The organism is Sphingobium yanoikuyae (genome assembly GCF_013001025.1).
Classification (GTDB): Bacteria; Pseudomonadota; Alphaproteobacteria; order Sphingomonadales; family Sphingomonadaceae; genus Sphingobium; species Sphingobium yanoikuyae_A.
The window spans coordinates 3992841-4049184 of record NZ_CP053021.1 but is presented as its reverse complement, the minus strand read 5'-3'; the positions used below and the strand labels follow the sequence as shown (position 1 = coordinate 4049184).

Annotated in this window: 55 protein-coding genes, 2 tRNA genes and 1 pseudogene; 20 read left to right on the top strand and 38 right to left on the bottom strand. The window is 63.4% G+C overall.

Translation table 11 applies throughout. The annotated features are described in order from the left end of the window. Window positions 1-203 precede the first annotated feature (203 nt). Window positions 204-2327 carry a sodium-translocating pyrophosphatase gene (locus tag HH800_RS19530; RefSeq protein WP_169862025.1) on the top strand — a complete coding sequence of 708 codons (2124 nt, stop codon included), beginning with the start codon at window positions 204-206 and terminating at the stop codon, window positions 2325-2327. An 88-nt stretch (window positions 2328-2415) separates the two neighbouring features. Beyond that, the gene (locus HH800_RS19525) at window positions 2416-4386 is read left to right on the top strand and encodes an alpha/beta hydrolase family protein (protein ID WP_419248214.1); all 1971 of its coding nucleotides are present in this window, start codon (window positions 2416-2418) and stop codon (window positions 4384-4386) included. Between the two features lie 19 nt (window positions 4387-4405). On the opposite strand, the gene HH800_RS19520 is transcribed toward HH800_RS19525, so the two are convergent. Next, window positions 4406-6460 (bottom strand): TonB-dependent siderophore receptor, encoded by a 2055-nt coding sequence (locus HH800_RS19520; protein WP_235681924.1) that lies wholly within the window; start codon window positions 6458-6460, stop codon window positions 4406-4408. A 334-nt stretch (window positions 6461-6794) separates the two neighbouring features. Between HH800_RS19520 and HH800_RS19515 the strand changes: the two genes are divergently transcribed. After that, window positions 6795-7469, top strand: a complete 675-nt coding sequence (locus HH800_RS19515; protein ID WP_169862023.1) for a DUF2490 domain-containing protein — start codon at window positions 6795-6797, stop codon at window positions 7467-7469. Window positions 7470-7656: 187 nt separating this feature from the next. Here the strand turns inward: HH800_RS19515 and HH800_RS19510 are convergent, their stop codons facing one another. Together HH800_RS19510 and HH800_RS19505 are read right to left on the bottom strand one after the other, a co-directional pair. Continuing rightward, complete coding sequence (locus HH800_RS19510; RefSeq protein ID WP_206379180.1) at window positions 7657-8148, bottom strand: recombinase family protein; 492 nt, start codon at window positions 8146-8148, stop codon at window positions 7657-7659. A 20-nt stretch (window positions 8149-8168) separates the two neighbouring features. Then, a complete protein-coding gene (locus tag HH800_RS19505) occupies window positions 8169-8456 on the bottom strand; it encodes a hypothetical protein (protein WP_169862021.1) in 288 nt (95 codons plus the stop codon). Window positions 8457-8725: 269 nt separating this feature from the next. On the opposite strand from HH800_RS19505, the gene HH800_RS19500 reads away from it, so the two are divergent. Next, window positions 8726-9313, top strand: a complete 588-nt coding sequence (locus HH800_RS19500) for a recombinase family protein (protein ID WP_169862020.1) — start codon at window positions 8726-8728, stop codon at window positions 9311-9313. A gap of 320 nt (window positions 9314-9633) precedes the next feature. Here HH800_RS19500 and HH800_RS19495 read toward each other — a convergent pair whose 3' ends face one another. The 15 genes from HH800_RS19495 to HH800_RS19425 form a co-directional block, all read right to left on the bottom strand. Beyond that, the gene (locus HH800_RS19495; protein ID WP_169862019.1) at window positions 9634-10392 is read right to left on the bottom strand and encodes a hypothetical protein; all 759 of its coding nucleotides are present in this window, start codon (window positions 10390-10392) and stop codon (window positions 9634-9636) included. After that, window positions 10389-10826, bottom strand: a complete 438-nt coding sequence (locus tag HH800_RS19490) for a hypothetical protein (protein ID WP_169862018.1) — start codon at window positions 10824-10826, stop codon at window positions 10389-10391. Before HH800_RS19490 ends, HH800_RS19495 begins: the two co-directional genes overlap by 4 nt. 207 nt (window positions 10827-11033) lie before the next feature. Beyond that, entirely contained in the window at window positions 11034-12440 is a 1407-nt protein-coding gene (locus HH800_RS19485) for a DUF6538 domain-containing protein (RefSeq protein WP_328805797.1), read from the bottom strand. A gap of 179 nt (window positions 12441-12619) precedes the next feature. Further along, a tRNA-Phe gene (locus HH800_RS19480) sits at window positions 12620-12695 on the bottom strand. Between the two features lie 49 nt (window positions 12696-12744). Continuing rightward, window positions 12745-12939, bottom strand: a complete 195-nt coding sequence (locus HH800_RS19475) for a DNA gyrase inhibitor YacG (protein ID WP_037521277.1) — start codon at window positions 12937-12939, stop codon at window positions 12745-12747. After that, window positions 12929-13918, bottom strand: coding sequence for a ribonuclease (locus HH800_RS19470; RefSeq protein WP_169862016.1), 990 nt, complete (start codon window positions 13916-13918; stop codon window positions 12929-12931). The genes HH800_RS19475 and HH800_RS19470 overlap by 11 nt, the downstream gene beginning before the upstream one ends. Before the next feature lie 49 nt (window positions 13919-13967). Beyond that, window positions 13968-14555, bottom strand: a complete 588-nt coding sequence (locus tag HH800_RS19465) for a Maf family protein (RefSeq protein ID WP_037513085.1) — start codon at window positions 14553-14555, stop codon at window positions 13968-13970. A 12-nt stretch (window positions 14556-14567) separates the two neighbouring features. Continuing rightward, the gene (gene infA / locus HH800_RS19460) at window positions 14568-14786 is read right to left on the bottom strand and encodes a translation initiation factor IF-1 (protein ID WP_003049127.1); all 219 of its coding nucleotides are present in this window, start codon (window positions 14784-14786) and stop codon (window positions 14568-14570) included. 57 nt (window positions 14787-14843) lie between these two features. Next, complete coding sequence (locus tag HH800_RS19455) at window positions 14844-16133, bottom strand: adenosylmethionine--8-amino-7-oxononanoate transaminase (protein ID WP_169862015.1); 1290 nt, start codon at window positions 16131-16133, stop codon at window positions 14844-14846. A gap of 32 nt (window positions 16134-16165) precedes the next feature. Beyond that, window positions 16166-16789: an OmpA family protein gene (locus HH800_RS19450; RefSeq protein WP_010339536.1), complete on the bottom strand. Its 624-nt coding sequence runs from the start codon at window positions 16787-16789 to the stop codon at window positions 16166-16168. Further along, entirely contained in the window at window positions 16786-18618 is a 1833-nt protein-coding gene (locus HH800_RS19445; RefSeq protein WP_010339535.1) for a cation:proton antiporter, read from the bottom strand. Before HH800_RS19445 ends, HH800_RS19450 begins: the two co-directional genes overlap by 4 nt. A 113-nt stretch (window positions 18619-18731) precedes the next feature. After that, window positions 18732-19142 carry a DUF4168 domain-containing protein gene (locus tag HH800_RS19440; RefSeq protein WP_004208769.1) on the bottom strand — a complete coding sequence of 137 codons (411 nt, stop codon included), beginning with the start codon at window positions 19140-19142 and terminating at the stop codon, window positions 18732-18734. A 205-nt stretch (window positions 19143-19347) separates the two neighbouring features. Then, entirely contained in the window at window positions 19348-21390 is a 2043-nt protein-coding gene (locus HH800_RS19435) for a M13 family metallopeptidase (protein WP_169862014.1), read from the bottom strand. Window positions 21391-21497: 107 nt separating this feature from the next. After that, window positions 21498-22130 carry a dethiobiotin synthase gene (gene bioD / locus HH800_RS19430; RefSeq protein WP_169862013.1) on the bottom strand — a complete coding sequence of 211 codons (633 nt, stop codon included), beginning with the start codon at window positions 22128-22130 and terminating at the stop codon, window positions 21498-21500. Then, the gene (locus HH800_RS19425) at window positions 22127-23251 is read right to left on the bottom strand and encodes an 8-amino-7-oxononanoate synthase (protein WP_017499660.1); all 1125 of its coding nucleotides are present in this window, start codon (window positions 23249-23251) and stop codon (window positions 22127-22129) included. The genes bioD and HH800_RS19425 overlap by 4 nt, the downstream gene beginning before the upstream one ends. Window positions 23252-23522: 271 nt before the next feature. Between HH800_RS19425 and HH800_RS19420 the strand changes: the two genes are divergently transcribed. Beyond that, window positions 23523-24197 (top strand): peptidylprolyl isomerase, encoded by a 675-nt coding sequence (locus HH800_RS19420; protein ID WP_169862012.1) that lies wholly within the window; start codon window positions 23523-23525, stop codon window positions 24195-24197. A 4-nt stretch (window positions 24198-24201) separates the two neighbouring features. Here the strand turns inward: HH800_RS19420 and HH800_RS19415 are convergent, their stop codons facing one another. Further along, complete coding sequence (locus HH800_RS19415; RefSeq protein WP_169862011.1) at window positions 24202-24438, bottom strand: DUF2061 domain-containing protein; 237 nt, start codon at window positions 24436-24438, stop codon at window positions 24202-24204. Window positions 24439-24558: 120 nt separating this feature from the next. Here HH800_RS19415 and HH800_RS19410 point away from each other — a divergent pair, with 120 nt between their 5' ends. Then, a complete protein-coding gene (locus tag HH800_RS19410; protein WP_125998710.1) occupies window positions 24559-25308 on the top strand; it encodes a DUF72 domain-containing protein in 750 nt (249 codons plus the stop codon). A 317-nt stretch (window positions 25309-25625) separates the two neighbouring features. Here the strand turns inward: HH800_RS19410 and HH800_RS19405 are convergent, their stop codons facing one another. Then, entirely contained in the window at window positions 25626-25811 is a 186-nt protein-coding gene (locus tag HH800_RS19405) for a PspC domain-containing protein (protein ID WP_004208760.1), read from the bottom strand. Between the two features lie 346 nt (window positions 25812-26157). Between HH800_RS19405 and HH800_RS19400 the strand changes: the two genes are divergently transcribed. Further along, window positions 26158-26550: a gamma-glutamylcyclotransferase family protein gene (locus tag HH800_RS19400; protein ID WP_169862010.1), complete on the top strand. Its 393-nt coding sequence runs from the start codon at window positions 26158-26160 to the stop codon at window positions 26548-26550. A gap of 70 nt (window positions 26551-26620) precedes the next feature. Here HH800_RS19400 and HH800_RS19395 read toward each other — a convergent pair whose 3' ends face one another. From HH800_RS19395 to rpsM, 7 genes are all read right to left on the bottom strand, one after another. Further along, entirely contained in the window at window positions 26621-27214 is a 594-nt protein-coding gene (locus HH800_RS19395) for an outer membrane protein (RefSeq protein ID WP_169862009.1), read from the bottom strand. Between the two features lie 119 nt (window positions 27215-27333). Next, window positions 27334-27954, bottom strand: coding sequence for a hypothetical protein (locus tag HH800_RS19390; RefSeq protein WP_169862008.1), 621 nt, complete (start codon window positions 27952-27954; stop codon window positions 27334-27336). A gap of 63 nt (window positions 27955-28017) precedes the next feature. Then, complete coding sequence (locus HH800_RS19385; RefSeq protein WP_169862007.1) at window positions 28018-30228, bottom strand: prolyl oligopeptidase family serine peptidase; 2211 nt, start codon at window positions 30226-30228, stop codon at window positions 28018-28020. A gap of 101 nt (window positions 30229-30329) precedes the next feature. Next, window positions 30330-30755 (bottom strand): 50S ribosomal protein L17, encoded by a 426-nt coding sequence (gene rplQ, locus HH800_RS19380; protein WP_004208754.1) that lies wholly within the window; start codon window positions 30753-30755, stop codon window positions 30330-30332. A 206-nt stretch (window positions 30756-30961) separates the two neighbouring features. Further along, window positions 30962-32023, bottom strand: coding sequence for a DNA-directed RNA polymerase subunit alpha (locus tag HH800_RS19375; protein ID WP_004208753.1), 1062 nt, complete (start codon window positions 32021-32023; stop codon window positions 30962-30964). Between the two features lie 125 nt (window positions 32024-32148). After that, window positions 32149-32538: a 30S ribosomal protein S11 gene (rpsK, locus tag HH800_RS19370; protein ID WP_004208752.1), complete on the bottom strand. Its 390-nt coding sequence runs from the start codon at window positions 32536-32538 to the stop codon at window positions 32149-32151. Between the two features lie 76 nt (window positions 32539-32614). Further along, window positions 32615-32983, bottom strand: coding sequence for a 30S ribosomal protein S13 (rpsM, locus tag HH800_RS19365; protein ID WP_004208751.1), 369 nt, complete (start codon window positions 32981-32983; stop codon window positions 32615-32617). A gap of 347 nt (window positions 32984-33330) precedes the next feature. On the opposite strand from rpsM, the gene HH800_RS19360 reads away from it, so the two are divergent. Further along, window positions 33331-33894: a hypothetical protein gene (locus HH800_RS19360; RefSeq protein WP_169862006.1), complete on the top strand. Its 564-nt coding sequence runs from the start codon at window positions 33331-33333 to the stop codon at window positions 33892-33894. Between the two features lie 555 nt (window positions 33895-34449). On the opposite strand, the gene HH800_RS19355 is transcribed toward HH800_RS19360, so the two are convergent. After that, window positions 34450-35124 (bottom strand): MnmC family methyltransferase, encoded by a 675-nt coding sequence (locus tag HH800_RS19355; RefSeq protein ID WP_125988512.1) that lies wholly within the window; start codon window positions 35122-35124, stop codon window positions 34450-34452. A gap of 136 nt (window positions 35125-35260) precedes the next feature. On the opposite strand from HH800_RS19355, the gene HH800_RS19350 reads away from it, so the two are divergent. Continuing rightward, complete coding sequence (locus HH800_RS19350) at window positions 35261-35710, top strand: hypothetical protein (RefSeq protein WP_169863377.1); 450 nt, start codon at window positions 35261-35263, stop codon at window positions 35708-35710. Between the two features lie 180 nt (window positions 35711-35890). Here HH800_RS19350 and HH800_RS19345 read toward each other — a convergent pair whose 3' ends face one another. The 3 genes from HH800_RS19345 to HH800_RS19335 all read right to left on the bottom strand — a co-directional run bounded on the left by HH800_RS19345 (window position 35891) and on the right by HH800_RS19335 (window position 37658). After that, entirely contained in the window at window positions 35891-36172 is a 282-nt protein-coding gene (locus HH800_RS19345; protein WP_017499646.1) for a 3TM-type holin, read from the bottom strand. Window positions 36173-36186: 14 nt separating this feature from the next. Further along, window positions 36187-36726 (bottom strand): glycoside hydrolase family 108 protein, encoded by a 540-nt coding sequence (locus HH800_RS19340; protein WP_169862005.1) that lies wholly within the window; start codon window positions 36724-36726, stop codon window positions 36187-36189. 353 nt (window positions 36727-37079) lie between these two features. After that, the gene (locus HH800_RS19335) at window positions 37080-37658 is read right to left on the bottom strand and encodes an energy transducer TonB (RefSeq protein WP_169862004.1); all 579 of its coding nucleotides are present in this window, start codon (window positions 37656-37658) and stop codon (window positions 37080-37082) included. Between the two features lie 345 nt (window positions 37659-38003). Between HH800_RS19335 and HH800_RS19330 the strand changes: the two genes are divergently transcribed. Continuing rightward, window positions 38004-38453, top strand: a complete 450-nt coding sequence (locus HH800_RS19330) for a DUF1003 domain-containing protein (protein WP_159367255.1) — start codon at window positions 38004-38006, stop codon at window positions 38451-38453. A gap of 94 nt (window positions 38454-38547) precedes the next feature. Beyond that, on the top strand, window positions 38548-39570 hold the full coding sequence (locus HH800_RS19325; RefSeq protein WP_169862003.1) for a nucleoside hydrolase: 1023 nt from the start codon (window positions 38548-38550) through the stop codon (window positions 39568-39570). A 66-nt stretch (window positions 39571-39636) separates the two neighbouring features. On the opposite strand, the gene HH800_RS19320 is transcribed toward HH800_RS19325, so the two are convergent. Next, window positions 39637-39713: transfer RNA gene (locus tag HH800_RS19320), tRNA-Pro, on the bottom strand. Window positions 39714-39957: 244 nt separating this feature from the next. On the opposite strand from HH800_RS19320, the gene yajC reads away from it, so the two are divergent. The 4 genes from yajC to HH800_RS19300 all read left to right on the top strand — a co-directional run bounded on the left by yajC (window position 39958) and on the right by HH800_RS19300 (window position 43305). After that, window positions 39958-40293: a preprotein translocase subunit YajC gene (gene yajC / locus HH800_RS19315; RefSeq protein WP_004208743.1), complete on the top strand. Its 336-nt coding sequence runs from the start codon at window positions 39958-39960 to the stop codon at window positions 40291-40293. A 7-nt stretch (window positions 40294-40300) separates the two neighbouring features. Then, entirely contained in the window at window positions 40301-41902 is a 1602-nt protein-coding gene (gene secD / locus HH800_RS19310) for a protein translocase subunit SecD (protein WP_004208742.1), read from the top strand. A gap of 21 nt (window positions 41903-41923) precedes the next feature. After that, window positions 41924-42907 carry a protein translocase subunit SecF gene (secF, locus tag HH800_RS19305; RefSeq protein ID WP_004208741.1) on the top strand — a complete coding sequence of 328 codons (984 nt, stop codon included), beginning with the start codon at window positions 41924-41926 and terminating at the stop codon, window positions 42905-42907. An 86-nt stretch (window positions 42908-42993) separates the two neighbouring features. Beyond that, window positions 42994-43305, top strand: a complete 312-nt coding sequence (locus HH800_RS19300; RefSeq protein WP_235681923.1) for an MTH938/NDUFAF3 family protein — start codon at window positions 42994-42996, stop codon at window positions 43303-43305. Here HH800_RS19300 and HH800_RS19295 read toward each other — a convergent pair whose 3' ends face one another. The 5 genes from HH800_RS19295 to HH800_RS19275 all read right to left on the bottom strand — a co-directional run bounded on the left by HH800_RS19295 (window position 43306) and on the right by HH800_RS19275 (window position 51465). Beyond that, a complete protein-coding gene (locus HH800_RS19295; RefSeq protein WP_169863375.1) occupies window positions 43306-43851 on the bottom strand; it encodes a nucleotidyltransferase family protein in 546 nt (181 codons plus the stop codon). 5 nt (window positions 43852-43856) lie between these two features. Beyond that, window positions 43857-45440, bottom strand: a complete 1584-nt coding sequence (locus HH800_RS19290; RefSeq protein ID WP_169862002.1) for a Na+/H+ antiporter — start codon at window positions 45438-45440, stop codon at window positions 43857-43859. 70 nt (window positions 45441-45510) lie between these two features. Further along, window positions 45511-46644 carry an endo-1,4-beta-xylanase gene (locus tag HH800_RS19285; RefSeq protein WP_169862001.1) on the bottom strand — a complete coding sequence of 378 codons (1134 nt, stop codon included), beginning with the start codon at window positions 46642-46644 and terminating at the stop codon, window positions 45511-45513. Between the two features lie 323 nt (window positions 46645-46967). Beyond that, complete coding sequence (locus HH800_RS19280) at window positions 46968-47999, bottom strand: IS110 family transposase (RefSeq protein WP_020818605.1); 1032 nt, start codon at window positions 47997-47999, stop codon at window positions 46968-46970. A 124-nt stretch (window positions 48000-48123) separates the two neighbouring features. Continuing rightward, window positions 48124-51465, bottom strand: a complete 3342-nt coding sequence (locus HH800_RS19275) for an autotransporter domain-containing protein (RefSeq protein ID WP_169862000.1) — start codon at window positions 51463-51465, stop codon at window positions 48124-48126. 336 nt (window positions 51466-51801) lie between these two features. Here HH800_RS19275 and HH800_RS19270 point away from each other — a divergent pair, with 336 nt between their 5' ends. The 4 genes and pseudogenes from HH800_RS19270 to HH800_RS19255 all read left to right on the top strand — a co-directional run bounded on the left by HH800_RS19270 (window position 51802) and on the right by HH800_RS19255 (window position 54741). Next, window positions 51802-52920: a Ppx/GppA phosphatase family protein gene (locus HH800_RS19270; RefSeq protein WP_010337284.1), complete on the top strand. Its 1119-nt coding sequence runs from the start codon at window positions 51802-51804 to the stop codon at window positions 52918-52920. Beyond that, entirely contained in the window at window positions 52917-53591 is a 675-nt protein-coding gene (locus HH800_RS19265) for an RlmE family RNA methyltransferase (protein ID WP_004208734.1), read from the top strand. The genes HH800_RS19270 and HH800_RS19265 overlap by 4 nt, the downstream gene beginning before the upstream one ends. Window positions 53592-53641: 50 nt before the next feature. Next, window positions 53642-53872, top strand: a pseudogene (locus tag HH800_RS19260) (magnesium chelatase domain-containing protein); the annotation flags it as partial. A 413-nt stretch (window positions 53873-54285) separates the two neighbouring features. Beyond that, window positions 54286-54741, top strand: a complete 456-nt coding sequence (locus HH800_RS19255; RefSeq protein ID WP_046761711.1) for a hypothetical protein — start codon at window positions 54286-54288, stop codon at window positions 54739-54741. Between the two features lie 330 nt (window positions 54742-55071). Here the strand turns inward: HH800_RS19255 and HH800_RS19250 are convergent, their stop codons facing one another. Further along, window positions 55072-55374 carry a helix-turn-helix domain-containing protein gene (locus HH800_RS19250; RefSeq protein WP_046762542.1) on the bottom strand — a complete coding sequence of 101 codons (303 nt, stop codon included), beginning with the start codon at window positions 55372-55374 and terminating at the stop codon, window positions 55072-55074. Between the two features lie 323 nt (window positions 55375-55697). Between HH800_RS19250 and HH800_RS19245 the strand changes: the two genes are divergently transcribed. After that, window positions 55698-56312 (top strand): hypothetical protein, encoded by a 615-nt coding sequence (locus HH800_RS19245; RefSeq protein ID WP_046761710.1) that lies wholly within the window; start codon window positions 55698-55700, stop codon window positions 56310-56312. Window positions 56313-56344: the final 32 nt, after the last annotated feature.

The window sequence follows — 56344 nt, the reverse complement described above, 5'->3', positions numbered from 1 at the left end:
GACGCGCGCCGCCTGATCTGTAGCTTCCTATCACCCTATTCTCAGCCGGTTGGAGCGCCCGATGCGCATCGTCCTGTTGCTGATTGACGCGGTGCCCGATGCCGGCGTTTCTCCGTCCGGCCGCCCGCTGTTGCGCCCTTCGCCCGCCCGTCATTCCCTGCGGAGCGATCGATGACAGCAACAATAGGGGGAGAGGAACAAGCATGCAGATAGTCCATATCGCCATAGGGTGCGGCCTGCTGGCCGTGCTCTACGGGCTTTTCACCAGTCGCCAGGTGCTCGCCGCACCGGCGGGCAATGAAACCATGCAGGCGATTGCGGGGGCGATCCAGGAAGGGGCAAAGGCCTATCTCGGCCGCCAATATACCACCATTGCGGTGGTCGGCATCGTCGTCGCCGTCCTCGTCTTCCTCTTTTTGGGGATAACTTCTGCCGTCGGCTTCCTGATCGGCGCGATCCTGTCGGGCGCGGCCGGCTTCATCGGCATGAACATTTCGGTCCGCGCCAATGTGCGCACGGCGGAAGCCTCGCGCGGCACGCTGCAGAGCGGCCTTACCGTCGCCTTCCGCGCGGGCGCGATCACCGGCATGCTGGTGGCGGGCCTTGCCTTGCTCGCGATCAGTGTCTTCTTCTGGTATCTGACCGGCCCGGCCGGCCATGCGCCCGATGACCGTCTGGTAATCGACAGCCTGGTCGCGCTCGCCTTCGGCGCCAGCCTCATCTCCATCTTCGCGCGGTTGGGCGGTGGCATCTTCACCAAGGCGGCCGATGTCGGCGCCGACCTAGTGGGCAAGGTGGAGGCCGGCATCCCGGAGGATGACCCGCGCAATCCGGCGGTGATCGCGGACAATGTCGGCGACAATGTCGGCGACTGCGCCGGCATGGCGGCCGACCTGTTCGAAACCTATGTCGTCACCGTCGGCGCCACCATGGTGCTGACCGCATTGCTGGTAACCGGCGTCGACAATGCCTTCCTGATGCGTCTGATGGCCTTGCCGCTGATCGTCGGCGGGGTGTGCATCATCACCTCGATCATCGGCACCTATATGGTCCGCCTTGGTGCCAGCCAGTCGATCATGGGCGCGCTCTACAAGGGCTTCTGGACCACCGCGATCCTGTCGATCCCGGCGCTCTGGTTCGTCACCCATTATACGCTGGGCGATCTCGACACGCCGTTCGGCACCGATCTCGACGGCGTTGGCGGTTATACCGGCATGGCGCTGTTCTGGTCGATGATGGTGGGCCTTGCCGTCACCGGCCTGCTGGTCGTCATCACCGAATATTATACCGGCACCAATTACCGCCCGGTACGTTCGATCGCCAAGGCATCGGAAACCGGCCATGGCACCAATGTCATTCAGGGCCTCGCCATCAGCCTGGAATCCACCGCGCTGCCGACGATCGTGATCGTGGTCGGTATCATCGTCGCCTATCAGCTGGCTGGCCTGATCGGCATCGCCTTTGCCGCCACCGCGATGCTGGCGCTGGCGGGCATGGTGGTCGCGCTCGACGCCTATGGCCCGGTCACCGACAATGCCGGCGGCATTGCCGAAATGGCCCATCTCGATGACAGCGTCCGGGTGAAGACCGATGCGCTCGACGCGGTCGGCAACACCACCAAGGCGGTGACGAAGGGCTATGCCATCGGCTCGGCCGGCCTGGCGGCTCTGGTGCTGTTCGGCGCCTATACGGAGGATCTCAAATTCTACAATTCGGCCCTCGGCCTCACCGAGCCGGTCGATTTCAGCCTGTCCAACCCCTATGTCATCGTCGGCCTGCTGCTGGGCGCGCTGCTGCCCTATCTGTTCGGCGCGATGGGTATGACGGCGGTCGGCCGCGCGGCCGGCGACGTGGTCAAGGATGTGCGTGACCAGTTCGCCACCAACAAGGGCATCATGGAAGGGACGTCGCGCCCCAATTATGCCCGCACCGTCGACCTCGTCACCCGCGCCGCGATCAAGGAGATGATCATCCCCTCGCTCCTGCCGGTGCTGGCGCCGATCGCGGTCTATTTCATCATCGCGGCGGTCGCGGGCGTGCCCAACGGCTTTGCCGCGCTGGGCGCGTTGCTGCTGGGCGTCATCGTCTCGGGCCTGTTCGTCGCCCTGTCGATGACGTCGGGCGGCGGCGCCTGGGACAATGCCAAGAAATATATCGAGGATGGCCATCATGGCGGCAAGGGTAGCGAGGCGCACAAGGCCGCAGTGACTGGCGACACCGTGGGTGATCCCTACAAGGATACTGCCGGTCCGGCGGTCAACCCGATGATCAAGATCACCAATATCGTGGCGCTCTTGTTGCTCGCGGCGCTTGCGCACGGCGCTTAACCCGGTTTTAAATCGCCGGACTGACGATGACCCCGCCCGGCAACGGGCGGGGTCATCGTCAGTCCGGCGATTTGACTGGGGGGTATGTTTGAAACCGATTCTATCCGCCGCAGCTTGCGCGCTCGCGGCTTTTGCACCTGCTGTCTCTGCGCAAACCGATGCGATCAAGGCCGACGCTGCCAAGGTGTCCGCGACAACCGCCAAGACCTGGCCGATCGAGGCCTTCGCCGAACTGCCGGCAATGGATTCACCCGAACTCTCGCCTGATGGCGCGCGCGTCGCCGCGCGGATTGCGATCAAGGGCGTGCAGCAATTGGTGATCGCCGAAGTGAAAGGCGGCAATGTTCGCACCATGGGCCTGGGCGAAAATGACCTCAACTGGTGGCGCTGGGTCAATAATGACTGGCTGATCGTCGGCATCGGCGCGGAAACCAATGTGCAGGGCATGCCCTGGTCGATCAGCCGCGTCGCCAGCATCAAGGCGGACGGCACCAAGGCCAGCATCCTTGCCAAGGCTGTCGCCGCGCAAAATGGCGACGATGTCATCTGGGTCGCCCGTGATGGCAGCCCGCGCATCCTGCTCTCCTACCAGACCTCCATCTATTATGATGATCTTGGTTTCTGGCCGCAGGTCAGCGAGGTGGACGTCAGCACCGGCAAGATGCGCACCGTCGTTGCGTCGCGCCAATATGTGCGCAGCTGGTATGCCGATGCGACTGGCGCGGTGCGCATGGGGGTGGGCTATAATGACACGACCCGTTCCTCGAAACTGCTCTACCGCCCCGATGGTCGCGGCAGCTTCCGCGTGGTCGACAAGGCTAATCGGCGCCGCCATGAATCGCTGATCGTGCCGATGCTGTTCACTGCCGATCCGGGCAAGGCGATCGCCAGTGACGATCGCGACGGCACCGATGCCTTCTATGAACTGGACCTAGGCACGCTTGAATTGGGCAAAAAGCTCTATGAAGCGCCCGGCTTCGATCTTGGCGGGCTGGAGGTTGATGCCGCTGGCACCGGCATGGCGGGCGTGCGCTACACGGCCGACGCGCCAGCCGTTCACTGGTTCGACCCGACTTTGGCGAAAATCCAGGCGGATATCGACAAGGCCGTGGGTGATCGCCGCGCGCGCATCATCTCGACCAGTCAGGATTTGAAGAAACTGATCGTGCATGTCGGCGCCGCCAGCCAGCCGGGGGCCTATTATTATTATGACACCGATTATGGCGCCATGTCGCTGCTGTCGAAGGTCAGCGAGACGCTGGGTGTCCGGCCCCAACTCTCCCCGGTCAAGACGATCCGCTACAAGGCGCGTGACGGTCTGGAGATCGCGGCGGTGCTGACCCTGCCTTATGGCAAGGAGGCGAAGGATCTTCCTTTGATCCTGATGCCTCATGGCGGCCCCTTCGCCCGCGATGCGGAGACCTGGGACTGGTGGGTGCAGTTCCTGGCCAATCGCGGCTATGCGGTGATCCAGCCCAATTATCGTGGCTCGTCGGGCTATGGCACGGAGTTCGCGGCCAAGGGCGAGGGGCAATGGGGCCGTGCCATGCAGGACGATCTCAATGACGCGGTCGACTGGACGGTGAAGCAGGGCATTGCCGATGCCAAGCGGGTCTGCGTCGTCGGCGCCTCCTATGGTGGCTATGCCGCGATGCGCGCGGCCCAGCGCGATGGCGGCAAATATCGCTGCGCCGTCTCCTATGCCGGCGTGTCGGATCTGGGCGCGATGATGCGCTATGACCGGCGCTTCCTGAATTCCGGTGCCAGCGGCGACTGGCTGAAGGAGCAGGCGCCCGATTTCGCTGTCGTATCGCCGATCAATTATGCTGCCGGCTTCTCGACGCCGATCCTGCTGATGCATGGCAAGAAGGACCGGCGCGTACCGGTCGGCCAGTCCCGTGAAATGGCGGAAAAGCTCAAGGCTGCCGGCAAGGTGGACGGCCGCGACTATATCTATGTCGAACAGCCGCTGGCCGACCATTTCTTCTCGCGCCAGGCCGACCGGCTGGAATTTCTCCAGCAGCTCGAAGCCTTTCTGAAAGCGCATAACCCCGCTTGATCGGGGCGCGGCGCGACCGTCAGAAGTCGCGCCGCAACTCCAGGAAGACGGTGCGCGGTCGGCCGACAAAGGCGCCCTTGCGCGCGTCGAAGGTGGCGACGGCATAGGTCTTGTCGAAGATATTCTCGACCCGGATCATCGCCTCGGCAAAACCCAGATCCTGGGTGATGCTGCCGTCGAACACGGTAAAGCCGGGAATATGCGCGCCGCGCCGGTCGATCTGGCCCGACACATATTGGCCGCCCAGCGCCAGCGCCGTGCCCCAGGCAGGGATCTGATAGCGGGACCATAGCCCGGCCTGATGATGCGGGGCGTTGGGGAAGTGGCCGCCGACCGCATTGTCGATCGTCGCGCCGTCCGCACTGTCGGTGATGCGCGCGTCATTATAGGCGTAATTGGCGGTCAGAACCCAATTTTTGCTGAGATCGGCCGCCAGCGTCAGCTCGATCCCCTTGCTGGTGACTTCGCCGACCGGCGACAGCTGGTCCAGGCCATTGACCGGTGCCAGATCGGGATCGACCTGCACGATGCCGTTACGCACGATATGATAGAGCGCGATCGTCGGCTGCAATTTGCCCTGCATCAGCTCGCCCTTGGCGCCGACCTCGAACTGGCGGCTGGCAATCGGGGCGAAGGGGCCACCGACCGCCGGATTCTGGTTGCCGGGGCTTTGCGGTTCGAAGCTCTGGGCATAGCTGCCATAGAGGGACACGGATTGCACCGGCTTGTAGATGCCGCCGACGCGCCAGCTCCAGCGACCGCCATCGGCATAGGCGCCACCGATCTCGTCCTTGTCGTCGAACCAGTCATGGCGCACGCCGCCGACCAGGATGACATGCTCGCCGATATCGGCCTGTTCCTGGGCATAGACGCCATAGCGATGGGCGCGCGACGCATTCACTTCCGGCGTCAGGCCGGCCAGGTCCGCCTCGGTCGGGTTGCTCAGGCCATAGACGGGATTGCTCAGCGACAGGCCCGGCACGCCCTTGATCGTCACGCCGCTGAAATCCTGGGTCTCGTGATACCAGTCGGCGCCGACCAGCAATGTGTGCTTGATCCCGCCGGTCTCCAGCCTGGCGATCATGTTGCTCGCCAGGCTCGCGCCCTCGATCGTGCGATGCTGCGATCGGAATTCGCGCGGCTGGGTATCGACCACGCCATCGCCGTCGGTGTCGATCGGTCCCAGCGGTTCATGATAGCGCTGATATTCGGTATAACGGAACCAGCGGCCCGATGCATTGATGCTGACCGCATCCGACAGCCGGCTGTCGAGCCGTGCCTGCAGAACCGTGCCTTTCAGGTCCAGTCTGTCGTTCTTTTCATTATGGGTCCAGCTCCGGTCGGCCAGGAAATTCCCGTCCGCATCGATCGCCACGCCGCGCAGCCGGTTGCCGGGCAGATCCTGGTCATAACGGGTCGCCTGCACCGTCAGGCTGGTGTCGGGCGCCAGCTTGAACTTCAGCCCGCCGTCCGCGACCAGGCTGCGGCTGCCGGAAAAGCGTTGCACCGTGTCGAAGCTTTCATAGAACAGGCCGGCCCGCCCGGCGACCACGCCATTAGCGTCGATCGGCCCGGTCACTTCGCCCGACGCGCCATAGCGATCATAATTGCCGACCACCGCGCGCACCGATGCGGCGAACTTGTCCTGCGGCTTCTTCGTCACATAATTGACCATGCCGCCGGGCGAACTGGCGCCGTAAAGCATGCCGACCGGCCCTTTCAGAAACTCGACCCGGTCGATGCTGAACAGGTTCGGCACGGCGAAGCCCTGGAACGGATCGCCGCGCAGCCCGTCATAGAACATCGATTCCTGCCGGAAACCGCGATAGGTAACGGTGGCATATTGGTTGGCGCTGACGCCCGCGACATTGCGATAGAGGTCGGTGATGTCGCGCGCGCCCTGATCGCGGATCAACTCGCTGGTGATGACCTGCACCGACTGGGGAATGTCCATCGGATCGGCCGGGATCTTGCCGATCTCGCTATCCTCGACGCGATAGAGTTTCTGTGCGCGGGCAGTGACCAGAATGTCGCTGTCGCCGGCGGCCGCATCGAGCGGGGCCTGCGCCAGCACGGGCAGCGGTGCAAACAGGAGGGGGAGGGCGCAAAGGCGCGCGAGGCGGAGGCTGGGCAAGGCGGCGATCCCGTTGAAATGGATAAGGAATGGAGCCGGTTCGCTCCTTCTGGCCTCTCCCCAATGTCGCTCGGCTAATGATATTGCGACTATATTGCAATATGTAACAGGCTGATTTGGCGCGACATGTTCCGGCCTGCCGAATGCCGGACGGAGGATGTGCACATCAGCAATGGTCCGGACTGCCATTGTCACAAAATGGCAATCAAACTGACGCTGCCATGTAATCGAATCGTCATAGAGGCCCGCCAACCCTGTTGGAGAGCAATGCCCGATGCGCCGCCTGTCCCTCTGCCTTTTCGCCCTGATGGCGCTGCCCGCGACCGCGCATGCCAGCGAGGATGAGCAACTCTGGACTACCACCAGCGCGACGGTGAAGCTGTCAGATCATTGGCGCGTCCAGCAGGAGATCGTCGCCCGCTTCAGCAATGATCGCGACGGCCTGTACGAGGTCGAGAGCAACACGCTGGTCGGTTACAAACTCGACAAGCAGGTGACGGTCTGGGCCGGTTACACCCATGACCCGCAATATGATGGCGGCGATTTCACCGTGATGGAGCATCGCGTCCGTGAACAGGTGACGGTCGACAATATCCTCAAGCTCGGCCCGGTGTCGGTCAGCGCGCGGCTGCGGATGGAGCAGCGCTGGCGCGAAGGGATTGACGGCACGGCCTGGCGCCTGCGGCCCTATGTGAAGCTGACCATGCCCTTCAAGGAAGGCGGCAAGACCGCGCTGATCCTGAGCCATGAAAGCTTCATTGATCTCAACAAGACCAATTTCCAGCGTGTTCAGGGCGAGGAGCGGATGCGCAACCTGATCGCGATCACCACGCCGCTGGCCAAGAATGTGAATGCCGAGATCGGCTATCTCCATCAGCATGGCTTCCGTCCCGATGCCGACGACAGCAACGACAATGTCGCCTCGCTCTCGCTCAGCTTCAACTTCTGATCGCTGGATTGAGTCGAGGGAATCCCGCGACGACCGCTGAAATAATCAACGCCACCCCTCGGCGGGAACGAAATTTGCGATGCTTTGAAAAATGGTGCCGGGGACGGCACCGAACCACCGACATTCCGGGCTGATGATGAAGTGAAGGTGGACCGGCAGCGTCAGCGCCGATCGTAGGCCACGATGGTCAGGCGGCCATCGGTTCGGCCATAGCGACCTTGATACGATGGACCGTAGCGACGCCGACACAATGCTTCCGGGCGGTTTCGTTGATACTGGTGCCCTTCAGGAGCGCCCGCCTGATCTTGTCGACCTTGATGGGATCAACCGGAGGACGGCCGCCCTTTTTCCCGCTGCGTGCGATGCCAGCCTTGACCCTTTCGCTGATCATCGCCCTCTCAAATTCTGAGAAGACTCCCAACATGCCGAACATGGCACGTCCGCTGGGCGTGCTGGTATCGAGGGCCTGCACATGGAGATAGAGATCGACGCCGCACACGGTCATATCGCCGAGCAGGCCAACGAGATGTTGGAGGGATCGACCGAGGCGGCATACCGACCATGCGGCCACCATGTCGAACTCACGGCGAGCGATACCTTTGAGAAGAGCATCAAGGCCGGGACGTTTTTCTCGTCCCTTCGCACCGCTGATCCCTTCGTCAGTGAAGAGGGTGAGCACCGCCCACCCTCGCAACACGGTCAGGCAACTGGAGCGTAGACGGCGCCAGACTCGGTGCCATGCTGGCGGGGCCACTTCTTACGCCCCTTCACCTTAAAGGCCGGGCCAAGCCATTCACGGATCATCCGCCCGACCAGGGCATTGGTCTTCTGGCTTCCCAGATGAATTTCCAGGTCCGGGGCGATGATGTGGACGGGTGGCTGCCCTGTCCTGGCGGCAGCCTGCACAGCCACAGCATGGCGGTCCAGGGCATGGGATGTTGCGATGCCCAACGGGGTGTTCTTCTGGTGTTCGATCGAAAATGGCATGACTGGCTCCTTCGAGAAGCCAAGACACGAAGTGCGTCCTGGTGAGACGTATTCATCTGAGGGCCTCACATCTTTACACCCAAGCCCTGCCATTGAGGCGAACCGTTCCATTCTGACGTTCAATTGAGAATAGAGCCCGATAAGTCCACCGTGTTACCATTCTTCAAGGGCCGCCAATCACGAGATATGCACTTCCCTATTGATCGATATGGCCGATCATATTTCCAAAACACATTGACCAAGTCGATGTTATCGCCACATAATCGCGCATGAAGCGAGTTGCTCTCTATCTCCGCGTCTCCACCGACACTCAAACGATCGAGAACCAGAAACGCGAACTTATGGCCGTCGCCGAACGGTTGGGCTGGACCGTAGTCGAGACCTTGGCCGACGAAGGCATCTCCGGCGCCAAGGGCCGCGACAAAAGGCCCGGCTATGACCGGCTCATGCAGATGATCGCCCGCCGTGAAATCGACATGGTCGCAGCCTGGGCCGTCGATCGCCTGGGACGATCCCTCTCCCATCTCGTCGGCTTCCTGGACGAGATCAACGCGAGAGGAGTGGACCTGTATCTCCATCAACAGGCACTCGACACCTCGACACCAAGCGGCCGCGCGCTCTTCGGGATGCTCAGCGTCTTCTCAGCATTCGAGCGCGAGATGACCCGTTCGCGGATCATGGCTGGCCTGGCACGCAGCACGAAGAAATCCGGGCGCCCACCTCTCGACCAGGACAAAGCCGACCGGATCAAGCGGGAACTCGCCAAGGGCACGAGCATCAATGCAGCCGCCCGCAAGCTCAAGGTCGGCGTTGCCACTGTCCACCGGATCAAGCAGCAGATGGCCCAGGCCGCATAGGCGCCGGTTCGGTGCCGTCCCCGGGCTTCATACCGCCGACACAGGAAATCACATGGAAAACAACGACGATCCCGAGAACGCCGACCAGACCGGGCCGCAGTCTCCGTCCCCGGGCATCATTTGTTCTCATCATATTGAAAACATTGGGAAATCGTCAGAAAGACGGTCTTCGAACCTTCACTCCCCCGCAGTCCTGCTACACAGTCGGGTAGGCGAAACCGTTGGAAACGGCACTGCTCAAGCTTTCGGCGATTTGAAGTTTGCCTAACTCGGTCTCTGTTTATGCATCTGACCACATGGGCTCAGTCGCATGCTGCCTCCTACAACGTGGGAGGAGCCGGAATGTCTTCGCTGCCTTCCTCACCAATCTCCTGGGGAGTGAGGCTGTTCCGCCAATCTCTAAGGGATTGCCTTGCGCTCTCGACCGCCTGCCCTTGGTCATCTGCCTCGTTATCGGTCAGCAGTCGCGACTGCCATGCGCCGCCAGGGTTGCGCTCCATAACGGCAATTCGGATCGGTCCTGCAACCCCACCTGGGTTCGTATCGATCACATGTTGAATTGCCCATTCTGTGAGAAAGGTAGCCTCACGAACTGACGGGGGGCCGTTGAGGCAAAATATGTCCACGAGAAAACGGAGAAACGGGTCCGCAGACAGCTTTCCGCTGCCGAGCGCTACATAATAGTGAGCCGCATCTAATAACCGAGGTTGGATCAGACCCTCGAAGACGCATAATTGCTGCTGACCACCATGCTCAAAGCCGAGCAAGGTGTTTACACCGATCTGCTGTCCGACCCCAGTGTTTTGGAACTGCTGAATGAGGGACTGCGTCAAAATTAATGGGAAGTCGATTGCATGGCCAACTGTTGCAGGCATAGCGTGGCTGCCATCAGCCATGATCTGAAACCGAGCCGCCTGGCCCTGGTCGCCCGCGAATGCGAATAGCTGGTTTCCGGACAGCAGGTGAACCTTCTGCCCCTTGTGATGACCGACACTAATGCCACCCATGCTTGGTGTCAGCATACTGTCGGCGCCGATGACAATACCATCGCGACAGTAGAAGCCTACGACAACTGTCATCCCCGGAAAATGCTGTTCGCGCGCGTTTCAGGATACGCTTGATAGATCGAGCGGACCAAGTCCTGGAACGAGAGGCTCTTCACCCAATCCTTTGCACGGCCGAAATAACTTCGCGTTTCTGGATCGAGTTGATCGAGCCGCTGTTGGCCGAGTTGTAATCCACGCTGAGTCAGTCGATACGTTCGGTAGCGCCCACTACGGACAATCTCTACGCTCCCTTCCTGGGGAACGCTCAACCAATCGAGATCAGAATAAACAGCGCTGTCGAACGGACCATAATCATATGGTTCGAAATTAAATTGCTGTCCGCCAAGCGCTAGGGCTACATTCTTATCGATCAAAAAAAATAGCTTCTGGGCTTGAACCGGGGAAAGTTCCGAGTTGGACTGACCGGCGGAAAGCGCAGCCAGCACTAGCTCCTGCCTCGGCGTCATCGTCAAATCCTTCCAATGTCTTCCTTAACGAATGAGATATTCGCTGAGGTTTTTGACTCCGATGAGTCACACATTTCTCTAAAAATGTCGAACAAAAAGTGAATCGCAGTGAGATTCGTATCGCGCTTCAAATGTCGATGGAGCGATGGCATTGCAAGAGCGGATTGCCGCCCCGATCAAAGAGATCGAATGGAGAAAATCGCCGCACTATGTTTTCAGGTGCTCAAGATCGACATCGGCGAACCTTAATCGGACGATCGCGTCGTGAAGCATCTTTACCCCATGGCCTCGGCCGTAGTTTTCTGACGCATTACTCTTCGTCGAGGCACCGTTCGTCCAGCCTCCAATCGCCAGAGCGACATCGTGGTCGATCCGGGCCGCTCTCAATTCGTCTCGAAAATTATGCCGGAAGCTATGGAAGCAGGTTCGATCCTGTGCCGCCCCTGCCTTTCGAGTGAAGAGGGTGAACCATTTTGAAAGGGCGACGGCGCGGATGCCCCTGGGGCCCGGAGCTATCTCCCCGAACAACTTCCTCTCACCGGCTCTGCGACGCTTCTCGACAAATTGGAGCAGCCCGAAATCGAAAAGGTTCGGGTGAACCGGAATCACCCGCTCGCTGGTCCTTGTCTTCAACTGCTTGTCGGTGCTGCCGACCAATGACTCTTCGCTCACCACGAAGCACTGGATGCCATCGACAGCCCGCAAATCCGTCACATCGAGTTGGCAGATTTCATTGAGCCGCATCCCTGTGTGGAGCGCGATCAGCGGAATCCAGAACCGGGCGTTCTGTGGACGCTCGGTTCCTGGAAGGAAATAATTGCGCTCGCCATCCACGCAACCGCGATAGAGCGGGGCGTTGAAAATCTTCTTCAACTGCATTGGGGAGAAGGGAAAGCGTTTGTTGCGCTTCGCGATTTCATCAGGCAGCCGAAGGCCTCGGGCTGGGTTCCGATCCAGATATTCCTCCTGAACCGCCCAATTCAAGAAGCTCGACAGGTCAGTCAGGTATGCGTTCACATTGGCCGAGCTAATGAGATTGTCCAATTTCCCATCGCGCGCCTTCGTCGCCGCCTGTCGAGGTGAAAGATGCGGAAATCGCTTGTTCGCGTTCTTCGGCAAGAATCTCAGCGTCTCTATAAAATCCCGACAGTGCGATCGGGCGAAATCGCGCATCGGTAGATCAGCGCCAATAATGGCGACAGCCAGCTTTCGGCATGTGTCATATGAGTTCCGCGTCCGAACGGACCAGCCTCGTGTCGGATCGTTGATATAACGGTCGTAGACCTCGCCGAAGGTCAGCAGCGGTAGTTGGGGTGATATGACCGGCTGCTCCGCTGGACCGCTTGATGCCATCGTAAACACGGGCACGCGCTGCGCCATTGGAGCGGCCGCTCCGACCGCCGCGAGCAGCATTGGATCGACGGCCAATCCCGCTTGCGCCCTCACGCCTTCGATTTCGGCTTCGACTTGGGAGACGATCAGCGGGAAGCGTCGAACAGCGCATTTCAGACTGTCCGTCCTCAAAGACCGCCAAATCTCAGCACGGCCCATATGCGCGCGGACATCATGTGGAACGCGGCGTCGCAGGTAGAACTGGCCACCCCGTAAACACATGCCTGAAGGCAGTTTGTGTAGCAGCTTTGTGTAGCAGTTTTTGGAACCCGTAGCCCTTGTTTTCCGAGGGTTTCCAACGGTTTCGCCTACCCGACTGTGTAGCAGGACTGCGGGGGAGTGAAGGTTCGAAGACCGTCTTTCTGACGATTTCCCAATGTTTTCAATATGATGAGAACAAATGGTGCCCGGGGACGGATTCGAACCGCCGACACTGCGATTTTCAATCGCATGCTCTACCAACTGAGCTACCCGGGCATCGGGTCTCGGCGGAGGTGACCGCCGGATGGAGGCGTGCCTATAGGCGTCAATCCGGCTCGCTGTCCAGCCCATAATTATCATTTTTTTGCAGGGCTTCGTCGCCCGGCATGCCGGGCACGCGATAGCCCTCGCCCAGCCATTGCAGCAGGTCGCGATCGCGGCATCCCTTGCCGCAGAAGGGGCGGGTTTCCGGCTGCGCCGGCTGGCCGCAAACCGGGCAGGCGCCGGCCTTAGGCGACATGACCGGCCGCCAGCGACAGCGCGGAATCGGCGCGCAGCGTGACCTCGCCACCACGACGGCGGGCAAGCTGTTCGATCCAGTCGGCACGCTTGTGCAACAGGTCGATGATCGCCGGCGCGCCGGTGATCGTCGCCGCGCCGCCGGTGCCATGCCGTTCGGCACGGCGCAGCAGCGCCAGCGCGGCGGTCAGCACCGGATCCTCGCGCAGCAGTTCCATCAGATTGGCGCGCTCGCGGCGGCGGATGATCTGGACGAAGCCGAAGCCGTTGACCGCCGTCCGCTCGAACGGCAGCGGCAGATATTTGTCGATCTGCGCGGCCGCGACGATGCGCTCATCCTTGTTGTTCATGGTCGGCAGGTCGATGCCGATCGAGCCGGCCAGCCCCATGCGACGGATCGCCTGGGCAGAAAGCTTCGCGCCCTTGGGGCCGAGCTGGGCCGGCGGCAGGCTGCCGTCGATGTCGATCAGGATCATCGCGGGGGTCAGGAAGATGCGCAGCGCCGCATCCTCGGCACCGACCTCGCCGGTTACCGCCTCTTCCATCAGCTCGCTCCAGCCAAGGGCTTCGAGCCGGTCCTCCTCATGGGCGGGACAGGGGCGGATGGCGACATCGGTGGCGCGCAGCCGCTGCAGCAAGCTGGGGCCGGGATGGACCTTGGAACCGGGCGGGGCGATGCGCCCCTTGGCGCGCTTGCCCCGGCCTTCCTCGGCAATCGCCTCGCGGAAGATTTCGACCAGCACATTGGCGCCCTCGGCCACCTTGGGCGGGATCGGCTCGATCAGCACTTCCTCGCCCGAGATCAGGCGCACGACACCGCGCTTGCGCGGAATGATGGTCTGGACCAGGCGGCCCTGAAGGATGGCCCCGGCGCGGGCGGCCTCGCCTTCGCGCTCGATCAGCGCCTCGACGATGCGCCCTTTTTCGATCAGCGCAGCACGGGCCTCGCCAATGCCTTCTTCATAGAGCCATTCGGCCATCGTTCAGTTACCTATTTGTCGTGATTTCCGAGCCGTGAAATGTACCATTTCACTCGAAATCCCGACGGTCCAATGGATAGCCCGCTGCCTCTAGCAGCGTGCGGGTTTCGTAAAGCGGCAGGCCCATGATCGCGCTATGGCTGCCCTGGATGCTGCGGATCAGACCCGCAGCGCGACCCTGAATGGCGTAGCCACCCGCCTTGCCCAGCCCTTCGCCGCTGGCAATATAGCGGTCGATCTCGCTGCGCTCCAGCCGCTTGAAGATGACGATGCTGGTCGACAGGCGATGCCGTGCCACGCCCGCAGCGTCGATCAGGGTGATGGCGCTGTAGACGCGGTGCCGGCGCCCCGACAGCAGGTCGAGACAGGCGCGGACCTCCGCCTCGCTTTCCGCCTTGGGCAGAATGCGGCGGCCGGCGGCCACCACCGTGTCGCCCGACAGGATCAGCGCGCCGGGATGACGGGCAGCGACCAGCGCGCCCTTTTCGGCGGCGACACGCGCAGCATAGGCGGCCGGCAATTCGGCCTTGCGCGGGGTTTCGTCAATGTCCGCAGGATCGACGGCATCAGGAAGCACGCCAATCTGCCCCAGAAGGTCACGCCGTCTGGGGGAAGCCGAAGCTAGAATGAGTCGCATCGAAAATGCGGCTTATTTGAAGCGGTAGGTGATCCGACCCTTGGTCAGGTCGTAGGGGGTCAGTTCGACCAGCACTTCGTCACCGACCAGCACGCGGATGCGGTTCTTGCGCATCTTGCCAGCGGTGTGGCCGAGAATTTCATGATCATTCTCAAGGCGCACGCGGAACATGGCGTTGGGGAGAAGCTCCACAACCTGTCCGCGCATTTCAAGCAGTTCTTCTTTGGCCATAATATCCCAGAATCGAAAAATCGCGCCGCCATAGCGCCAAAACGTGGAAAATGGAAGTCAGGACGCAGAACCGAAATAATCACCGGCTGCGACGAGGGCCGCGAAGACGGCATCGAGCTGCTGCGCATCGATGCAATAGGGCGGCATGAGGTAGATGGTGTTGCCAAGCGGCCTTAGCAAGAGGCCCCGTTCCAGGAAGAAGGCACGCAGGCGCGGCGCGAGGTCCGACAGATAGCCAGCATCGGCCGCTACCAGGTCGATTGCCATGATCGTGCCGATCTGCCGCGGGTTGGCAAAGGCGGGGTGGCCGGCCAGCAAGGCCAGCCGATCGGTGATGCCCTGCGTCAGCGCAGCAATCCGTCCGCGCACATCCTCTTCGGCCCAGATGGCGAGATTTTCAGCAGCAGCGGCACAGGCGATCGCATTCGCGGTGTAGCTGGACGAATGGTAGAAGAGTCGCGCCCGGTCGGTCGAGCGATGCGCTTCGAAGATGCGCTGGGTCGCCAGCGTCGCGGCGAGCGGAATGGCGCCGCCGGTAATCCCCTTGGCCACAGCCATGATGTCGGGCACCACGCCCGCCTGCTCGCAGGCGAACAGCGTGCCGGTGCGGCCCCAGCCGGTCATCACCTCGTCCGCGATGAACAGCACATCGTGGCGCGCGCAGATATCGGCCATCGCCCGCAGCACATGGGGCGGATAGATCAGCATCCCCCCGGCTCCCAGGATCAGGGGTTCGACGATGAAGGCGGCCGGGTGATCGGCGCAGGCCGTCTCCAATGCGGCAAGCGTCTCCTGCTCGCGACCGGGATGCGGGAAAGGGATAGTGCCGACATCGAACAGCAACGGCGTCCAGGCGGCATTATAGATACCACGCTCACCGATCGACATCGCGCCGATGGTATCGCCATGATAGCTATGTTCCAGCACCAGGATGTGGCTGCGCGCCTCGTCCAGCCCGTCGAGCGCGCGATTATGCCAGTAGCCGAGCGCCATCTTGAGCGCGACTTCCACGGCGGTCGATCCGCTGTCGGAAAAGAAGACATGGGCCAGGGGATCGCGCCCCGGCGCCTGCGGCATGAGATCGACCAGGCCGCGCGCGACCGCCTCCGCCGGTTCATGGGTGTAGCCCGCGAAGATCAACTGATCAAGCTGCCCGGCCTGGCGCGCGATGGCGGCGGCGATGCGCGGATGGCAATGGCCATGGGTCGTCACCCACCAGCTGGAAATGCCGTCAATCAGGCTGCTGCCATCGGCCAGATGGAGGGTCGCGCCCTCCGCCCGGACGACATGGGGGATGGGCTCGTTGAGGCCGTGCTGGGTGAAGGGGTGCCAGACAGGAGAGGTCATCGGCGTCCCCTACGCCCGATCGGCGGCCAAGGCTATGGTTTGTCCTTGCGATCCACCGGCGAGATGCTGGGCAACACCGCCGCCGTCGGCACCACGACCGTGGGCACCGCGACATGGATGTCCACCCGGCGATTCTTCGCCCGACCTTCGGGATCGTCGCTGCCATCCTCCTTGGCATTGGGCGCGACCGGCCGGGTTTCGCCCAGCGCGATCAGGCTGATGCGATCCTTGGCGATGCCCTTTTCGACCAGATAGGCCTCGACCGCCTCGGCCCGGATGCGGGAGGCTACGCGATTGTCGCCGTCATTGCCCTTGCTGTCGCTATGGCCGCGCAACGTGATCGCCCCGCCGGTCTTGATCGCCGGGGTTTCGACCAGCGTATCGAGCGCGGCGCGGGCGGCATCGTCCAGCTTCAGCCCGGACGTGCCAAAGGCGATGGTAGCGTCGAGCGGTTCGATCTTCGGCGCTTCGGGTTCGGCCACTTCGGGGCGCAGGATCGAGCGGACCGGCTCGGCGACGTTATCGGCCTCGTTCGCGGCTATATCATTGCCCAACGCATTGGCTGCGTTGGCTACGTTATCAACAGCATTGCCTGCGGGCCGATCACAGGCCGCCAGCATGACGCACAGCGCCAGCGCGGGGGCGAGCCTCCTCATTCCTCCTCTCCTTCCGGTTTCTTGCGGGTCTTTGATGCGGGCGGCACATAGGATAGGATGGTGTCGCCCGGCTGTGGCGTCGGTCGCGACGCGTGGGTGAAGAAGCGCATCGTGCCATTCTTGCGGAGCAGCAGCAGCATGTCGGCATCGGCCGGCAGGTCGGCCTTCGCCGCCTCGAAATCGAACTGGTCGCTGATCCGCGTCTTGCGGAAGGTCCAGCCGGCATCCTCGCGGATCATGATTTCCTCGACGCCGAGGCCTGAATCGAACAGGGCGCGGCCACGCAGCGATTCCGGCAGCGCGCGCGGATCATGATCGTCGCTGGCGTCGCCCAGCTGATAGACATTGTCGCGGCCGACTTCTGGCGCGAATTCGTTGCAGACGAGCGCGTTATAGGCCTCGTTCTCCGACGTGGCGGCGAGCACCTGGAACTGGGTCAGGTCCAGCCGTTCCTCGGTCGCCTCCGCCAATATCTCGCCATGATAGGTCGGAATGCCGCCATGGCGGGCGGGCGCCAGCCGCTGCCAGCTATTGTCGGCGATCATCACCGGCACCTCCAGCTGGCGCAGCTGGGCGGCAAGGCTGAGGCTGAAGGGCGTGGCGCCGACCAGCAGCAGCCCCTTGTCCTGCGCGCCGGTGACCTTGAGCAGCCGGGCGACCGGCTTGATCGAGAAGCCATGGAACAGGATGGTCGCGACCACGATCGAGAAGGACAGGGTGACCAGAATCGCGCCGTCGCCATAGCCCAGCCGATCGAGCCGCAGCGCGAACAGGCCGGAAATGGCGACCGCGACGATGCCGCGCGGGGCGATCCAGGCGACCAGCAGCCGTTCGTTCCAGGGCACCGGCGAGAAAGCAAGGCTGAGCAGCACCGTCGCCGGGCGGACGACGAACAGCAGCACCAGCAGATAGGCGAGGAAGCGCCATTCGAACTGGCGCAGCACATCCAGGTCGAGCGAAGCCGACAGGATCACGAACACGCCGGAGATCAGCAGGACGGTGACATTTTCCTTGAACGGCTGGATGTCGCGCAGGGAATCGAATTTCATGTTGGCAAGCGCCACGCCCATCACCGTCACGGTGACGAGGCCGGTTTCCGCCTGGATGAGGTTGGAGAGAACGAAGACGCCGATCACCGCGACCAGCAGGATCGGCGCTTTCAGATATTCCGGCACATGGCCGCGCTGGAACGCCCAGCCGATCGCGCGGGCGGCAAGCCAGCCGATGAGGCCGGCGATGATCGCGGCCGCGACCAGCGACAGGATGACGGCCGCCAGCGTGCTGCCCTCGCTCGACCGGCGCAGATATTCATAGGTGGCAAGGCCGAGCAGCGCGCCGACCGGATCGTTGACGATCGCTTCCCATTTGAGGATCGCGCGCGGCCGGGCGGCGACGTTGGACTGGCGCAGCAACGGCAGCACTACGGTCGGCCCCGTCACCACAAGAATGCCCGCAAACAGGATCGCCACCGGCCAGACGAGGCCCGCGACATAGTAAAGGGCGAGCGCGCCCAATATCCATCCGATCGGTGCGCCCAGCACCACCAGCCGGGTGACGGCGCCGTCGGTCTTGCGCAATTCGCGGAAATTGAGGCTGAGCCCGCCCTCGAACAGGATCAGGGCGACCGCCACCGACACCATGGGTTCGAGCAGTTCGCCAAAAGTGAGCTTGGGATCGATAAGGCCGGTCACCGGGCCACCGATGACGCCGGCGGCGAGCATCAGGGCGATGGCGGGCCAGCCGGTGCGCCAGGCAATCCATTGGGCGCCGATGCCCAATATGCCGATCAGCGCGATTACAAGGGCCTGTTCATGCATGGCCGGGACCATAGACAGGCGAAGCCGCCATGGTCACCCCCTTTATTTTCAACGATCTGGGGAACCGGATCGCAGAACGGGAATGGCGGGCAAGGGAGAACCCGCCATTCCCGTGCCAAATATGCTTATTGCTGCGGCGGGGTTGCCGGATCAGCCGGGGTCGCCGGGCTGGCGGGCGCGGCCGGGGCTGGCGTGCCCGCGGCAGCCTGAATCCGCTGCTGCAGGGCCGGATCGGCGGCCGCAGCCTGGCCGATGGCGTTGAACTTTTCGGGCGGAATGCCCTTCGACTGCAGCGCAGCCAGCATCTTGGGCTGCTTTTCCGCGGCGGCAATCGCATTGTCCGACTGAATCTTGGTCACTTCGACGGCGGCGGCGGCAAACTGCTTGATGTCGGCATCGCTGAAATTGCTGGCGCCGGCGGCGGGGGCCGATGCTGCGGGGGCGGCAGGCGTCTGCGCCGACACGGAATAGGCTGCCAGCAGCGCGACGGACGCGACACCGGTTTTGATGATGTTCGAAAGGTTGAGACCCGTCATGTGCTTCTCCTTGGCTTTGCTACCGCCCAAAGCTGTGGACAAAGCAGGCGGGGGAAAAGTCCGGACAGGATGAAGCGTGGCATTAGAAAGATGGCGGAAAAGTTCCCGTCAGCCGGTCGCGAAGGGGAAACGATCGGTCGCGGGCCTCATTTCTATGCCGCAACGAAAAAGGGCCGCCCGGTGAGCGGCCCCTCTCCGATTCTGCTTACCAGATCTTCACGCGATCCTTGGGATCGAGATAGATCTTGCCGCCCGGCGCGGGCTTGAATGCATCATACCAGGCATCGAAATTGCGCACGATGTCGGCGCGATATTGCGACGGCGCATGCGGATCGGTGACCAGACGCTGGCGCAGATTGGCCTCGCGATAATTGCGGCGCCACACCTGCGCCCAGCCCAGGAAGAAGCGCTGGTCGCCGGTCATGCCGTCGATCACCGGCGCGGCCTTGCCGCCCAGCGAGGCATGATAGGCGTCGAGCGCGACGGCCAGGCCGCCCAGATCGCCGATATTCTCGCCCATGGTAAAGGCGCCCTTCACATGCGCGCCGGGGAAGGGTTCATAGGCGTCATATTGAGCGCCAAGCTTGGCGGTCAGTGCCTTGAAATTGGCGACATCCTGATCGGTCCACCACTGGTTGAGCTTGCCGGTCTCGTCATATTTCGCGCCCTGGTCGTCGAAATGATGGCTGAGTTCATGACCGATCACCGCGCCGATGCCGCCATAATTGACTGCCGGATCGGCATTCGGGTCAAAGAAGGGCGGTTGAAGGATGGCGGCGGGGAAGACGATCTCGACCATGCCGAAATTGGCATAGGCGTTGATCTCCATCGGGGTCATGCCCCATTCCCAGCGATAGATGGGCTTGCCCAGCTTGCCGACATTATAGTCGAAGTCGAACTGGTTCGACCGCATCGCATTGCCGAACAGATCGCCCGATTTGATGGTCAGGCCGCTATAGTCGCGCCAGCGATCGGGATAGCCGATCTTGGGCGTGAAGGCGGCCAGCTTCTTGTGGGCGCGGGCCTTGGCCTCGTCGCTCATCCACGGCAGGCCATCGATGCGGCGCCCCATGGCCGACAGGACATTCTTGACCAGCTGGTCCATCGCCGCCTTGGTTTCAGGCGGAAAATATTTGGCGACATAGACCTTGCCGACTTCCTCACCCAGCGACTCCTTGAGGAAGGTCACGCCGCGCTTCCAGCGCTCCTCGCGCTCGGGCGTGCCCGACAGGGTAGTGCCGAAAAAGGCGAAATCGGCGCTGGCGATATTGTCGGGCAGATAATCGGCATAGCTGTGGACGCTGCGCAGCAGCAGGCTGTCCTTCAGCACGCCGATCGGCGCCTTCGCGATCAGCGCGGCTTCGCCGGTGACCGCGGAGGGCTGGGCAACCAGCAGGTCGGTGGGCTTGAGGCCGACGGCGCCGAAATAGGCGGCAAAGTCGAAACCGGGCGCAGCCTTCTGCAGCGCCGCGAGGCTCATCTTGTTATAGGTCTTGTCCGCATCGCGGCTGTCGACCTGGGTCCAGTGAACCTTGGCGATCTCGGTCTCGAACGCCATCAGCGCGGCGGCGCGCGCCTTGGCATTGGGCTCGCCCAGCAAGGTCAGCATCTGTTCGAGATGGGCGACATAGGCGGTGCGGATCGCCGCCATCTTCTCGCCCTGGTCGAGATAATAGTCGCGGTCGGGCAGGCCCAGGCCACCCTGCATCATCGAGAGAATGTAGGTTTCGGGATCCTTGTCGTCCTGACCGACATAGAAGCGGAACGGGCCGCGCACGCCGGCGCGCGCCGCCTTGCCGGACAGGGCGGCATAGGCCTTCAGATCCTTGACCGCGCCGATCTCGGCGAGCCAGGGCTTGATCGGGGCAAGGCCCTTCGCCTCGACCGCCGCCGAGTCCAGATAGGTCGCATAGGCGACGCCGATCTTGCTGTTCGGATCGGTCTTGGCGCCGTCCAATATCTCGCGGGTGCGCTTCTGCGACAGCTCGTCCAGCACGGTGAAGGCGCCATAGTTGGACTTGTCCGCCGGGATCGGCGTGTTCTTCAGCCAGGTGCCGTTGGCATATTCATAGAAATCGTCGCCGGGCTTGACCGAGCTGTCCATGCCGGCGGTGTCGAAGCCGTAAGTGCCATAGGTCGGCTTGGCGGCCGGGGCAGCGGCGGTCGTGGTGGCGGGCTGGTCGGCATGGGCCACGGTCGCGGCGAGCGCGAGGCCGGTGGCGGCAGCGCCCATCAGGAGGAACTTCATGAAGGCTATTCCCTTGCTTCGTCTGGATCGGACGTCATTCGTTCTGTCCGTTCTGGCGGGCAGTTCAACGCCCGTCAAAGCGGCATGTCCATGTCGTTGGTCGAAAATTATCGGCCGTTGAAATTATCAGGAAGATGGATGTGCGCCCTGAAGGCGGCCGCCAGACTATCCCGCTCGAGCGGATCGAGCAGCGGCAGGCGACCCAGGCTGGGGACGCCGGCGATGTGCGGGATGATCCGTTCATTCTCCTCATGCGCATCCCCGATGAAGGCGATGCCGACGACATGGACGCCGCGCGCGCGCAGCGCCTCTATGCTGAGCAGGCTGTGGTTGATCGTGCCAAGGCCGGTGCGGGCGCACAGGATCGCAGGCTGGCCCCAATAGGCGAACAGGTCCGCCATCAGCAGGCTCTCGCTGACCGGCACCAGTACGCCGCCGGCCCCTTCGACCACCAGCGGCCCGTCGACCCTGGGCAGCGCCAGGCGATCGAGCGAGATGTCGACGCCGTCGATCCGCGCGGCAAGATGCGGCGAGGCGGGCGTGGCAAGGCGATAGGCTTCGGGCAGGATGCGTTCGGTCGGCAGACCGGACAGGGTGGCGACCCGTTCCTTGTCGCCCTGCGGATCGACGCCGGCCTGGATCGGCTTCCAATAATAAGCGCCGAGCGCCGCGGCGAGGCCGGCGGCGAAGACGGTCTTGCCGATGTCGGTATCGGTGCCGGTGACGATCAGGCGGGTCATCGGGCGACCCGGCGCAGCACGTCGCCGAGCGCAATCACGTCGGCGCGCCCGACATTGAGCGAGAGCGAGATGCGCAGGCGGCTGGTGCCGGCGGGCACGGTCGGCGGGCGGATGCCACGCACGTCGAAGCCGGCCTCCTGCAAGGCGGCGGCGGCGGCCATGGTGCGTGCGTCCTCGCCCAGGATCAGCGGGATGATCTGGCTGCGCGGACGGGGCAGGCCGAGCGGCGCGCAGATCGCCTCGACCGCATCCTGGCGCAATGTGGCCAGCCGGTCGCGGCGATTGTCGGCGGTCTCGATCCGGTCGATCGCGGCGGAGGCGGCGACCGCCATCAGCGGCGAAGGTGCGGTCGAGAAGATGAAGGGGCGGGCGCGGTTGATGAGATAGTCGATATGGATGCGCGGGCCGCAGATCAGCGCGCCCTCCACGCCCATCGCCTTGCCGCAGGTGTGGAGGGTGATGACATTGTGCAGCCCGTCGAGGCCGGCCGACAGGCCACGCCCGCCGGGACCGAAGACGCCGGTGCCATGGGCTTCGTCCAGCAACAGCATCGCATCATGGGTGGCGGCCAGCTTGGCGAGATCGCCGAGCGGCGCCATGTCGCCGTCCATCGAATAGAGCGTTTCGACCGCGATCCAGATCCGGCCCTTGCCCCCTTCGGCGCGGAAGGCGGTGATGAGGTCGGCGAAGCTTTGCAGGTCATTGTGACGGGCGAAGACCGCGGTCGCTTTCGACAGGCGGATGCCGTCATGGACGCTGGCATGGATCAGTTCGTCCGCGACGATCAGGTCGCCGCGCTGCGGCAGGGTCGCGAACAGCGCCATATTGGCGAGAAAGCCATTGGCCAGGAACAGCGACGCCTGGGTGCGGAAAAATTCCGCGGCCTTGGCCTCCAGCCCTTCATGTTCGGGGGCATTGCCGCGCAGCAGGCGCGAGCCGCCCGAGCCGACCGGCACGCCGCGCGCGACCGCGTCGGCCACGGCCTGGCCGATCATCGGATCGGACGCGAGGCCAAGATAGTCGTTGGAGGCAAAATCACGCCCGGCGCGAGGGATCAGGTGGCGCAGGCGCCCCCGCGATTCAAGCGCTGCGAGTTGCGTGCGGAAGGGTTCGCTGCTCATGGCCGCGGGCTATAGGCCCCCACCCCGAGCCGGGCAAGCAAGCGCTTAACTTCGCACATTTCCCGCACATTTTGTCATCTTCATTCAAATGTGGGAAATTTCGTTACAAAGCTGTTCGATCGCCGAGGCCGGGCAATATAGGGCGGTGACATGCTGTAGGACAGCATAAGCGGCATATTGGCAAAGGGCAGGTGCCCTGTTGCTTGGTTGCGTCCGCGCTGCGCGGTCGATAGCCTCGGCATTCTCCCTCCCCGACGAGTGCCCCGTGTCGATGCGTTCCGTTGCCTGCCGTCTTGCCGTCTTCCTGTTTGCCCTGTTTTCCGGTCTGGCCCATGCCCAACCCGCCAATCGGCCGACCCCCGGCTATACGCGCGTCGCGATCGATACATCGGTCGGGACCATCATCGTGGCCCTCGACCAGCGTCGCGCTCCCCTGACCAGCGCCAATTTCCTCGCCTATGCCGATGACCAGCGGCTCGACGGCACGGTCTTCTACCGGGCGGCGCGGCGCAAGAGCGATCCCCGATATGGGCTGATCCAGGGCGGGATCGATACCGACCTGCGCCGGGCCTTGCCGCCGGTCCGGCATGAGCCGACCAGCCAGACCGGGATCAGGCATCTCGACGCGACCCTGTCGATGGCCCGGCCGGACCGGCCCAATTCGGCATCAGGCAATTTCTTCATCACGGTAGGCCCGACGCCGAGGATGGACGCGCAGGGCAGTTCGATCGGCTATGCCGCCTTTGGCCATGTGGTGGCCGGCATGGATGTGGTGCGTCGCATCCTGGCGGTGCCGACCTGTTGCGGCACCGGGCCGATGCGCGGGCAGATGATCGTCAAGCCGATCACCATCCGGCATGTGCGACGGCTGGACGGAAAGGCGCGGCCGACCGGCAAGGTGAAGCCCTGGCTGATCCCGCGCGCCAAGCCGCGCCCGAAGAAGTGAGGGGTCAGGCGATCGCCGCCTGACCGCGCATCCAGTCGCGTCCGGCATTGCGCGGCGGCCGGGCGCTGAAGCGCTTCCAGGCCTGTTCGTGGAAGAAGAAGGCAACCGCATTGACCATCGGTTCGACGAGCGCGATGCCGCCGGCCAGCGCGACCGATCCGGTCATCAGATAGGCGACGGTGAAGCCCACGGTCAGGTGGATCGACAAATAGGTGGCGGTCTTGATGAGATCGAGCGACATGGCGGAACCCCTTTGAAATCTGTTGCTCGATAATTAAGAATTGTTCGCAATAATCGCCAATGGCTTTTCCCGCTGGCTCTGATCGTTCCGGGCGATCAATATGGCGCAGGGAGGATCTTCATGACGGGACGGATCAGGGTCGGGATCGGCGGATGGGTCTATGAGCCCTGGCGCGGCAGCTTCTATCCCGCCGGCATGCGCCAGAAGGATGAACTGGCCTATGTCGGCGTGCAACTGACCGCGACGGAGATCAACGCCACCTATTATAGCAGCCAGAAGCCGGCGACCTTTGCCGGTTGGGCGCAGGCGGTGCCCGACGGCTTTCAGTTTGCGGTCAAGGCGTCGCGATTCTGCACCAATCGCCGCGTGCTGGCGGAGGCGGGCGAGTCGATCCAGAAATTCGTCCAGCAGGGGATCGTCGAACTGGGCGACCGGCTGGGGCCGATCCTGTGGCAGTTCATGCCGACCAAGAAGTTTGACCCCGATGATTTCGGCGCCTTCCTGCAATTGTTGCCGGCCAGTGTCGATGGCGTGGCGCTACGCCATGCGCTGGAGGTGCGGCACGAAAGCTTCGATGACCCGGCCTTCCTGGCTCTGGCACGCGACGCGGGCGCGGCGGTGGTGCTGGCCGACCATGACGATTATCCGGCAATCACCGGCCATGATGTCGGTTTTGCCTACAGCCGGCTGATGCGCAGCCGAGAGGACGAGGAGACCGGCTATGGCAGGGCGGACATCGCCGGCTGGGCCGATCGGGCAAAGGCGCAGGCGGCGCAGGGCGACGCCTATCTCTTCTACATCAGCGGCGCCAAGGTCCGGAACCCGGCAGCGGCGCGTGCGACCATCATGGCTCTGGAGCAACAGCTGTGACATAATTGCGTTTGATGCAATTGGTATGTCAGGCTTTGCGATTGTTACAATGATGTGAAATCATCATATGGCGCTGCATCCCGATCCGGGATGTCGTTCCAATGATGGAGTCCAATATGCGTCAGGCCTTTCAGGCGACTGCGCTGGTGGTTGCGGTCAGCGTCCAGATGCTGACCTTCTACTCGGTGCTGTACGCTTAAGCGCAGATCGCGCTCATCCTTGTCCCGTCGATGCGGGGCATAAAAAGGCCGCCCAGGGCATATGCCGGGGCGGCGCTTTTGTATCCGGAAACCCTGCCTTCCGGTGGCGGCGAGGGATCAACCCTCGGCCAGCCAGCCGGCGAGCAGATAGGCCACGACGCCGATCGGGCCTAGGGCGCACAGGGTCAGCAGCACCAGGGCAACGCGGATCAGCGTGACATCCAGCCCGGTGCGGTTGGCGATGCCGGCGCACACGCCCATGATCTTCGCGTTGCGGCGGTCGAGGGTGAAGCTGTTGTTCATGGATCTGGCCTTCAATAATATCTGTGATGGGAAAGGGGCGGTTGCCCGATCAGGCGATCGGGGCAACCGGAACCGCCGCGCCGACGAACAGGCTGGCGAAGATGACGGCGCCGACAAAGGCAAGGGCGACGCTCTGGAACTTGGCGATGGACATGATACTCACTCCCTAGATATTTCCTGGCCGGACCGTCCGGCCTTGATGCCAGACGATATTGCAGGCGGCGTGCCAGTTTCGATTTTTGGCGGAAATCCGTGCGTTTTCCTCAGTTGCTGATTTTTTTGCTATGCGAAAAAATCCGATGATTGGGAAAATTTGCCGTCAATCGGTGAAAGTTGCAGGTTGGTAATGAAAAGGCCGTTGCTTTTCGTTTATGGCACGCTGCGACCGGGCTTTGAAGGGCCGATGGCGCATTGGCTGGCCGATCGCGCCGAGTGGATCGGGGCGGGCTGGATCGGCGGCAAACTCTATCAGGTGGCGGATTATCCCGGTTTCGTGCCGGGGGAGGCGGGGCGCGTATATGGCGACCTGTTCGCACTGTCCGAAGCGGAGGCGCTGCTGGCGCGGCTCGACGCCTATGAGGAATGCACGCCCGACGATTCCCTGCCCCATGAATATCGGCGCGAACGCTGTCTCGTGGAAACGGCGGATGGGCCTGTCGACGCCTGGGTCTATCTGTACGCCCTGTCCGTTACCGGACATCGGGTGATCGCCAGCGGCGATTATCTGGCGGCGCGCTGATCCGCTGGAATGGATGGCTCTGGCCTCTGGACGGGCAGGGCTGCCTTGCGCCTGCCCGTCCCGACTGACGTCAGAAATGATAGGCGAGGCCGACCAGGGTCTGGTGCCGGTCGAACTTGCCGCCGTTGCCGAGGTCACTGTATCGATATTCGATACGCGCGGTGACCTTGTCGGCGACGAAGCGTTCGACGCCGGCACCCACGCCCCAGCCGTCGAAACTGTCATGGCCCGACAGGGTGCCGCTGGTATCGCTGAGCGCGATACGGGCGCGCATATTCTCATAGCTGCCCCGGACATAGAGCAGGGTGTTGCCGCCGACGACATAGCCGGCGCGCGCGCCGATATCGAAGCTGTAATTGGGGTCGATCAGCGATCCGCCGACGCGGGATGCGTCATCGGCGGCGATGTCGAAACCGGCCTCCACGCCGACCACGATCTTGTCGGTAAGCTGATGATCATAACCGGCAAATCCGCCACCGAAGAAGGCGTCGCGCGATTCATGCATGTCGAGGCGGCCGACATCGCTGTTGGCGCTGCCGATGCTGTCGCGGTTCCAGCCGGCCTGGACGCCGACATAGGGGCCCTGGAAGCTTTCGGCATGGGCGGTGCCGCAGGCGAGGGCAAGGCCGATGGCTGCCGCGGTGCCGATCATGTTTCTCATCATGTCTATCCCTTTTCCCATTTGTTCGAGATGGGCTCGAAATAGGGAAATGGGCGGGCATGATAAGCCGGCGGCGGCGCACCAGACTGTCTCGCTCGGCGAGACAATCCGGTGGCTATGCGTCAGTGCATCGCCACGTCGCGGCTGAGATAGACCTCTGCCACGCGGCCGTCCTTCATCGCGCAGGTGAAGCGACGGGTGGTGCCTTCGGTGGCGCGATAGCTGGTGCGGGTCTCGACCTCGCCATCGATATTATAGCCGTCGGCGGTCGCGCGCGGCTCGTCGATGTGGCGGATTTCGGCATAGCCGGCCTGGCCCTGCGCCTCGTCCCGCGCGGCCAGCGCGCAGGCATCGGTCAGCTGGTCATTGCTCTGGTTGGTGGCAGCGACGTCCGAAAAATCATCCGTGCGCGCGGGCGGTCCCGCGTTGTCGGCATCCGCTCCATAGTCGGTGCCACTGGTTGGAGGCGGGGCGTCATTGTCGGCATAGGGGCGGTTGTCGACATCAGCGCCGCGTGCGTCCTTGCGGTCCTTGGAGACGGAATTGGCGACCACCACGGCGGCGCCAAGCAGTGCGGCAATGCCGACCGCGTCGCCAAAGCCGAAGCCATTGCCGCGATCATGGCGGTGATGCCAGTAGCGATCGTCATAGCGGGGCCGGGCCTGTGCCGGGGCGACGCTGCCCAGCAGCAGCCCTGCGCCGACCAGCGCCCCCGTCATCCACCGCGTCCTGTTCCCGATCATCTGCCTGTCTCCTGCGATGGAATGAGCCATAGCCGCGTCGGGCTGTCCAGAGGCTGAATGGGCTCAGTCCGGCTTGCGCTGGATGTCGAGCCCGGTGAAATGGGCGGCGAAGGCATAGCTGTCGGCATATTCCTCGATCAGCTTGTCGATCGGCTTGCCCGCGCCATGGCCGGCACGATTCTCCACCCGCAACAGATGCGGCTTGTCGCCGATCGACGCGGCCTGCAGCGCGGCGGCATATTTGAAGCTGTGCGCCGGCACGACCCGGTCGTCGGTATCCGCCGTGGTCACCAGGATCGCCGGATAATCCTTGCCGCTCAAGATGTTGTGATAGGGCGAATAGCCATAGAGCAGGGGGAAGTCACGTTCATTGTCGGGCGATCCATAATCGTCGACCCAATAGCGGCCGGCGGTGAAGCGATCGAAGCGCAGCATGTCCATGACCCCGACCGCGGGCAGGGCGGCGGCGAACAGGTCGGGCCGCTGGTTGACCACCGCGCCGACCAGCAGGCCGCCATTGGAACGGCCCTCGATCGCCAGCCCATCCTTGGGGGTATAGCCCTGGGCCTTGAGATATTCGGCGGCGGCGATGAAATCGTCGAACACATTCTGCTTGTTGGCGCCGCGCCCGGCATCGTGCCAGGCCTTGCCGAACTCGCCGCCGCCGCGCAGATTGGCGATGGCATAGGCGCCGCCCTGTTCCAGCCAGGCCATGCGGGTCGCCGAATAGCCGGGCGTCAGCGCGATGTTGAAGCCGCCATAGCCATAGAGGATGGTCGGCACCGCCTGTGTATGGTCGGCCAGCACTTTCTTGCGCAGGATCGTCATCGGGATCAGCGTGCCGTCCTTCGAGGGATAGCTGACCTGTTCGACGCCATAATCGGCGGGATTGAAGGGCAGGTCGGGCTGGGCGAAGAGCTGGGTCTGCTGGCTCGCCGTGTCGAAGCGATAGATGCTGGCCGGCGTCACGAAGCCGGAGAAGGAGAAGAAGGTTTCCGGGTCGCCATCGCGCCCGCCGAAACCGGCAGCGGTGCCCATGCCGGGCAGCGGCACGTCGCCGACCTTGCGCCCGTCCAGCTCGACCAGTTCGGCGACGGTTTCCGATTGGGTCATGTAAGCGAGGATGAAGCGGTTGCCGACCAGCGATCCGCCGGCAAGCGTATCGGTGCGTTCGGCCACCAGCGGCTTTTCGCTGCGCCCCGGCCGCAGGGCATCGAGCGTCACCAGCCGCATATGGGCGGCCTTGCGGTCGGTGACGAAATAGAGGGTCGATCCCCGGCTGCCGATCAGGCGCCAGTCATTGGCGAGGCCCTTGACCAGCGTCCGCAGCTTGACGGGGCCACCGTCGAGCGCGGCGACATGCAGCTCGCGGCGCGGATCCATGCCGGCAAAGCTGCTGACGATCAGCCAGCGGCCATCGCTCGTCACCTGGGCGGTGTGGCTGAGGCCGGGGCGATCGGGCGTCGCATAGATGAGCTGGTCCTGCGCCTGGGGCGTGCCGATGCGATGATAATAAAGCTGCTGGTCGCTGTTGGTCGACTGATAGGCTTCGCCGTCGACCGGCGCGGCATAGCGGGAGTAGAAGAAGCCCTCGCCCCGGCCGTCCCAGGCAGTTTGCGAGAATTTGACCCATTCGACCTTGTCGTCGAGGATCTTGCCGCTGTCGACGTCCAGCACGCGCAGGGTGCGCCAGTCGCTGCCGGCATCCTGCACGCCATAGGCGAGGAAGCGGCCGTCGGGCGAGGGCGTCCATTCGGCGAGCGCACTGGCGCCATCCCTGGCCCAGCGATTGGGATCGAGCAGCAGCCTTTGTTCACCGGCCAGTCCTTCGCGGACATAGAGCGGTGTCTGGTTCTGCAGCCCCTTGTTATAGCCGTAGAAATAGCGGGTGCCGGCCTTGCGCGGCACGGTGAAGCGGCCATGGGCGAAGAGCGCCTGCATCCGCGTCTTGAGCGCATTGCGGCCGGGCAGGTCATCGATATAGCGGCGGGTCAGGTCATTTTCGCGGCCGACCCAGTCGCGCACGGCGGGATCGGTGCGGACGTCATTTTCCAGCCAGCGATAGGGATCGGTCACCTTCACGCCGAAATGATCCTCGACCAGATCCTGGCGGCGGGTGAGCGGGTAATGGAGGCCATTGTCCGGCGGCGTCGCGTCGATCGCGGCGGGGGTGGCATCGCCCGAGGCAGCGGCAGCCACAGCAGAGGCCGGCGCGGCGGCGATCACTGCCAGCAGGGCCGGCAGCGGCCAGATCAGGCGGCGAAGCGCGCGCATCCTCTCGACCCTATATCCTTGAAAGAAAACAGGCCGCGGCTTCGGATGAAGCCGCGGCCTGTTCGACTATCGTCTATCCACCGTTACCGGCGGAACCGCGATCAGGCGGCTTCGAATTCGTCTTCGTCGACGGTGTTGACCGGACCGGAGTCCTGGCCCTTGGCATCGACGTCACGGTCGACCAGCTCGATGATCGCGATCGGCGCGGCGTCCGAAGCGCGGAAACCGGCCTTGATCACGCGGGTGTAGCCACCGTTGCGATCCTTGTAACGCTCGGCCAGGACTTCGAACAGCTTGGTCAGCTGCGCATCGTCCTTCAGGCGGGCGTCGGCCAGACGACGGTTGGACAGGCCACCCTTCTTGGCGAGGGTGATCAGCTTCTCGACGTAGGGACGCAGTTCCTTCGCCTTCGGCGTGGTGGTCAGGATCTGCTCATGCTTGATGAGCGAGGCAGCCAGGTTGCGAAGCAGGGCGGTACGATGACCGGTGCTGCGCTGAAGCTTACGATGACCAACTTTATGACGCATGTCTCATTCCTTCGTTCGTTAAGGGGCCGGATGAGGTACCCCAGACCAGGCGGTTTTCATGGGGACCGCCTAATACCCCATTGACCGTCCGGCGACCGTCACGGGAGTAAATCCCGTGACGTCAGACGACGCGGCGCGTCGCTGGCCGGTCGTTCGCGTTCGCGTTGCGAACCGCCGCGCTGCTGCGCTGCGCGGCTCGCTCCGACTTAGCCCAGCAGCTCCTGTTCGAGCTTCTTGGCCATTTCCTCGATATTTTCCGGCGGCCAGCCGGGGATGTCCATGCCCAGGCGCAGGCCCATGGACGACAGCACTTCCTTGATTTCGTTCAGCGACTTGCGGCCGAAATTCGGGGTGCGCAGCATCTCGGCTTCGGTCTTCTGGACCAGATCGCCGATATAGATGATGTTGTCGTTCTTGAGGCAGTTGGCCGAGCGGACCGACAGTTCCAGTTCGTCCACCTTCTTGAGCAGATAGCGGTTGATCTGGTTGGTGTCGCTTTCGCCTTCCGACGCAGCGGCAGCGGCATGGCCGGCAGCCGGGGCAGCGGCGGGCAGCGCGTCCTCGAAGTGGACGAACAGCTGGAGCTGGTCCTGCAGGATGCGGGCTGCATAGGCAATCGCATCTTCCGGCGTCACGGTGCCGTCGGTTTCCAGCGTCAGCGACAGCTTGTCATAGTCCAGTTCCTGGCCGACGCGGGTGTTATCCACCTTGTAGGCGACCTGGCGGACCGGCGAGTAGAGCGCGTCGACCGGGATCAGGCCGATCGGTGCGTCTGCCGGGCGGTTGGCGACGGCGGGGACATAGCCCTTGCCGATGTCAGCCGTCAGTTCCATGTTCAGCGTCGCGCCCTGATCGAGGTGACAGATCACCAGATCGGGGTTCATCACTTCGATGTCGCCGACGACGGCAATGTCGCCTGCCTTCACCACGGCCGGGCCGGTGGCGGACAGCTGCAGACGCTTGGGGCCTTCGCCTTCCATCTTCAGCGCGACCTGCTTGATGTTCAGGACGATGTCGGTGACGTCCTCACGCACGCCGGCGAGCGACGAGAATTCGTGCAGGACATTCTCGATCTTGATCGAGGTGACCGCCGCGCCCTGGAGCGAGGAGAGAAGAACCCGGCGCAGCGCGTTGCCGAGCGTCAGGCCGAAACCGCGCTCAAGCGGTTCGGCAACGAAGGTCGCCTTGCGCTTGCCGTCGCCGGTCGGCTTGATCTCGAGGGCGTTGGGCTTCTTCAATTCCTGCCAGTTCTTCATGTTGACAGTCATGTACTTCCCCTGGGGATGTGGCCGTAACGGGTAGATCCTGGACCCATCAGGACGTTCCGGCCGATGCAAACGGGTAAGCGGGCGACGCGTCCGCCGCCCGCCTTCAAGCCTCTAGCGAAGCTTAATTAGACGCGGCGGCGCTTCGACGGACGCACACCATTGTGCGGGATCGGCGTGACGTCGCGGATCGAGGTGATGTGGAAGCCGACGGCCTGCAGCGCGCGCAGAGCCGATTCACGGCCCGAACCGGGGCCCTTGACTTCGACTTCGAGGGTGCGGACGCCATGTTCCGCAGCCTTGCGGCCGGCGTCTTCGGCGCACACCTGAGCGGCGTACGGGGTCGACTTGCGGCTGCCCTTGAAGCCCATCATGCCGGCCGAGGACCACGAGATCGCGTTGCCCTGGGCGTCGGTGATGGTCACCATGGTGTTGTTGAAGCTGGCGTTGACGTGCGCGACGCCGGCCGAGATGTTCTTGCGTTCGCGGCGCTTAATGCGCTGGGGTTCGCGTGCCATTTTGCTCTAATCCTACAAAAATCGTTCAAAAGCAGAAGTCACCGGAGGGTCCGTCCAAAGGACCAGCCCTCGACGATTACTTCTTCTTGCCGGCGATCGGCTTCGCCTTACCCTTGCGGGTGCGCGCATTGGTGTGCGTGCGCTGACCGCGAACCGGCAGGCCCTTGCGATGACGCAGGCCGCGATAGCAGGCCAGATCCATCAGGCGCTTGATGTTCATCGCGGTTTCGCGACGCAGATCGCCTTCGACGGTCAGGTCGGCGTCGATGGCTTCGCGGATCTGCAGGACTTCGGCGTCCGACAGGTCCTGAACGCGGCGCGCATGGTCGATGCCCAGCTTGTCGGCGAGGTCGACGGCGGTCTTGCGACCGATGCCGTGGATGTAGGTGAGCGCGATGATTACGCGCTTGTTGGTCGGGATGTTAACACCCGCAATACGTGCCATGGTACTTAAATCTCCTGCTCCACGGGGCAGTTGGCGCCGCCCCATCTCAAAGCGTTCGGGCCTCTTTCCTGGCAAGGAAAAACAGGCCATGATGTTGCTTCCCGAGACGCAAAAAAGACGGCCAGTGCAGGAAGCACTGCCGCTGTTACGCGTGTAGGGAACGGCGGCCTTTATCGATTCGCCCTAAAACTGTCAATATCCGGCGCTTTTTTGAGGCTCTCCGTGCGATGAACGGAGCGGTTGTCCATGGGGGCAAGTGGCGGCGGTCGTGGTCGGCCATCCGCCTCTGCCGTCGCCTTGCCCCTTTTCGGGTTGAGCGCTCCGGCCGGCTCGGGCATGGAAGCGCCATGCGTCTGACCCGATTTCTTGTGTCCGCCCCGGCCCTTGCAGCGCCGCTGACCCTGTTGGTGGCCGGCTGCGTCGCGCCGCCCTCCGCGCCGCCTTCGACAGCGGCGTCGCGTCCGGCGCCCGCATCCCGGCCTGCGCCTTTGCCACCGGCGCAGCCCGCACCGCCTGCGGCGGTCGAGTGGCAATATCGCCCTGCGACGCCGGGCAACTGGACCTATCGCGCCGATCCGGCCGGGCCGGTCGCGCTGTTTGGCGAGTCGGCTTCTGCCCCGCGTTTGACGCTGCGCTGCGACCGGGCGACGCGGCGGATCAGCCTCGGCCGGGCCGGCGGCGGGCAGGGGGCGATCACGGTGCGGACAAGCTATGGCGCGAGCAGCTGGCCGGCGGTGATGGCGGGGACGCAGGTGCCGCAACTGACTGCCGTGCGCGGCGCGAGCGACGCGGTACTGGACCAGCTCGCCTATAGCCGGGGCCGTTTCGCGGTCGAGGTGCAGGGGCAGGAGACGCTGATCGTGCCGGCCTGGGCCGAAATATCGCGCGTGATCGAGGAGTGTCGGGGCTGAAAATCAGCGGTCCCGCCGTTTCGGCGCGGACGTTCAAGTATGATTCCAAAAAAGAATATTACAAGTCTTGATCCTGCAATCCGTCTGATTCACAGTCCGTCTCGTGGCCGATCGAGGGGTAGCTCAAAGCCGGTCACGCGGGCTTAATTAGCGAAAGGAGGTGATCCGATGTCTCATGGTTCAGCAATGGGGTCGGTCAAGTCCATTCGGGAAACGCGCCGCTGACGACGCCGGAGCGTCGGTACAAACCCTTCATGGTGTAGAGACCAAGAGCGCCGACATACAGGCCGTCTCCGCCAGGGGCTTTAGCGCGAACTTGTCTTCCTTCTGGGCGGTTTCCGGCCGCTGACCATGCACATGATGGGCCGTCGGGCATTGCGTCCCGGCGGCCCCTCTCATGTCCGGGGTGTGGCGCCTTTTTTTGGGGCGTCGCGAAAGGGCGATGTCTCGGTACGGTGCCGGCCCGCTCCCCCGCCCAACCACCCGACAGGATGACACTGGATCGGGCGGTTGGGCGGGGGAGCGGGCTGGAACCGGCTTTCTCAAACAGGATTCTTACCGCCGGCGGGTTGCGAACCAGATGACGTGGCGGGGGCCCTTGCCATTGTCGCGCGCCTTGACCGCGACTTCTTCCACCGCGAAGCCCGCATTCTGCAGCCGCCGGGTGAAGGCGGCGTCCGATCCTGCCGACCAGATCGCCAATATGCCGCCGGGCTTGAGCGCGCGCATCGCGCTGGCGAGGCCCGCATTGGTATAGAGCCGGTCGTTGGCGTCGGCGGTCAGGCCGTCCGGGCCATTGTCGACATCCAGCAGGATCGCGTCATAGCTGCCATGGCCGGCGGCGATCACATGGGCGACATCGTCCATCACCAGCCGCACGCGCGGATCGTCCAGGCAGCCGGCGGCCAGGTCGACCATCGGGCCGCGCGCCCATTCGATGATCTCGGGCACCAGTTCGGCCAGCGTGATCTGCGCCTTTGCGTCCATTTCCGCGAGCGCGGCGCGCAGGGTGAAGCCCATGCCATAGCCGCCGATCAGCATGTGAAGACCGGCGCGCTTGCCCAGTCGCTCCAGCGTCATCAACGCCAGCGCCTTTTCCGACCCGCTCATCCGGCTACTCATCAGCTCGTTGCGGTCGAGCACGATCATGAAGTCGCCGCCGCGGCGATAGAGGCGCAGTTCCTGTCCGCCCGGAACGGCGGCGGTGCCCAGCAATTCGCGCGGTGTCATGGCAATGGTCCTCAAACAGGGCGGGGAAAGCGGCCGCATGACAGGTCACGGGCCGCTGCGCAATGGCGGCCCGATGGACGGTTCGCCGCCTATGGGCTGGCCAGCGGCGGCGCAGGGGTCTATCGGCACCCCCATCATGCGTTATTTTCTCGATACCGAATTCAACGGCTTTGGCGGCGCGCTGATCAGCGTGGCGCTGGTGCCCGAACATGGCGACGATGATTTCTATGCGTCGCTGCCGCTGCCCGATATGATCGAACCCTGGGTCGAGCGCCATGTCATCCCCTATCTGCGCCATGTGCCGGCGGGGCTGGACCATGAACTCAGCCGGATCGAGGCGGCCGACCATATCGCCGCCTATCTGGATGGCGATTCCGATCCGGTGATCATCGCCGACTGGCCCGAGGATCTGGCCCATTTCTGCGCGCTGCTGACCACCGGGCCGGGGCAGATGGCGGCGGTCGACTATGGGCTGCGGCTGGAACTGATCAACGCGGCGGGCTTCAGCGCGGCGGCCAACAGCCGGGTGCCGCACAATGCCCTGCATGATGCGCGGGCATTGCGCGACTTCTACGTCAATAATTGAGTCGAAAGGGGCGGTGTTGCGCACCGCCTCTGGCTCTCAGAGACTGTTTGAGAAAGTCGGTTCCGGTCCGCTCCCCCGCCCAACCGCCCGACAGGATGACACTGGATCGGGTGGTTGGGCGGGGGAGCGGGCTGGTACCGCGCTGAAAAATCGCTCTTTCGCGATTTTTCAAGCAGGCTCTCAGCGCTCCGTGCCCCTCGCCTTGCCCCAGGCATGGGCGGCGGTATAGCCGAGATAGGCCGTGCCGAAGAGCGCGTAGAGCGGCTCGGGCAGGGCATCGAGATAGGCGCGCATGCCCGCGATGATCGCGCCCGCCACCTCCGGCTGCCAGCCCGAGATCAGCCCCATCGGGATCGACCAGAGCAGCAGCGCATAGATGACGTAGAGAAAGGCCGGCCGCGACCGCTGTGTCCACAGGTCGGTCGGCTCGGTGGGGAGAGGAATGTCGTCGGTCTTCAACATGATCGCGTCTTCCTTCAGCCGATGCGGTTGGCGAGCCAGCCATAGAGAAAGGCCTCGTTGGCCGGGCGGCTTTCGGCCAGCGCCAGATAGCGTTCGCCCTGCAAGGCCTCGATCGCCTTGATCAGCACCGCGTCGCCGGCTGCGCCACGCAGGGTGCGGAAGGCGCGCAGCGCAGCGAGCGTGCGGGCGCCGATCGCGCCGTCGGCCTTCAGGTCGGCATAGTCGCGCTGGTTGCGGTTGAGGGCGTTGAGCGCCCGCTGGAGAAAGGTGCTGGCGACCCCCGGCCCCATGTTGACGGCGGTGTCGAACAGTTCGGCCGCGAGCGTCATGCTTTGCTGCGCGACCGCGGCATAGCCCGGCCCATCCCAATAGAGCTGGCGGTAGATGGTGCGCGCGGTTGCGGCCGGCAGACGGCGCATGTCGCCGGCAAAGCCGTTCGCCCGCGCGACCCCCAGCGTGATGCCCATATTGGTCGGCCCGCCGCGATCGGCCGGATGGTCGACATAGCCACCCTCCCGCGCGATCAGTTCGTCCAGCAATGTGTCGATGGTCATGGTCGGCCCTTCCATGGTTCGTGAATGGCGAATCATTTATCCCATATGGTTATCTGTAGGACAGAGTGGAATGGCAGGTGCGCGCCTGCCGAAGTTCACAGTGTAAACGGGCTTCTGGGGGCGTTTGCGCCTGAAACGCGTCGGCAACGCCTCTGCTGCGCGTCGGTCATGCACTGGAACGCGTCCTGTCCAACAGGGGCTGGGTCAGCGCGCCGCGTTAACGCCGAGCGCGGCACGCGCCCCTGACGCGACGCCTATGCGCCATTTTCGCGCGCGGCACACGTCAGAAGGCGCGGGGTTTACCCGGATATTCATCAATTTCTTCTGGAGATAATCACTGTTATCGTGCCCGATCAGGGCTGGACGCTGAATCCGATCGCCAGAGTTTGGACGGCACGGACCGGTGTGCCAGTGGCATCGTTGAGTGGTTGCGTGCCGCTTCGCATCACGGCCTGACAGGCGGCTTTGTCGAGTGCGATGTTGCCACTGCTGCTGGTTGGCTCGCATGTCTCTACCTTGCCGTCGGCGGCGACAACCAGATTGACATTGGTGGTCGCATCGTCGCGTGCCCCGTCCGGCATCTGGCGCAAGGGCAGATAAAGATCTGCGCCAGACGAAGCATCGGCCCGCGCACCCGCGTTCGCATCCGTCCGCTTCCAGGACAGCCTAAACTCCAGCATGCCATGGAGGCTCGTTCCCGCTTGATCGCTGGCGGGAATGGCCTTGAGCGTCAGCAATTTTCGACAATTGTCCCGATCCTCGATCGGGCCGTGGTTCGCGACTTGGGCGTTGCAGCCAGCGATCGTTCCGTCCGGCGCCACGGTTAACCGGATGGTTTCCACACCATTGGCCGACAGGGCGAGTGCTTTGGGCGAAGGCTGCAGGGGCAGCCGAACATTGTCGATACTGGCCTGCTGAACGGCCATCGCCATGCCAACCAACAAAGTCCCCAACCCCTGCCTCCCTGATGTGACGGGGCAAGTTACACATTATTTGTCCGCAAGCCATATTGCTGGACTTCAAGCGGCAACTGATCGAGGCCGTGGCGCTGCTCCTGCCGCCTAACATGACCAAGATTTCATGATTGCGCGGATTGATCCGGCGCGGTGCGGGGTCTAGCGGCCATGCTGTTCCAGCCGGAATATTCCGCCCATCTTTTCGAGGAAATCATGTCCGACAACGACCATAGTCGAAAGACCGCGCGTTCGGGCATGGGGGCGAACTGACAGGTTCGGATCACCCGCCCGCCCCGAAGGCGCGGTCGCACGAGGTGATCCATGAATGCAGCCATCCGTTTTCTCGTCGGCTCCCTGCGCCGCGGGCCCCAGGCCCCTGATCTCAACCGCCTGTTCGATGACGGCCAGACCTATGGCGAGCGACTGGCCGACCGGGTCGCGGCGATCGGCGGCTCCTGGCGCTTCATCATCGGCTTCAGCCTGTTCCTGGTCGCCTGGGCGCTGCTGAACACGCTGGTGCTGGCGCGCCACGCCTTCGACCCCTTTCCCTTCATCTTTTTAAACCTGATGCTGTCGATGCTGGCCGCGTTGCAGGCGCCGATCATCATGATGAGCCAGAATCGCCAGGCGGCAAAGGACCGGCTGGAGGCGCGGCTCGACTATGAGACCAATTTGCGATCGGAAGCGCAGATCGCCAGCCTGCACGACAAGATCGACCTGCTGCTGGCGATGGCGGGCGAGAGGGAGGATACGGCAGGGGCGGCGGGCTGATCTTCCGGCATTTCCGGGTCTTGTTTGACATTGTGGGTCATGGTCCCGCAATGTGGCCGCATGTCCAATGGGGCGACATGGGGAGGGTCAGGTCGTGCAGAACAGGCTTATCATCGATCGGCGAACATGGCTGGCGGGGCTTGTGGGGCTGGCCGGCCAGGCATCACTGACCGGGCCGGCTCACGCCCTGACCGCGCGGGTCCGCAGCCGGGTGATCATCGACAATGATTTTTCCGGCGATCCCGATGGCCTGTTCCAACTGGCGCATCATCTGTTGTCGCCTTCGGTGCAGATCCCGCTGGTCATCGGATCGCATATTCATCCCAGAGATTTCCTCGACGGGTCGGACCGGCAAGCCGACAATGCCGTGCAATGCGTCAGCGACATGATGGATTGCATGCGGCTGCCGCATCGGCCGCCGGTGCTGGCGGGGCGCAATGCCGCGCCGGCGCCCGGCACGCCGCCATCGGCCACCCCGGCGGTGGCCGCGATCATCGCCGAAGCGCAACGGACTGATAGCAAATTGCCCCTCTTCTATGTTGCGGGGGCTGGCCTGACCGACCTGGCCGAAGCGGTGCGCCTGCGACCGGAGATCGCGCGGCGGATCATCCTGGTCTGGATCGGCGGGCCGGAACATGGGGATGTCGATCCCACCGTCCATGTTCGGGCAAGCAAGGAATATAATCTGACCATCGATCTGGCCGCCGCGCAGACATTGTTCAACGATTCGGCGGTCGAGATCTGGCAGGTGCCGCGCAACGTCTATCGCACGCTGATGATCAGTCATGCCGAACTCGACCGGGAACTGGCAGGGGCGGGGCGGCTCGGCCGTTATCTGCTGGATCAGCTGGAGCGGGCAATCAGGCGGATCGATGCGCCGCTCGGCGAAACCTATATATTGGGGGACAGTCCGCTGGTCACGCTGACCGCGCTGCAATCCTCCTTTGATCCCGATGCGGCGTCGAGCGATTATCTGATCCGGCCGACGCCGCGGATCAACGATCAGGCGGGCTATGTTGCACATCCAGCCGGCCGACCGATGCGCATCTTCACCCGGATCGATAGCCGGCTGACCTTTGCGGACATGTTTGCCAAGGTCCGCGCCGGCAGCGTTTGACACGCAGGGGCAGACCCTCCGCCGAAGCGGCGAAAATCATGGATTATGGCGATGTTCGGAGAATTTTGGTCGGGACGAGAGGATTCGAACCTCCGACCCCCACACCCCCAGTGTGATGCGCTACCAGGCTGCGCTACGTCCCGACCGGAGGGCGCCCAATAGAGGGATGAATTGGAAGTTGCAAGGGATTCGATGCAGGCTTTTTGCGGGGCGTGCAAATGACCGGCTTTCCCGTCCCTTGCCCGATGCTTTCAAAGCCCGTCATTCCGGGCGCGAAAAGCCAAGCTTGTTGCCTTGCCCCGGCCATCTGTGTTAGCCGCCCGCGCTTGATCCCATGCCCGCGCCCTGCGGGTTGGGGAGACCGAAAAACAAGGCGAAAGTCCCACCATGTTCATTACTCCAGCCTTTGCCCAGACCGCGGGCGGGCAAGCCTCCGGCGCCGGTATCCTGGTGCAGATGGCACCGCTGGTCCTCATCTTCGTCGTCTTCTATTTCCTGCTGATCCGTCCGCAGCAGAAGAAGATGAAGGAGCATAAGGGCAAGATCGACGCCGTGAAGAAGGGCGATCAGGTCGTGACCGGCGGTGGCCTGGTCGGCAAGGTCGCGCGCGTCGACGACATCTATGTCGATATCGAGCTGGCGCCGAACATGAAGGTCAAGGCGGTCAAGTCGACCCTGGCCGACGTGATCGACCCGACCACCGCCAAGCCCGCGAACGACTGATCCAACCATGCTGAACTTCTCGCGCTGGGCCATCGCCGGCATCCTGTTGCCGCTAATCATCGGCATCTTCTGCGCCGTCCCGAGCTTCCTGCCCGATTCGACGGTGGCGAAGCTGCCCCCCTTCATGCAGACGCGGGTCAATCTGGGCCTCGACCTTGCCGGCGGCAGCCATCTGCTGCTGGAAGCGTCGACCCAGGATGTGGCCAAGCAGCGGCTCGCCAATATGGAGGAGCAGGTCCGCACGGAACTGCGCCGGGGCGAGACGAAGATCGCGATCGGCGATATTTCCAGCCGTGACGGGAAACTCAGCTTCATGGTCCGCAACCCCAGCGAAGTGGATGCCGCCGTCGAGCGCATCCGCCCGCTGACCCAGGGTGCGGGCCTGACCGGCCAGCGCGACTTCAATGTCGAGGTGGTCAACAGCTCCACCATCGTCATCACGCCGACCCAGGCGGGAATCGACAATGCGGTGAAGAGCGCGATGCAGGTCGCGACTGAAGTCATCCGCAAGCGCATCGACGAAATGGGCACGCGCGAGCCGACCATCCAGCAGCAGGGTGCCAACCGCATCGTCGTGCAGGTGCCGGGCCTGCAGGATCCCAAGGCGCTGAAGGCTTTGCTGGGCCAGACCGCGAAGCTGGAATTCAAGCTGGTCGACATGAGCGCCAACCCGAGCGAAGTGGCCCAGGGCCGCGCGCCGGTGGGCAGCGAAGTTCTGCCCTATCCGACCAATCCGGCCGGGCCGCCGATGATCGCGGTCCACCGCCAGGTGATGGTGTCGGGCGAGGAGCTGACCGACGCCCAGCAGACCTATGACCAGCAGACCAACGAACCCAATGTCACCATCCGCTTCAACGGATCGGGCGGCAACAAGTTCGCCAAGGTGACGTCGCAGAATGTCAACCGCCCCTTCGCCATCATCCTGGATGGCAAGGTGCTGTCGGCGCCGAACATCAATGAGCCGATCCTGGGCGGGTCGGCGACGATTTCGGGCAGCTTCACCGTCGAAGGCGCCAACCAGTTGGCGATCGCGCTGCGCTCGGGCAAGCTGCCGGTCAACTTCGTCGTGGTCGAGGAACGCACCGTCGGTCCGGGCCTGGGCGCCGATTCGATCCGCGCCGGCCTGGTCGCGTCGATCGTCGCGGTCGTCGCCGTCGCCGCCTTCATGTTCGTGAGCTATGGCCGGTTCGGCATGTATGCGAACCTGGCCGTGGCCATCAACGTGCTGGTGATCCTGGGCGTGATGGGCATTTTGGGCGCGACGCTGACCCTGCCGGGCATTGCCGGCTTCGTGCTAACCATCGGCACCGCGGTCGACGCGAACGTGCTGATCTATGAGCGTATTCGCGAAGAGCGGCGGCGCGGGCGCGGGGTCGTGCAGGCGATCGAGTTCGGCTACAAGGAAGCCAGCCGCACCATCTTCGAAGCGAACGTGACCCATGCGATCGCCGGTGGCATCATGCTCGCGCTGGGCTCCGGCCCGGTCAAGGGCTTCGCCATCGTGCTGCTGATCGGTATCGCGACCAGCGTGTTCACCGCCGTGACCTTCACGCGCGTTCTCGTCTCGGGCTGGGTGCGTCGCACTCGTCCCACGGACATCCACATTTAAGAGGGGCGGGAGGAACAACCCATGAAACTTCTCAAGCTCGTCCCCGACAACACCAATATCGGCTTCGTCAAGCTGCGCCACTGGGCCTTTGGCCTGACGCTGCTGCTGACCGTGCTGGCGGTCGGCGCGACCTTCTACAAGGGCCTGAACCTGGGCGTCGACTTTGTCGGCGGCCTGATGATCGAGGCGAAGTTCCCGCAGGCGGTCGAGACCGACAAGGTCCGCGATACGATCGCGGGGCTGCGTGTGGGCGAAAGCTCGCTGCAGCAGTTCGGCGACCCCAAGACGGTGCAGATCCGCCTGCCGCTGCCCGAGCAGGGCGGCGCCGGCGCCGCCAATGCCGTGGTCGAAAAGACCCGCAAGGCGATGGAGGCGCAGTTCCCCGGCGTCACCTTCTCGCGCTATGACACGGTGTCGGGCAAGGTGTCGGGCGAACTGATCCAGAATGGCGTGCTGGCGGTCGTGCTGGCGATCATCGGCATCGCGATCTTCTCTTGGTTCCGCTACGAATGGCAGTTCGGCGTGTCGACCTTCGTCGCGATCGTCCACGACGTGCTGATGACGCTGGGCTTCTTCGCGGTCACCCAGCTGGAGTTCGACCTCAACATCATCGCCGCCGTGCTGACCATCGTGGGCTATTCGATCAACGACAAGATGGTGATCGACGACCGCATCCGCGAAAATATGCGCAAATATCGCAAGATGGACATGAAGTCGCTGATCGACCTGTCGGTCAACGAGACGCTGCCGCGCACGGTCATGACCTCGGTCACCATCCTGCTGGCGCTGGGCGCGCTGCTGCTGCTGGGCGGCCATGTGCTGCGCGGCTTCACCGCGGCCATGATGCTGGGCATCATCGTCGGCACCTATTCGTCGGTCTATGTCTCCTCCTCGCTGCTGATCACGCTGGGCCTGAGCCCGCAGACGTCCGAGAAGAAGGCGAAGAAGGGCGGCATCGCCGCCCAGGCCGAGCGCATGGGCCCGCGCGACGGAGCCCAGCCCTGAGCGACCGTCAAACCGGAATCGAACTGCGCCGCGACGATAGCGGCCAGGGGCCGATCGTCACCGGCTTCCAGGGCCGGGGCTTCCGGGTGAAGGACGATGTCTTCTCGGACGGGCTGTTGCTCAGCCCCGTCCGGGCACTCGCCTGGCAGGCCGCCCCGCTCGTGTCGGCGATGAGCGTCGCAGCGCTGGGCGACCTGTTCGACCATCTGGAACTGAAGCCTGAATTCCTGCTGCTGGGTACCGGCAGCGGGTTGCAACAGCCGCCCCGCGCCTTCGTGCGGGAGCTGGAAGCGCGCGGCATCGGCGTCGAGGCGATGGACAGCCGCGCCGCCGCCCGTGCCTGGGGCGTACTGCGCGCCGAAGAACGCTGGATCGTGGGTGCGTTGCTGCCGCTCTGATCAGCCGGGCTGGAGCCGGGGATAACGCGCCAGCCACCGCTTGGCGCACACCCGCGCATCGAAGATCGCCCGCCTTGCGCCGAGAAAGGCGGGGCCGGGCACCAGCCGCAAGCCGAACAGATCATCAAGGCCGAAGGGGGCGTTGACCTCCAGCCGGTCGTCGGGCGTCAGGCAAACGCCGACGGCGGTCGCCGTTTCGGTCCAGTGGCGCATCGCATCGGCAGCATCGGCATAGGGTGCGTCCCGATTGCGCAGGTGCATCCGCGCCTGATTCTTGACCGACCAGTCGACGTCCGGGCGCAGCGCGGCCAGTTGCCGCTGGATCTGCCGGTCGAGCGCAGGATCGGTCCGGCCGGGATCGAACCAGATGATGTCGATATCGCCGACGGGTATCGACGGGGCGTAGCCGTGGAGATGGTCCCAGACCGCATCGCGCACGAAGCCGGCGGCGACCCAGCCATCGGGCAGGTCGAGCGAGCGGAGCAGATGCAGGATCGCCATGCGCCAGGGATCGGCGTTCAGCAGGTCGCGCAACCGCGCTTCCATTGGGCTCACGACTTCATCGACCAGGCGGTCAGCTCCTCCAGGTCGAGGTCGTGTTCCAGTTCCTGCAGCACATGTTCGTCAATGTCGCCGGCGCGGTGCAGGCGCAGCAGTTCGGCGCGGCCGGCGGCGATTGCCTCCAGCACCAGATCGAAATGGGCGTGGAGCCGGTCGGCGAACTGTTCTTCCTGCCCGGCATAATTTTTCGAGAGGACGGCGCGGCGCTGATAGCGTTCGAGCAGTTGCGGGTGGATGAGTTCGCCCGACGCATCATAGGCGAGCTGTTCGACGCGCACGGCCTGGACCCTGGCGATGGCGGCTTCGGCATCGCTCATGCTGAGGCGGGGGCGATCATGAATCGGGTCGGAGAGGCCCGCCCAGCGGATCAGCAGGCCAAGCGTCGTGCCCTGGATCAGGACGGTGCCGAGGATCACGCCAAAGGCCGCGACCAGCAGGAAGTCGCGTCCCGGAAAGCCCTCCGGCACGGAGAGCGCGACCGCCAGCGTCACCACGCCGCGCATGCCGGCCCAGCCAAGCACGGTGGCGCCGCGCGGGCCGACCGGGCTGTAGCGGCGCAGGCCCATTGCGCGCAGCAGCAGGATGATGGCGTCCGAGCCGAACACCCAGACGAAGCGGGCGGCGGTGAGGGCGAGCAGGATGAGCAGCACGGGCACCGCCATATTGTCGAGCACGACGGCAAAGCCGCCGACCCGGTCGACCACCCCGCGCAGCGAGGAGCCGATCAGCATGAACACGGTCGCTTCCATGAGGAAGATCATCACCGCCCAGAAGGCGGTGCCGCGCATCCGCACCGAGGCGGACCAGACGATATGCTGATACCAGCCGCAGATGAGGCCGGCGGCGACGGTGGCGATGACGCCGGAGACATGGAAGGCTTCGCCCAGCAGATAGGCCGACCAGGGCACCAGCATGGAAGAGGCGATCATCAGATAATCGTCACCCAGCCGCCGGACCAGCAGCACCCAGATGGCGCCGATCGCGCCGCCGACCACCAGCCCGCCGACGGCGAGCAGGATGAAGCTTTCGAGGCCGGCGACCGCGCTGAAGCTGCCGGTGGCGACGGCGGCGATGGCGAAGCGGAAGAGGACCAGGCCGCTGGCGTCGTTGAACAGGCTTTCGCCCTCCAGCAGGACCGACAGGCGGCGGGGGAGATGCACGCGTTGCAGCACGGCGCGCGCGGCAATGGCGTCGGGCGGCGATACGATCGCGCCCAGCGCGGCGCAGGCGGCCCAGGGCAGGGAGGGCATCAGGGCATGGGCGACCGCGGCCACGACAAGCGTGGTGAAGATCACCGCGCCGATCGCCAGCGACATGATGCCGATCAGGTGGCGGCGCAGATGGCCGAGCGCAATGAACCAGGCGCCGTCCATCAACAGCGGCGGCAGGAAGATGACCAGGACCAGTTCGGGGTCGAGCGAGATGACCGGCAGGCCGGGCACGAAGGCGAGCAAGGTGCCGCCGGTCAGCAAGGCGACCGCTGGCGGCAGGCCCAGCCGATGCGCGGCATAATGAAGCGCGATGATCGCCAGCAGCATGGCCACCAGCAGTTCGAACAATTCCACCGGATGCATCGGCCTGGCCCCTGTCTGTCGATCACCCTACCCTAATAGGGTGGCCGATCCTGTCCAGCGGTCCGCCCGATCATCGCACCGGACAGGCGGCGATGGCGGCGGCGATCGCATCATAAAAGGGTTTGGGCCGCAGGGCATCGTCGAAGGGGTTGCCGCGCATGGGCAGGCCGTCGGACCGGCGCCTCCGGGTCGGATAGCTGTCGCGATTGAGATTGGAATAGCGATCGCTGAGGCCCCAGCAGATGATCTGGGAGACATTGCGATGGCTGAGCGTGATGTCGAGATAGCCCTTCACAAAGGCGGCGATTTCGGCATCGCGTCTGGCCGGCTCCTGGTCGCTCAGATGGCGGTCGGCGCAATCCAGTTCGGTGACCAGCACCGTCATGCCCATGGCGTCCAGTTCGGCAAGGAAGCGATTCCAGGCCCGTTCGTCGCGGCCGCGGCCGAGCGTATTGCCCAGATGGCTCTGTATGCCGATGGCATCGACCGGGACGCCGCGCTTGAGCGCCTGTTCCAGCACGCGCAGCACGGCGTCGCGATGATCGGGATTCTGCTCCCAGCTCATATTGCCATTATAGACGCGCTGCGCATGGGGGGCATATTGCGCCATCAGTTGAAAGGCGAGGTCGAAGAAGCCCATGCCGAGGATGCGGGTGTAGATCGAGTTCTTCAATTGTCCGCTCTGGACGACGAACGCCTCGTTCACGCAGTCCCATGATTCGATCTGGGGGAAGGTGGTCGCAAGATAGCGGGCATGGTCGTTCATCAGGGCGATGAGCGGCGCGCCCCCCTTCTGTGTCAGCGCAGCCTCATTGGCGATCAGCCAGCCGGGCACCCGATCATCCTGATTCCAGACGAACGTATGGCCCCGCGGCGACATGCGGTGGCGGCTGGCGAAGCGCAGGACGCGCAGCGCCTTTGCCGGGTTGCGCTGACCCTCCTTGGTTTCGAGATATTTCCATTTGAAATTATTCTCGGCGGTCAGCACCGAACATTCCCGGACGATCAACTGGGCAAAGGCCGGATCATCCAGATGGGTGGGCGATACGGCGGTGCCAAAGCGCAGGCCCCGGCTGCGGGCGATGGCGTCGAGACCGGAAGGCGGCGCGACGGCCAGGCCGGGCGCGCAGGACAGGGCCGGGATGGCGCCCGCCGTCAGCGACAGCATGTGCCGGCGGGACAGGGGCGGGCCATGGTCTTTCATGCAGCATTTGTCCGAGCGGAGAGGCGCAGAGGCAATCGGTAATTGGCCGGAGGGGGCTGCCCGCAAAAAAACGTATGGCCCGCCCCGTTTGCAAGTAGGATTTTACGGTGTTCTGATCAGTCTGCGTCAACGTATGCGGTCTCACGGGAGCATCCCGTGGCCAAGATGGACATCCGCACGTCTGGAGCCACAATAAGGGAACCGGCAACAGGTGCCATTTTTTTGCCCGGGCTTTCCAGACGCCGATCGACTGTCAGGCCATCTTCACGATCCTTCCTGCAAACATCGTTGGGCTACGCGCGCAGAAGCACGCAGCCGATCCGTTATGCCGCTGCTGGATAGCCGCGTTCGAAGCTCACTTCTTTGCGAAGGGCTGCCCAAGCGATCCGCGCCAGTTTATTAGCCAATGCGACGACGATTGCGTTGCGATGAACTCCTCGCTCGATCATTCCTGTCAACCAACGTCCCAGCGGGGTTTCGCTGCGCGCCAGTGACGGTAATGCTGCCCGGGCGCCATGGATGAGCAAAGTGCGCAAATAGGTGTTGCCACGCTTGGAGATGCCGAGCAGCCGGGGCTTGCCGCCGGTAGTATGTTGCCTGGGTACCAAGCCGAGCCAAGCACCCAAGTCTCGCGCTTTGGCAAAGCTGCTGGCATCGCCCACGGCTGCAATCAAAGCGGTTGCGTTCAACGTGCCGATGCCGGGGATGGACGTGAGCCGCCGGGCAGCTGCATCATTGCGAGCCAGTTCGACAAACTCGCCGTTCAGTGCCTCGACCTTGGTATCAAGTTCGTGCCATTCGGCGCGCAGTTCACCCACCAGTTGCTTCAAGCGTGGTGATAGGGCCGTATCTTCGGCGGCCAGCATGGCATCAATGCCCAACTCCAGCTTGCGCCGGCCGGCCGGAAAAATGGTCCCCCGCTCCAGGAGGATCGCCCGCAGTTGGTTGATAAGGTTTGTGCGCTCGGCTACCAGGCGGGACCTGACGCGGTGGAGGGTCTGGATGTCCAACTGCTCCTGAGTCTTGAGTTCGACGAAGCGCATAGTCGGGCGCGAGGCGGCCTCGGCAATCCCCTCCGCATCACGATCATCATTCTTCTGCGCTTTGACATACGGGCGTACGTACTCCGGCGACATCAATCTGATTTCGTGCCCCTGCGCGGCGAAAAGGCGACCAAGGTTGTGGGCACCACAGCACGCCTCCATTGCAATCACGCAAGCCGGAAGCTTGGTCACGTAATCGATAAGTGTCTGTCGGCGCATCGACTTACGCACGATGACAGCGCCTGCTGCATCAACGCCTACGACACTGCAGGCATTCTTGCCCAAATCAACGCCAAGGATAACAATAGACATCGGTCCGCTCCTTTCCTTTTCAAGCACCGGCATCATACCTGATGCCGGGGAAAAGGGGCGGGCCATCCCATAAGGGCCGCCCCATGCGGGACGGCCCAATGCTTCTGTTGCCGGGGAGCTGCTGTCAGAAGCGGAATTTGAGTGCGGCGCGATAGCTCTGATAGCTGAGGTTGCCGCGCCAGGCGGTGGTGTCGGCCGACAGGCTGATGTCGACATTGCCGGTGCTGAGAGTCAGGCCGCCGCCCACTTCGCCCCAATTCTTGTCCGCCCCGCCCAGCGCGAAGGGCGCGAGCGATCCGGTGCCGCCGACGAAATTGGCCAGGAAATAGGCCGGCTGGTCGCGGAACTCATGGACATAATTGGCGGTCAGATAGGGCTTGAACCCGCCGACATCGATCTTTGCCGTGGCCCCCAGGCGGCCCTGCGCGCTCTGGATCGCATGGCGATGGATCACCAGCGCGGTGTCGCCGCCATATTCAGCGAGGTTGCCGCCACTGATATAGGCGCCGCGCAGCGAGGCGCGCGGCGTGATGGTGAAGGCGTCCCCACCCAGCGGCGCGCCGATGCCGATCTCACCCGACAGGGCCAGTTGCTGGTCGCTGCCGCGCAGCGTGTAGGGGGTGGTGCCGACCGCGAAGGCGCGCTTGGTCCTGCTGGTGAGGGTGCCGGCGCTGCCGACGCCATCCAGAACCACGCCGCCCAGATCCCAATTGCCATAGACGGTGGCCTGGTAAAGGCGGGCACGGGCGGTATCGCCGATGCCGGTATTGCCCTTGAGCTCGCTATAGGATGCGGCCAGGCCGATCACGGCATCGTCGCCGATCATCTTTTCGATGCCGGCCGCACCATACCAGCCGTCGAACTTGTCGCGACCGGTGGTGATGGCACCCCGCATCGGATCGCTCTTGCCGTCGATATAGCCGCCGGCGATGAAGGCGCTGACGTCTTCAGGCAGGGCATTTTCCTGGGTGACGGTTTCGTTGCCGCCGCCCTGATCCATGCCCAGGTTGAGATTGTTCATGCTGAGTGCGGCGAGCTGGAGCGGCTGACCGGTCATGGTCAGCGTGCCGCCCATGCTGCCACCGCTGACGCGTGCCAAGCGATCGCGATAGAAGCGGGCCATATTGTCGTTCAGCACCTCGGACATGGAGGTGCGGAGCGCTTCGGTGCGCGGCGCCATGGCTTCGAGTGACGCCTGGATCGCGGCGACGCTCAGCAGGTCGGCCTCACCATAGAGGGTGGCATAATTGCCGTAGAGGGCGCGGTTCTGATCGAGCAGGCGGGCAAAGCTGGTCTGCACCTGCGAGCCGCCATTGACGACGCCGGCATAGGTGCCGGCATCGATCGTGACGCTGACGCTGTTGGCGCCATAGGTCAACACGGGCTTCAGGATGGCGCTGATGTTGGTCGGTGTGTCGAACGTGCCTTCGACGCCGCCTTCCGCAGTCAGGAAGGTGTAGCGGCTGCCATAACGCAGCTTGGCGCCGCTCGCCGCGCCGAAGACGACCTTGCCATCGACCGCCGCGACGCCTTCGACATCATCGGTGGCCTTGACCGCGAGCAGATCGGAACCGCTGCTGCCAAGGTCGACATGCAGCGTGCTGCCCGAGGAGAGGATGGCATTACCCTCGACCGTGAGCGTGCCGACCGTGCCGATGCCGCCAGGCGCGACCACGCCCATGATGTTGGTGAAATAGGGGGTGCGCAGCGTGCCCTTGCCCGAGAGCAGGCCCGAGAGCAGCAGATAGTCGCCCGGCGTCTCGACTGCGCCATCGACGTTCACCACGCCGGCGAGATGATTGATGTCCATCAGGCTGGTGAGCGACCCGGCGCTGGTCACGTCGAGCGTCGAGCCGGTGCCCGAGATGGTGAAGCGATCGACGGTGGCGTCGATGTCGAGCGTGGTCTTGCCGGCGGCGCTGAGCGTGACGTCATAATAGCGACCGACGATGCCCTGCGCGGCGACCGGGTCGATATTGTTCGGCACGAAATTGGTGGCGCCGGGCAGGCCGTTGGCCAGGGTCGCGGCGGGCAGGACGGCATCGCCCTCCGCCTGGGCCTCGACGATGGCCTCGTCCGCCAGGCTGGCGGCACCATCGGACGGGCTGCGCTCGGCGATCTCAACCTTGCCCTTGTTGTCGGCGACGGTCTTGCTGCCGCTGCTGCCGCTGGTGGTGGTCGCGTCGGTCGCCTCGACCGGCTCGCCATTGATCAGCAGCGTGTCGGTGCCGACGTCGTAACAGGCGTCGTCCGAGCCATCATTGGGCTGGTAGCAGACCTGGCCGAACTTCTGCGCATCATCCTCGCCAAAGGCGCCAGCGCCGGGCGTGGTCGGCACGCCGTTCACCAGCGATCCGTTGCTGTCGATGATCATGTAATTGGGATCGAGCGCCGTCACCCAGTGGCTGGCGTCGCTCCACTTGCCGTCGCCGGCCTTGGCCGTGGCGTAGCGATAGGGATTATTCTGCGCGATCCAGTCCCAGAAGAGATAGAGCGGCTGATAGAAGGCGGAGCCGCCATAAGAGCTTTGCGGCTGTTCCAGGAAGTAGCGGCTGCCGCCCGACAGGACGCCCAGCACCACCTTCTGGTCGAAGGTCTGGTCGAGGATCAGCGGGCCGCCGGAATCGCCGCCAGCGGTATTGCCTTCATTGGGAAGCGCATCGTCCTTGAAGACATTGAAGTCGAATTCGTTGGTCCGGGTCGGATCGTCGAAGTCGGTCTGGTAGAGATTCTGGGTATAGCCACCGCCCTCGCCGAACAGGAAAATGTCGATATCGTCGAGCGAGCCGAGCATGCCGAGGAAATTCTCGGCCACCTTGCGGCGATAATCGATGCCATAGCTGTTGCCGGTGGTGCCGCTGCCGCTGCGGCCATAGCCGGTGATCGTCACATGATAGCCGGTGCCGGTCGTGTCGCTGATGCTTTCCGGCGCGGGCAGGGCGGAAAAGAGCATCGCCCAGGTCGGCACATCGCTGGCCGGCGTGTCGAGCGTGGCCATCGCCGTGTCGCCATAGAGGAAGCTGAGCGCCGGCGGATCGAGCGAGTCCGGATTATAGGCGATATTGTTGACGTTGTAGACGCTGAGCGCGGTGTTGGTGCGATAGCCGTTGTTGATCCAGTTGACGAGGCCGGGGCGGGCGTTGCTCTGGAAGGCGAAGGCAACCGGAATGCCGTCATTCACCGTGCTGTAGGTGCTGGGGTCATAGTCATTGACGCAGTGGGCGGCGAAAATGACGGTGCGCGGATTGATCAGCGTACCGGTGCAGACATAGCCGTCGGCGCGATACATGATGCCGACGCCGTTCACATCGGTGCCATCGACGATGTCGGCCGGCGTATTATTGTCGTTCGGCACGACGGCATGGGCTGCCGGTGCGATGCTCAGAGCGGACAGAGCGGCCGATGCCAAAAGGGCAGAACGACCGGCGCGTGCCAACGGGCCCGCGCCATTCTTACGAATGCGCATGATGTTAACTCCCCAAAGACCGTTGGCGAGGCTATGCAGCTATTCGGCGCAAGACAATTGCCCAAAAATGAAAGTTTCTGTCATGTATCCAAAAAGACACAATGTTATCTTTGCGTTATGAATATCCAGCGTTGATTGACTGATCCGGCGGTCATGCCGTTTTCTATGTTAACGGTATCGATTATGTAATTTATGCAAATGTAATGGGTTGAAGAAATGCCGGGGATTTTCGGCTTGTTTCCCGCCCACTTGCGGAAGCGAACGGTTCCGCTTAAGCATGAAGGCAAGTTCCGATCGGATTTGCGCGATCGGCGATTGATGAAGTGAGATACGGCCTTGGTGCAGCATAGCCGCCCATCGCCGCAGAGTTCCGGCCCGGTTGGCCGCGTTTCGGGCAAGTCCGCCCGTTCCGGTTCGGGTAATGGGAGCAAGGCTGCGGCCATTACGCCCCCGTCGAAGCAACGGGGCCTTTATCCCTACACGGCGCGTGACCGCCGATCCTATGCGGCAATCGATCTGGGTACCAATAATTGCCGTCTGCTGATCGCCAAGCCGTCAGCGGACGGTTTCATCGTGGTCGATGCCTTTTCCCGGATCGTGCGTCTGGGCGAGGGGTTGGCGGCCACCGGGCGGATCAGCGATGCGGCGATCGACCGGGCCATCGCCGCGCTGTCGGTCTGTGCCGACAAGCTGCGGCGGCGCCATGTGACGCTGGCGCGGTCGGTCGCGACCGAGGCCTGTCGGCGGGCGAGCAATGGCGCCGAGTTCATCCAGCGCGTCTATCGCGAGACCGGGATCGCGCTCGACATCATCAGCGCGCAGGAAGAGGCGCGACTGGCGGTGCTGGGGTGCCACGCGCTGCTGGAAGAGGGCAATGGCCCGGCGCTGATCTTCGACATTGGCGGTGGATCGACCGAACTGGTGCTGGTCGATTCCCATTGCGACGGCGCGCCGCGCATCGTCGATTGGGTGAGCGCGCCCTGGGGCGTGGTGTCGCTGACCGAGAGTGAATTGTTCGACCATGCCAATCCGGCCGAGCGGCTGGCCGCCTATGGCCGGATGCGCGCGCGCGTGGCCGAGGCGTTCGCGCCGCTCGCCCGCCGCCTGCCGCAGGGCGAAGCCGGCATCAGGCTGCTGGGCACGTCGGGCACGGTGACGACTTTGGCCAGCCTGCACCTTGACCTGCCGCGCTATGACAGGCAGGCGATCGACGGGCTGATCGTGCCGAGCAGTTCGATGCGCGCGATTTCCGAACGGCTGTCGACCATGGCGCTGGCGGATCGGCAACGATTGCCCTGCATCGGCACGGAGCGCGCGGACCTGGTGGTCGCGGGCTGTGCCATTCTGGAATCGATCCTCGACATCTGGCCGGCCGAGCGACTGGGCGTCGCCGACCGCGGCATTCGCGAGGGCATATTGCGCGGCCTGATGGACCGCCATGGAGCAACGACGTGAGGGGTTCTGGCGCAGGCAAGGTGCGGGTGAAATCCGCCAAGGGTCGCACCGCGCAGTCGGTGCGCTGGCTGGAGCGGCACCTGAACGACCCCTATGTCCACAAGGCCAAGCAGGAAGGCTGGCGCAGCCGTGCCGCCTTCAAGCTGATCGAGCTGGACGAGAAATTCCATTTCGTGAAGGGCTCGCGCGCGGTCGTCGACCTGGGCGTGGCGCCGGGCGGCTGGGCACAGGTGATCCGCAAGATGGCGCCCAAGGCGGCCGTGGTCGGCATCGACCTGCTGCCGGTCGATCCGATTCCCGGCGTCACCCTGTTCGAAATGGACTTCATGGACGACAAGGCGCCGGACCTGCTGCGCGAGGCGCTGGGGCAGGAGCCGGACCTGGTGATTTCCGACATGGCGGCCAATACGGTGGGCCATGCCCAGACCGACCATCTGCGCACCATGGGGCTGGTCGAGGCCGCGGCGGATTTCGCCGTGCAGAATCTGCGCAAGGGCGGCACTTTCGTCGCCAAGGTCTTTGCCGGCGGCACCGATGCGGAGTTGCTGGCGGTGCTCAAGAAGCATTTCACCACGATCAAGCATGCCAAGCCGCCGGCGAGCCGCAAGGGCAGCGTCGAATGGTATGTCGTGGCGCAGGGATTCAAGGGACGGCCGGACGCGCAAGAGTAACGGGGACAAGCGATCGGCCGCCTTCATGGGGGAAGAAGGGGGCGGGGCCTTTGGTAGCGACGGTTTCGACGGTGGCCTATCTGGGCCTGGAGGCGCGCACGGTCGAGGTGCAGTGCCAGCTTGTTCCGGGATTGCCCGCCTTCATCGTCGTCGGCCTGCCCGACAAGGCGGTGGCCGAAAGCCGCGAGCGGGTGCGCAATGCGATCGCCGCGATCGGCCTGTCGCTGCCGCCCAAGCGGATCACCGTCAATCTCTCCCCCGCCGACCTGCCCAAGGAAGGCGTGCCTCTCACGTTTCTGAAACCTATCAATTTGGGTTAAGGTATCGGAAAAGCCTGTTTTTTTTGACACCGCCGAATTGATAGGCTGCCATAAAATCTGAGTGACCAGGGAAGTTCGAATTTTATATTCGAACTTCCCTGGTCGCAACCGCCGAAGGCGGCACTTCCTTAGCGCCACAGCCAACGTGTGCGGCAAGGCCTGAGGGGGCTGAAGACGGCTCCATGGGGCCACTTTGTCATTGAGGCTACACATCAGACACCTGGTGCCGCTCAAGAACCTGTGACAGGCGGGGTCACAGACGTGAGATGAGGCAGCGCCTGAGCGGGTTTTGTTGTCGATCAACGTTGGCGGTTGCTTTTCTCATTTTGGGACATTTAGAGGTCTGGCCGCAGATGCTCTAATTAGCGACTAAGGTGGCACTCGAAATTTTTGAGGTTTTCGAAATGCTAGACCTAATCCAGATAGTCTCATCCACAGGCAATGACATCGCGCTGAAGCAAGTCGAAAGGAAGTTGTTGGAATCTGACTTTAAGGCGATAATAGTCGACGCTGGCGGGCAAAATGATATTGTCGAAGCTGGCGCGAAGATGATTGAACAGATTGCTGAAAACTCCATCAATCCGACGCAGGTGCAAATTATTTCAGCAGATTCTTTGGAAGGGCTGATGCGATCCGACGCGTTTGCGGCGAGTTTGGGGAGAGATATGTCTGACCCCGCCGCTTACGGCGGATATCCGCCAGTCCTGGTTGTGGTTGGTTCACCCGAGTATGCGATCGCCCGTCCAAACGTTTTTTCAATCGATGAATTCGTCGGTCTTGAACTCGGCCAACTGCGTGACCTGTTTAATACGGATGACAGCGAACAGTAGCACGAGCCGGATGGCCAGGGGCGGCAACTAACCTGATCCACGAGAAATACCTGTCGTCCCGCAACCTCCCGTTTCCATGTGGTGCGGCATAATTCGCGCAGCACTTGTTGCGGATCCAGCGTCAGATGCCACGGACAAGATCGTCGATTTGCCTTGTCGCGCAACTTCGATTTGGCGATTGGCGATTCCCTTCAAGTCAGAAGGATTCTACTTCTTGATAGATGGTGGGACATTGGTGTTCGCCATCGATTAGCCACGGATCACGACAACGATCGTGCTGCCGGCTCTCTTGAGCCCCTGGTTCCCGCCGAAAGTCCGCCCAGACTCAAGCTATGCCCGAGTTTCTTCAGGTTCAAGACCAACCGAGTCGGGCTGGCAATCGGTGAGCTCGATCTCTCCGAGGATTTCGGAAGGCTTCACACCCAGGCCCGCCGCTAACGCGAATAGGACGTTGAGCGAGATGTTGAGCTCCCCTCGCTCGATACGTCCGTAACGAGCGCGTTCCACGTTTGCGAGTTGCGCGAATCGCTCCTGAGAGACGCCTTTGGCTTCTCTCAGGCTGCGAATGGTCGCTGCGAGCTTCTTTTGGGCCGTGCTGTACACTTGGCCGTTCAACGAAATACTTGCAATCACGGCAACGCCATATATAGCCACGCCATATATGGCGCTATGTGTTAGCACACTCGATAGGCAGGTCGGACCGACACTTCCTAGCGAACAGCCTCACACCCACTCGTTTGGGAAGAGGCGCTCATCGTGCTGATCCTCGTGGGCCGTAGGGAATGTCGGCCATCGCTTCGGCAAGCCGATGCACAGGAAAATAGTGGGAGCCTCAAGATGAATCTCGTCGCGGACACTTCTCAAGAAACACGCCTTGAGCATGCATCGTGGGGGTCCACCTCCTGTTTGGCATTCCTGATGCCTGAGGCGACGCGCCGCACACTCAGGTCCACGCAATGAAAACCGACTTTTTAAGTTACGAGTACGTGACGTCGCCTTTCAGACCGGATTGGGTCGGAGCATTGCCTCCGGGCGCAAAGATCGGCCTCATAAATGTGAGACGAAACAGTCAGCGGCTCGTCGCGGACATCAGTTGGGGGACGCTCGACGACGCTGGAAGCATAACGTCCGGGACCATCACTATTAAGTGGAAGAACCTAGAAGCCAGTCCGACAAGTGAGGCGGAAAAGCTCCGCCTCTATCGGAATGCCGCGAACGCCCTCAATCGGCGCCTCCGCGGCGTGGTCATAGAGAAGACCGACTATCGACCAAATAGTAGCCCAGAAACGTCGTTCCATGAGGAGGCTCAGGTTAAGCCTTCTTGGCTTCGCGCGGTAGGCGACGCGTATGCACTCTTTGACGAACTTCGGATTGAGGTGGCTGAAGGCATCGGCTTCAAGACGTTTCTTCGAAGATGGACGGAGAGTTCCGCAGAGGGGCAGATTATCGCTATGCTGGAAGCGTTTCGCACCCTTCGCGAATTTCGCCGGCAAGTCACAGCAGAGGTATTTACTCCAGATTTCAAGCGAGCAAAGCCGCCAAAGAATTTCAGCGACGTCATTCCGGGATGATGGTCGTTCGGATAGAAATTTGGCCTGGCGGG

Excerpts from the sequence above, each read along its gene's own strand:
- HH800_RS19530 (WP_169862025.1), top strand. The coding sequence starts at position 204 with ATGCAGATAGTCCATATCGCCATAGGGTGCGGCCTGCTGGCCGTGCTC.
- HH800_RS19515 (WP_169862023.1), top strand. The coding sequence starts at position 6,795 with ATGCGCCGCCTGTCCCTCTGCCTTTTCGCCCTGATGGCGCTGCCCGCG.
- HH800_RS19505 (WP_169862021.1), bottom strand. The coding sequence starts at position 8,456 with ATGCCATTTTCGATCGAACACCAGAAGAACACCCCGTTGGGCATCGCA.
- HH800_RS19500 (WP_169862020.1), top strand. The coding sequence starts at position 8,726 with ATGAAGCGAGTTGCTCTCTATCTCCGCGTCTCCACCGACACTCAAACG.
- HH800_RS19495 (WP_169862019.1), bottom strand. The coding sequence starts at position 10,392 with ATGACAGTTGTCGTAGGCTTCTACTGTCGCGATGGTATTGTCATCGGC.
- HH800_RS19490 (WP_169862018.1), bottom strand. The coding sequence starts at position 10,826 with ATGACGCCGAGGCAGGAGCTAGTGCTGGCTGCGCTTTCCGCCGGTCAG.
- HH800_RS19485 (WP_328805797.1), bottom strand. The coding sequence starts at position 12,440 with ATGTGTTTACGGGGTGGCCAGTTCTACCTGCGACGCCGCGTTCCACAT.
- HH800_RS19475 (WP_037521277.1), bottom strand. The coding sequence starts at position 12,939 with ATGTCGCCTAAGGCCGGCGCCTGCCCGGTTTGCGGCCAGCCGGCGCAG.
- HH800_RS19470 (WP_169862016.1), bottom strand. The coding sequence starts at position 13,918 with ATGGCCGAATGGCTCTATGAAGAAGGCATTGGCGAGGCCCGTGCTGCG.
- HH800_RS19465 (WP_037513085.1), bottom strand. The coding sequence starts at position 14,555 with ATGCGACTCATTCTAGCTTCGGCTTCCCCCAGACGGCGTGACCTTCTG.
- infA (WP_003049127.1), bottom strand. The coding sequence starts at position 14,786 with ATGGCCAAAGAAGAACTGCTTGAAATGCGCGGACAGGTTGTGGAGCTT.
- HH800_RS19455 (WP_169862015.1), bottom strand. The coding sequence starts at position 16,133 with ATGACCTCTCCTGTCTGGCACCCCTTCACCCAGCACGGCCTCAACGAG.
- HH800_RS19450 (WP_010339536.1), bottom strand. The coding sequence starts at position 16,789 with ATGAGGAGGCTCGCCCCCGCGCTGGCGCTGTGCGTCATGCTGGCGGCC.
- HH800_RS19445 (WP_010339535.1), bottom strand. The coding sequence starts at position 18,618 with ATGGTCCCGGCCATGCATGAACAGGCCCTTGTAATCGCGCTGATCGGC.
- HH800_RS19440 (WP_004208769.1), bottom strand. The coding sequence starts at position 19,142 with ATGACGGGTCTCAACCTTTCGAACATCATCAAAACCGGTGTCGCGTCC.
- HH800_RS19435 (WP_169862014.1), bottom strand. The coding sequence starts at position 21,390 with ATGAAGTTCCTCCTGATGGGCGCTGCCGCCACCGGCCTCGCGCTCGCC.
- bioD (WP_169862013.1), bottom strand. The coding sequence starts at position 22,130 with ATGACCCGCCTGATCGTCACCGGCACCGATACCGACATCGGCAAGACC.
- HH800_RS19425 (WP_017499660.1), bottom strand. The coding sequence starts at position 23,251 with ATGAGCAGCGAACCCTTCCGCACGCAACTCGCAGCGCTTGAATCGCGG.
- HH800_RS19420 (WP_169862012.1), top strand. The coding sequence starts at position 23,523 with ATGCGTTCCGTTGCCTGCCGTCTTGCCGTCTTCCTGTTTGCCCTGTTT.
- HH800_RS19415 (WP_169862011.1), bottom strand. The coding sequence starts at position 24,438 with ATGTCGCTCGATCTCATCAAGACCGCCACCTATTTGTCGATCCACCTG.
- HH800_RS19410 (WP_125998710.1), top strand. The coding sequence starts at position 24,559 with ATGACGGGACGGATCAGGGTCGGGATCGGCGGATGGGTCTATGAGCCC.
- HH800_RS19405 (WP_004208760.1), bottom strand. The coding sequence starts at position 25,811 with ATGAACAACAGCTTCACCCTCGACCGCCGCAACGCGAAGATCATGGGC.
- HH800_RS19400 (WP_169862010.1), top strand. The coding sequence starts at position 26,158 with ATGAAAAGGCCGTTGCTTTTCGTTTATGGCACGCTGCGACCGGGCTTT.
- HH800_RS19395 (WP_169862009.1), bottom strand. The coding sequence starts at position 27,214 with ATGATGAGAAACATGATCGGCACCGCGGCAGCCATCGGCCTTGCCCTC.
- HH800_RS19390 (WP_169862008.1), bottom strand. The coding sequence starts at position 27,954 with ATGATCGGGAACAGGACGCGGTGGATGACGGGGGCGCTGGTCGGCGCA.
- HH800_RS19385 (WP_169862007.1), bottom strand. The coding sequence starts at position 30,228 with ATGCGCGCGCTTCGCCGCCTGATCTGGCCGCTGCCGGCCCTGCTGGCA.
- rplQ (WP_004208754.1), bottom strand. The coding sequence starts at position 30,755 with ATGCGTCATAAAGTTGGTCATCGTAAGCTTCAGCGCAGCACCGGTCAT.
- HH800_RS19375 (WP_004208753.1), bottom strand. The coding sequence starts at position 32,023 with ATGACTGTCAACATGAAGAACTGGCAGGAATTGAAGAAGCCCAACGCC.
- rpsK (WP_004208752.1), bottom strand. The coding sequence starts at position 32,538 with ATGGCACGCGAACCCCAGCGCATTAAGCGCCGCGAACGCAAGAACATC.
- rpsM (WP_004208751.1), bottom strand. The coding sequence starts at position 32,983 with ATGGCACGTATTGCGGGTGTTAACATCCCGACCAACAAGCGCGTAATC.
- HH800_RS19360 (WP_169862006.1), top strand. The coding sequence starts at position 33,331 with ATGCGTCTGACCCGATTTCTTGTGTCCGCCCCGGCCCTTGCAGCGCCG.
- HH800_RS19355 (WP_125988512.1), bottom strand. The coding sequence starts at position 35,124 with ATGACACCGCGCGAATTGCTGGGCACCGCCGCCGTTCCGGGCGGACAG.
- HH800_RS19350 (WP_169863377.1), top strand. The coding sequence starts at position 35,261 with ATGCGTTATTTTCTCGATACCGAATTCAACGGCTTTGGCGGCGCGCTG.
- HH800_RS19345 (WP_017499646.1), bottom strand. The coding sequence starts at position 36,172 with ATGTTGAAGACCGACGACATTCCTCTCCCCACCGAGCCGACCGACCTG.
- HH800_RS19340 (WP_169862005.1), bottom strand. The coding sequence starts at position 36,726 with ATGACCATCGACACATTGCTGGACGAACTGATCGCGCGGGAGGGTGGC.
- HH800_RS19335 (WP_169862004.1), bottom strand. The coding sequence starts at position 37,658 with ATGGCGATGGCCGTTCAGCAGGCCAGTATCGACAATGTTCGGCTGCCC.
- HH800_RS19330 (WP_159367255.1), top strand. The coding sequence starts at position 38,004 with ATGAATGCAGCCATCCGTTTTCTCGTCGGCTCCCTGCGCCGCGGGCCC.
- yajC (WP_004208743.1), top strand. The coding sequence starts at position 39,958 with ATGTTCATTACTCCAGCCTTTGCCCAGACCGCGGGCGGGCAAGCCTCC.
- secD (WP_004208742.1), top strand. The coding sequence starts at position 40,301 with ATGCTGAACTTCTCGCGCTGGGCCATCGCCGGCATCCTGTTGCCGCTA.
- secF (WP_004208741.1), top strand. The coding sequence starts at position 41,924 with ATGAAACTTCTCAAGCTCGTCCCCGACAACACCAATATCGGCTTCGTC.
- HH800_RS19295 (WP_169863375.1), bottom strand. The coding sequence starts at position 43,851 with ATGGAAGCGCGGTTGCGCGACCTGCTGAACGCCGATCCCTGGCGCATG.
- HH800_RS19290 (WP_169862002.1), bottom strand. The coding sequence starts at position 45,440 with ATGCATCCGGTGGAATTGTTCGAACTGCTGGTGGCCATGCTGCTGGCG.
- HH800_RS19285 (WP_169862001.1), bottom strand. The coding sequence starts at position 46,644 with ATGAAAGACCATGGCCCGCCCCTGTCCCGCCGGCACATGCTGTCGCTG.
- HH800_RS19280 (WP_020818605.1), bottom strand. The coding sequence starts at position 47,999 with ATGTCTATTGTTATCCTTGGCGTTGATTTGGGCAAGAATGCCTGCAGT.
- HH800_RS19275 (WP_169862000.1), bottom strand. The coding sequence starts at position 51,465 with ATGCGCATTCGTAAGAATGGCGCGGGCCCGTTGGCACGCGCCGGTCGT.
- HH800_RS19245 (WP_046761710.1), top strand. The coding sequence starts at position 55,698 with ATGAAAACCGACTTTTTAAGTTACGAGTACGTGACGTCGCCTTTCAGA.